This window comes from Cryobacterium sp. 10I5 (genome assembly GCF_035019865.1).
Lineage (GTDB): Bacteria > Actinomycetota > Actinomycetes > Actinomycetales > Microbacteriaceae > Cryobacterium > Cryobacterium breve_A.
The window spans coordinates 1-48579 of record NZ_JASJVI010000016.1; the positions used below are offsets into that span (position 1 = coordinate 1).

The window sequence follows — 48579 nt, forward strand, 5'->3', positions numbered from 1 at the left end:
GGGGTGGGGTCTGCGCGGTTGGCGCGGAGCACCTCGAGGCGGGCCCGATACTCGACCTCGTCGATGTCGCCCTGAGCGAAGCGCTCGGCGAGGGTCTTCTCGGCGCTGCGGGTGCCGTCGGCCTGCCCAGCCTGGGCCGCCTGCCACGCCTGCCAGCCGGGGTGGCCGGAGAAGCCGGGTCCGCCGTGGCGACGCCAGCGCCGGCCGAGGATGGCGAAGAGGGTGACCACGAGCAGGAAGCCGAAGAACGGGATCAGGAAGAACAACCAGACCGGCCCGCCGCCCCAGCCGGGGCCGTAGCCCATGTGGGTGCCGAACCCGGTGAGAACCGCTGTCGAAAGCATGGTGAATCCAATCTGTGTGAGGACCCCTTGCGGGGCCTCGGTGGGGAAGAACCGATGATCCGATTCTTTCCGGCCCCGCTCGCCGGGGCATCGGCCCGGAGGAGGCACCTGTACTACTCCCCCGGGTGCAGGTCACCAGCCGTCGCTGACCAGGCCCGTCTCGTAGGCCACGATCACGAGCTGCACGCGGTCGCGCGCGGCGAGTTTCGACATGATCCGCGACACGTGCGTCTTCGCCGTGAGCGGGCTCAGGAACAGGCGCACCCCGATCTCGGTGTTGGTGAGCCCGCGGCCGACGAGCGCGAGCACCTCACGCTCCCGGTCCGTGAGCACGGCGAGCGCTGCCGGATCGCTCGGGCGCCGCAGCCCCGTCTCGAGCCGGGTGAGCAGGCGCCGGGTGACCCCGGGCGAGAGCAGCGCGTCACCGGCCGCCGCGACGCGCACCGCCCGGATCAGTTCGGTCGGTTCGGTGTCCTTGACCAGGAAGCCACTCGCGCCCGCCCTGATGGCTTGGACGACGTACTCGTCGAGCTCGAAGGTCGTCACGATCACGATGTGCGTTCCGGCGAGCTCGGGGTTGCCCGCGATCTGCTCGGTCGCCCAGAGGCCGTCGCCCCCGGGCATCCGGATGTCCATCAGCACGACGTCTGGCCGGAGGCGGGTGACCTGCTCCACGGCTTCCGCGCCCGTCGCGGCGTCCGCGACGACCTCGAGGTCCGGTTCGGACTCGAGCAGCGAGCGGAAGCCCGCCCGGATCAACTGCTGGTCATCGGCGATGACGACGCGGATCATCGTCCCCTCCGCAGCGGCAGGCGCGCCTCGACGAGGAACCCGCCCGGCGAGGGTCGTTCGACGCGCAGGCTCCCGCCCAGGAGTTCCGCGCGCTCGCGCATGCCGAGCAGGCCCCCGCCGGGAACGATGGCCGGGTCGAGCGGCTCTGTCGAGCCCTCGTCGGTCACGGTGAGCACCGCGTCACCGTCGTCGAGCTCGAGCCGGACGGTCGCTGACCGGGTCTGCGAGTGCCGCAGCACATTGGTGAGGGCCTCCTGGCAGATCCGGTAGAGCGCGAGCTGGGTCGCGGCGGTCGTGGCCTCCGACACGAGCTGCAGTTGCGCGACGAGCTCGACGTGCAGCCCCTGGGCGCTGTATGAGTCGATCAGGGCGGGAAGCCGGGTCAGGTCAGGCTCCGGGGTGAGTGGCGCGGCTCCCCCGCCGCCCTCACCACTCTCCCCGTCGATGTCCGAGCGCAGGATGCCGAGCACCGTTCGCACCTCATCGAGCGCGTTCTTGCTCGTGAGCTTGATGTTTGCGAGGGCCTCTGCCGCCTTCGCCGGCTGGCTGTCAATGAGATGCAGTCCGACTCCGGCCTGCACGTTGATCTGGGACAGCGAATGTGCGAGCACGTCGTGCAGTTCGCGCGCGATGCGCACCCGCTCGCGCTGTTCAGCGGACTGGCGGCGGGCATCCGCTCGGCGGCGCAGCTCGCGGATCTGTTCGCGCCGGGTGCGCACCCCCTCACCGATCGCGCAGAGCGCGGCGAGGGCGACGGTCGTGATCGCGATGCGGGCAGGCTGAAGCGGCACTCCGAGCGTTCCGGCGAGCGCGATCGTCGCCGTCCAGGCCACGGCGACGGATGCGTAGACCCAGACCCGCGCGCCACGCGCGATCCCGAGCACGATCGCGAAACCCAGGGCGACGTAGGGCAGGCCGATGTCCGGGCGGAGCAGGATGAGCGCGCCGGCCGCCGCAGCGCACACGGCAGCGACAGGGCCGGGGAAGCGTCGGGCGCCGAGGAGAACGATCGGGCCGATCAGGGCGAGGGCGACCGCGAGGAACCAGCCGGGCCGGGGGGCGCCGAGCTCACCGCCGAGATCGTGACCGGCGTGGCCGAAGTCGCGGCCGTAACGGGCGAGCACGACGGTGGCGGGAACCTGGACGAGGAAGGAGAAGATCGCGGGGAAGAGCACGCGGCCCGTGCGCGGCATCCGGTTGCCGTAGCCGGCAAAGGGAAGCGCACGGTCGTGGTCGAACCACGGCGCGTCGGTATCCCAGTGTGGTGGCATATTCCGATGCTACGTGCCGGAACGACCCGCGGCGTCCGCCCTCGGGAGTACGTGCCCGTGCGTGCTCCGGCCCGGAACGATCTCACGAGTGCGACCTTTCCGGTCGAGAGTGGCCCGCGGAACGGGCACTCTCGACCGGAAAGGTACCGGGATCAGCCGAAGAGGTTGATCGGCTTGACGATGTCCGCGTAGATGAGCAGGAGGCTCATGCCACCGAGCAGGATGACGACCGCGAAGGTGAGCGGCATCAGCCTGGCCATGTCGACGGGGCCGGGATCCTTCCGCTTGAAGAGCTTCGCGACCCGGCGGCGCAGGCCCTCCCAGAGTGCGCCGGCGACATGGCCGCCGTCGAGCGGCATCAGCGGGATCAGGTTGAAGACGAACAGGGCCACGTTGAGCGAGGCGAGCAGGCCGATCAGGCTCGCGGCCTTGCTCGCGACGGGGATGGTGTTGATGCTCGCGATCTCGCCGGCGACGCGGCCGACACCGACGACGCTGATCGGACCGTTCGGGTCGCGCTCGCCGGGACCGAATGCGGCGTTGACGATGTCGACCATGCGCTGCGGGAGATTCAGGATCATGTGCACGACGGCGCCGACGTTGTCGCCGACGGCGGGAAGCACGGCCGTGACGGGTTGCTGGACGAGTTCGCCTGCCGGGCCGATGCCGACGAAGCCGACCTCCTGGGTGACGGCCTTGCCGTCGGCATCCGTGGTGGCCTTCCCGGCCGCATCAAGGACGTACCGTTCGGTGAGCTTGGGGGTGATCGTGAGGTTCACGTCGGTTCCGGCGCGGTCGACGACGACGGAGAGCGGGGTTCCGGGTGAGCTGCGGATGATCTCGGTGGACTGCTCCCAGCTCGTGATCGCGGTGCCGTCGATGCTCACGAGGCGATCGCCGGGCTGCAGGCCCGCCGCGGCGCCCGGGGATTTCTCGTCTGTCGCCGCGCAGGCGGTCTGGGTGCTCGTGGCCGGGAGCACACACGCGGACACGCTGCCGACCGTTGTGCTCGCCTGCGCGGTGCCGAAGCCCATCAGGAGCACGGCGAAGAGCACGACCGCGATCAGCAGGTTCATGGTCGGGCCGCCGAGCATGATGATGATGCGTTTCCACACGGCCAGGCGGTAGAAGGCGCGGTGTTCCTCGCCGGCGCCGATCGTGTCGGCGCTCGACTGGCGGGCGTCCTCGACGAGGCTCGTCATGGCCCCCGGCCTCTTCGCGCTCGGGTCCTGGGCTATCGGTTCCTGGGCGGGAGCGCCCTCCTGCACGAGCTGGTTGAAGAAGCCCGTGCTGTTCGGGTGCGGCTTCTCTCCGGGCTTCGCGGGCGGGAACATCCCGATCATCGAGATATAGCCGCCGAGAGGAATGGCCTTGACACCGTATTCCGTTTCGCCCTTGCGGCGCGACCAGAGTGTGGGGCCGAAGCCGATCATGTACTGGGTGACCTTGACACCGAATGCCTTCGCCGGCACCAGGTGGCCGATTTCGTGCAGGCCGATGGACACGGCGAGTCCGACGACGACGATGACGACGCCCAAGATGTACAGCAGCACGGTTTCCACAGTCGTAGATTACTCACTCCAAGCTGACAGGCCGCTGGCGGTTCGCTATGCGCGGTGTGGTTTGCTTGGGGTACCGCACCCCAAAGGAGTTCCCCTGACTGCGCCTTCCTCCGGCTCCCCCCGCCCACTCGACGGCCTCATCGGCGTCAGCCTCGCCGACCGTTTCCGGATCGACCGGCTGATCGGCACCGGCGGTATGGCCGTCGTCTACGAGGCGACCGATCTCGCCCTCGGCCGGACAGTCGCGGTCAAGCTCTTCCGGCTCGACACGGCGGACGATGCCGGTCCCGAACGGCAGAGCAGCGAGGTCGCCGTGCTCGCGGGCCTCAACCATTTCGCACTCGTCACTCTCTTCGACGCGGGCACCGCCATCGTCGACGGGACCGCCCGCACCTTCATTGTGATGGAACTCGTCGACGGGACCGACCTGCGCACCCGGATCGCCGCCGGACTGCCGCCTCGGTCAGAGGTCGCAACGATCGGCGCCGACCTCTCAGAGGCCCTGCACTATGTGCACGAACGCGGGATCATCCACCGCGACATCAAACCCGCGAACGTGCTTCTCGCCCCCTCCGGGTTCCCCGGGCGCGCGGCGCACGCCAAGCTCGCCGACTTCGGCATCGCCCGACTCGTCGACGCGACCCGCCTCACGGCGACCGGATCCTTCCTCGGCACGGCGGGCTATCTCAGCCCCGAACAGGCGCTCGGCACGACGATCGGCGCGCCGAGCGACGTCTACTCCCTCGGACTGGTGCTGCTCGAATGCCTCACCGGCGAGCGGGCATACCCGGGAACGGCGATCGAATCCGCGATGGCGCGGCTGCAGCGCGACCCGGAGATCCCGCCGACGTTCGGTCCGGCCTGGGCAGCAGTGCTCGGCGGCATGACCCACCGCGAACCGGGCGAGCGGCTCAGCCCGGCGGATGCCGCGGTGCGCCTGCGGCTGCTGGCGCAGTCCGAGGCGGCGGCAGAGGCCGTTGCCGGTGCCGGTGCGACGGATGCCCCCCTGACGCCGGATGCCGGCGACGCGACCCAGGCGCTCGATCCGACCCAGGCGCTCGCGGCCACGAGCGTCTTCGCGGTTGCCGATGTCCCGACGCGCGTGCTGCCTGCCGACTCCACTGCCGAGACCGTGGCGCTCGGTGCTGCGACAGCACCGCAGGCGACCGGGGCGACCACTCGCCCGCCGCACGGCTGGATCCGGCCACGGGTGCTCACCGGCAGGACCGGTCTGGCCGTGCTCGTCGCAGCGGCAGTGGCCCTGATCACGATCGTCGTGCTCGGCTTCACGCTGCGCCCCGCAGCGCAGGCGGATGCCCCGGCCGGCTCAGCGACGAATTCTCCCATCGCGTACCCCGACGTTGCGGGCTCGCTCGGCGACCACCTGAGACAGCTCCAGGAAAGTGTGGCACCGTGAGCATCCGCGCCAGCACCAGCACTCGCAGCATCAGTATTCGCGCCCGCAGCACTCGCGGCCGTCTCGCGGCGCTTCTCGGCGGCGCACTGCTCGTCGTCTCCGCACTCACTGGGTGCGCATCGGAGAGCTCCCCCGTTCAGCCGTCGACGGCGACCCAGTTGCAGTCCGGAGTGCTCTCGGTGACGCAGGCCGCAGCGGCCGGCGACTACCCCGGCGCTTCGGCCGCGCTCGACGCCGTGCAGGCCGACCTGCTCACGGCGGCCGCGACCGGCCAGGTCACGGGCACCCGGGCGACCGAAATCCAGGCGGCGATCGACGGGGTGACCGCAGACCTCGCAGCGCTCGCGGCCGCGGCGAACACGCCAACGGCGACGCCGGTCGCCCCCCTCGCTCCGGGCCCGTCCGTTGACAGCGGCAACAACAAGGGCAACGGTAAGAAAGACAAGTGCAATCCGAAGAAGGAGAACTGCGACGGGTGACCCCCGTCGCGGGCCGGAAGGACATATGACTCACCACCTTGTTGTCGGGGCCGGCCTGATCGGCCGTCCCGTCGCCGAACGGCTCGCTGCTCGCGGGGACACCGTCACGATCGCGACCCGTTCGGGGTCTGCGGCGGCGGGTGCGACCCCGCTCGTGCTCGACGCGAGCGACCCGGACGCGTTCTCGGCCGCCGCCGCCGGCGCGTCGACGATCTTCCTCTGCACCAACCCGCCATATACCGACTGGGCCGAACGGTGGCCGCCGATCATCGGAGCGGCGATCTCCGCCGCCGCGGCGAGCGACGCCGCGCTGGTCGTGATGGGAAACCTCTATCCGTACGGCCGACCGCGTGGCGCGATGACCGAGCACACGCCGGAGACGACGACCGAGCGCAAGGGCCTGATCCGGAAGGAGGGCTGGCGCCGGGTGCGTGCGGCGCATGAGGCCGGTCAGATCCGGGCGGTCGAAGTGCGCGCGAGCGACTACTTCGGGCCGGGAGCGACCGGCACCGCGCACCTGGGCGAAGATTTTTTCGGGTCGATCCTGGCGTCGAAGACGGCGCGCGTGGTCGGGGATCCCGCGTTGCCGCACAGCTGGAGTTACCTGCCCGACATCGTTTCGACCCTGATCGCCGCCGCGGACTACGCCGGGGACTGGGGCCGGATCTGGCATGTGCCGAGCGCGTCGGCGAGCCGCGTCGAGATCGCGGCCGAGCTGAACGAACGCTACGACTGCACGGGCTCCGTCGCCGGCTACCCGCAGTGGGTGCTGCGCGGCATCGGCCTGGTCAACCCGCTGATGCGCGAGATCTACGCCTCGAGCTACCAGTTCACCTCGCCGTTCATGATCGACTCGGCAGAGACCGAACGCGAGCTCGGCGTCGTCGCAACCCCGTGGCTCGACGCGCTCACGGTGACGGCGGACAGCTACCGGGCCTGACCGCTCAGCCGCCCCAGTTCTGAGCGGGGGCGACCAACGTCGTGACGACGGCAGGGGCGTTCCCCACCCGCAGCCGCACCGAATACGTCATCGCCTCGCCGCTCGCGCCCGTCGCGACGGTCCGTTCCTCGAGAGTTCCGTCGTATGCCGTGCCTCCGGTGACCTCGACGGGCGTCAGGACACCCGGGGCGCGCGCGTCGACGTCGGCCTTGGTCTGGCCGACCCGCACACCGGCGGCCGTGGCTATCGCGAGACCCCCGGAAGACGGCCCGTCGACCTGCGCGTACCAGTCGAATTGCCACGCCGACTCGACGGGGGTGACCGGGTCGGTCAGTGTGATCCCGTCCCAGGCGTATGACGTGCCCGGGTCCGACTCAGCAACGTGGGCGGACGGCGCCACGACGGGCTGGGTCCCTGTCGCTGCGACGAGGATGGCCACGGCGTTCGCAACGGGTTCCGTGTAATCGACAGAACCTCGCGGCACACCGGCGGCATCGACGACCTCGAGCCGGTCGGAATGCACGACGATGGTGGTCGGATCTGACGCCGGGTCTGCCGTCGGCGTCCCGGTCGGCGCGGTCGCGGCATCCGTCGCCGCAGTCGACGGGGAGACCGACGGCACGGCGGCCGGCAGGCTCGCCCCGTCCGCACCGGCGCACGCGGCCAGCGTCAGGGCGAGAATGCCACAGAGCACGGCCGCCGGAACGGCCCGTTTCACACAGATCTTGATCGCAACGCCGTTGTCCCCCGTTACAGTTGTGATCTCACTGTATCCGCTGAATGGGGCGCTGGCCGGATATTTTGGGTTGGCCAGGCGCCGGAGCCGGCTACGCCGCGAGGAGTCTGTCTGCGGCGGCGCGGGCCCAGGCCTCGGCCGCGGCGAGGGACTCGCGGGTGAGGGGGCCGTCCTGCTCGTGGGCGTCGACGACCCGCTGGATGGTGTCGACGATGTCGAGGAAGCCGATCCGGCCGGAGTGGAAGGCGGCGACGGCCTGCTCGTTGGCCGCGTTGAACACGGCCGGGTAGGTGCCACCGGCACGGCCGACCTGCTTCGCGAGCGCGACGGCGGGGAACGCCACGGTGTCGAGCGGTTCGAAGGTCCAGGTCTGCGGTTTCGTCCAGTCGAGGGGAACGCCGACGGCGGCGACGCGGTTCGGCCAGTCGAGGCCGAGGGAGATCGGCAGGCGCATGTCCGGCGGCGAGGCCTGCGCGATCGTCGAACCGTCGATGAACTCGACCATCGAGTGCACGATCGACTGCGGGTGCACGGCGACGTGGATGTCCTCATAGGCGACGTCGAAGAGCAGGTGCGCCTCGATGATTTCCAGGCCCTTGTTCACGAGGGTCGACGAGTTCGTCGTGACGACGAGCCCCATGTCCCAGGTCGGGTGCGCGAGCGCCTGGGCGGGGGTGACCGCCCGCATCTCCTCGCGGGTGCGGCCCCGGAACGGGCCACCGGATGCCGTCAGCACGAGGCGAGACACCTCAAGGGCAGTCCCGGACCGGAGCGCCTGCGCGATCGCGGAATGTTCGGAGTCGACGGGCACGATCTGCCCGGGGGCCGCGAGCGCCGTGACCAGGTCGCCGCCCACGATGAGGGATTCCTTGTTGGCGAGTGCGAGGGTGCGGCCGGCGGTGAGTGCCGCGAGGGTCGGGCCGAGGCCGACAGACCCCGTGATGCCGTTGAGCACGACGTCCGCGTCGACATCCGTCACGAGCTGTTCGGCCTCGTCGGCACCGAGCGCGGTGTCGTCGACCTGGAATTCCTCGGCCTGCCGGTCGAGGAGCACCCGGTTCGTTCCGGCAGAGAGCCCGACCACTTCGAACCGGGTGGAATTCGCCCGGATCACATCGAGGGCCTGGGTTCCGATCGAGCCGGTGGACCCGAGAATTACTACTCGTCTGCGCATTCCCTCAGACTAGCTTTCGTGGTACCGGGTGTCACGGCGGTAGGGTCGAGCAGTGACCGGAGCCAAGGACGAACCCCAGGAACCACTTATCCAGGAGCCCGACGAGGCCGCGGAGACCGCTTCGGATCTCCCCACAACCCGTCGCCCCGGATTCGTCTACTACCTGAGTTACGGCATCATGGCGCCGATCGCCCGGATCATCTTCCGTCCGATCATCACGGGCACGGAGAACATCCCCCGCTCTGGCCGGGTCATCATCGCGAGCAACCATCTCTCCTTCATCGACAGCATGGTCATCCCACTTGTGACGCCGCGCCGTGTGCAGTACCTCGCGAAGTCGACGTACTTCACCGGGACGGGAATCAAGGGGTATCTCACGCGCACCTGGTTCGAGTCCATCGGTGCTGTCGGCATTGAACGCGGCGCCGGCCAGGCCGCACAGGACGCGCTCGACGCGGGGCGCAGCATCCTCGAGGCGGACAGCGCCTTCGCCATCTACCCGGAGGGCACCCGCTCCCTCGACGGACGCCTGTACAAGGGCCGCACCGGCGTCGCCTGGCTCGCACTCACGACGGGGGCCGTCGTGGTGCCGGTCGGCCTGATCGGCACCCAGGAGATCCAGCCCGTCGGTACCCGGGTTCCCCGGGTGCGGAAGATCACCGTGAACTTCGGCGAGCCGATCGACGTGAGCCGGCACGGACCCGCGACCTCCGGCCGGGCACGGCGCCAGGCCACCGACGAGATCATGGCCGCCATCCACCGGCTCTCCGGCCAGGAACTCGCCGGGCGGTACAACGAATCACCCCGCCAGGGACTGCAGGGGCTCGCGGACAAGGTCTTCCCGCGGGAACGCGTCTAACCGGTTTCGGCCGCCACCGGCGCGCGGAAACACCGGGGAAATCGTCGCAAACTAAGCTGGACCCATGTCTGCTTCGTACTCGGTCCCCCAAAAACGCAAACTCGTCACCGCCCTGCCGGGCCCCAAGTCCATTGAACTGCAGGAACGCCGGGTCAATTCGGTGTCCCGTGGAGCCGGCACGCTCGTCAACATCTACATGGACCACGGAGCCGGCGCGATCCTCGTCGACGTCGACGGCAACCAGATCATCGACATGGGCTGCGGCATCGGCGTCACCACGATCGGGCACGCGAACGCCGAGGTCGCGGAGGCTGCCGCCGCGCAGGCCGCGAAGCTGACCCACACCCTCTTCACCGTCACGCCGTATGAGAACTACGTCGCCGTCGCCGAGAAGCTCGCCGAGATCACCCCCGGCGACTTCCCCAAGAAGTCGATCCTGGTCAACACGGGCGCAGAGGCCGTCGAGAACGCCGTCAAGATCGCCCGCAAGTTCACCGGTCGCCGCGCCATCGTCGCGCTCGACCACGCCTTCCACGGCCGCACCAACCTGACCATGACGATGACGTACCGGCCCTGGCCGGAACGCGCCGGAATGGGCCCGTTCCCCGGCGAGATCTACAGCGTCCCGACGAGCTACCCGTACCGCGACGGCCTGACCGGCGAGGAAGCCGCCGAGAAGACGATCGACTATATAACGACCCACATCGGCGCCAGCGAGATCGCGGCGTTCTTCGTCGAGCCGATCCAGGGCGACGGCGGCATCGTCATCCCCGCCCCCGGCTACTTCAAGCGGATCAGCGAGTTCTGCACCGAGAACGGCATCGTCTTCGTCTCAGACGAGATCCAGGCCGGCATCGCCCGCACCGGCGTCTGGTACGCGATCGAACACCACGGCGTCGTCCCTGACCTCGTCACCACGGCCAAGGGCATCGCGGGCGGTTTCCCGCTCGCCGCCGTCACCGGCCGCGCCGACATCATGGATGCCGTGCAGCCCGGTGGCATCGGCGGAACCTTCGGCGGCAACCCGGTGTCGACCGCGGCAGCGCTCAAGGTGCTCGAGATCATCGAACGCGACGACCTGCTCGGCGAGGCCAAGCGCGTCGAAAAGGCCCTCTGGGCACGCATCGGCGACTGGGCCGAGAAATTCTCCGTCGTCGGCGAGGTTCGCGGCAAGGGCGCCATGTTCGGCGTCGAGCTCGTGCACCCCGGAACGACCACGCCGTACCCCGAGGCGCTCACCGCGATCCTCAAGCACGCGACCTCGCACGGCGTGATCGTGCTCGATGCCGGCAGCTGGGACTCCGTGCTGCGGATCATGCCCTCCGTCGTCATCTCCGAGGAGCTCATCGACGACGCGGCATCCGTCATCGAAGAGACCCTCCGCGCCCTCTCCGGAGTCTGACCCGCGCCATAACCCCTGACCAATTCGACGGAGATTTTGCCCGGAAAGCGCTTTTATCGCGCTCTTACGTGTTCAAAATCCAAAAACTCCGTCGAATTGGTTAGGGGGCGGGGACGGTTTCGGGCTCGTGCCGCACCGGGAAGTTGACGGAGGCGGCGATGAAGCACTCGCGGGCGGCCTCGGCATGCAGCGACTGTGCGAGCTCGACCTGGCTCGGATCTGCGACGGTGACCCGGGGGCGCAGCCGTGCCTCGGTGAAGTGACCGCCGCCCTCCTTCGTCTGCACCATCGTGCCGGTCGCGTCGTCGGTGTATCCCACCACGACGACTCCGTTCCGCGCGGCCACGTGCAGGTACGACAGCATGTGGCACTGGCTCAGGGCCGTGAGCAACAGCTCCTCGGGGTTCCAGCGGTCCGCATCGCCGTGGAACGTGCGGTCTGACGAACCCTCGAGCGGATGCTTGCCCGCCGCCGAGACGACATGGTCGCGGCCGTACGCCCGGTAATCGCTCGTGCCCGTGCCGCGGTTGCCCGTCCAGGCCACCCGCACGTCGTAGTGATGCTCGATTTTCATTCCCCGATTCTCTCAGGGGGCTACCCCAACCAGGAAACGACACTGGGTAAACTGGACGCATCATGACTGACACGCTGACGCCCTCGACCCCAACGTCCACTGCTTCCTCGGTCACGCAGGAGCGACGCATCGTCACGGCCATTCCCGGCCCGCGCTCCGTCGACCTGCAGAAGCGCCGGCTGGCGACGGTGTCCGGCGGCGTCGGCTCCGCGCTCCCGGTGTACATCGTGAAAGCCCACGGCGCGATCGTCGTCGACGTCGACGGCAACCAGTTCATCGACCTCGGCGCCGGCATCGGCGTGACGACGATCGGCCACACCGAGGCGAGCGTCGTCGCTGCCGCGGTCGGGCAGGCTGAGGACTTCATCCACACCCTCTTCACGGTCACGCCGTACGAGGAATACGTGCGTGTCTGCGAGCTCCTCGCCGAGCACACCCCCGGCGATTTCGCGAAGAAGTCGGTGCTGATCAACTCGGGAGCCGAGGCCGTCGAGAACGGGGTGAAGATCGCCCGCAAGTTCACCGGTCGCCGTGCCGTCGCCGTGCTCGACCACGCGTACCACGGCCGCACCGTGCTCACCATGGCGATGAACTACAAGGCCATGCCGTACGCGACCGGCTACGGCCCGCTCGCGAGCGACGTCTACCACGTGCCGAGTTCCTACCCGTATCACGACGGCCTCAGCGGGGCGGATGCCGCGGCACGCACGATCGCCTACCTCGACAAGGTCATCGGCGCGACCGACCTCGCCTGCCTCGTCGTCGAGCCGATCCAGGGCGAGGGCGGCTTCATGGTCGCCGCTGAGGGGTACTTCACCGCCCTGCAGGAGTGGTGCACCGCGAACGGCGTCGTCATGATCGCCGACGAGATCCAGAGCGGCATGGCCCGCACCGGCGCGTACTACGCGAGCGAGCACTTCGGCTGGGTCCCCGACCTCGTGCTGACGGCCAAGGGCATCGCCGGCGGCTTCCCCCTCGCTGCGGTCACGGGACGCGCCGAGATCATGGACGCCTCCCAGACCGGCGGCCTCGGCGGCACCTTCGGCGGCAACCCGGTCTCCTGCGCCGCGGCGATCGCCGTGTTCGAGGCGATCGAGGCGAACAACCTGCTTGCGGAGGGACAGCGGATCGAGAAGACCCTGCGCACCGGTCTCGGGAAGCTGCGGGACAAGTACGACATCATCGGGGACATCCGTGGTCGTGGCGCGATGATCGCGATCGAGCTTGTGCAGCCGGGCACAGGGGAGACCACCAAGGTCGCCAACGCCGCCGCGGTCAACGCGATCGCGGCATACGCCGCCCAGCACGGCGTGCTGCTGCTGACCGCGGGCACCTACGGCAATGTGCTCCGCTTCCTGCCGAGCCTCGCCGTCACCGACGCACTGCTCCTCGATGCCCTCTCGGTCATCGACGACGCGATCGCCGCGCTCTAGTGTCGTTCGAGGACACAATCGGGCACACCCAGCTCCCGCACCCCGTGCAGACCTTCGCCGTGACGGATGCCGTCGAACTCGCCGTCGTCGAACGCAGCGGCTTCGTCGAATCGAGGCATGCCGGTTCCGCCGTCGTGCTGACGGGCGAGGGCGCCGTGCTGCGGTCCCTCGGCGACGTAACGAGCCCGGTCTTCCCGCGCTCGTCGATGAAGCCGTTCCAGGCCGTCGCCGTGATGGCGAGCGGTGTCACCCTGCGCGGTGAGGACGCCGCCATCGCGACCGCGAGCCACACCGGAACCCAGCGGCACGCCGACCTCGTGCGCGGACTGCTCACCCGCGCCGGAATCCCGGAAACCGCGCTCGCCTGCCCGCCGGCGTGGCCGATCGACCACGCGACCCGCGACGCTCTCGTGCGCCTCGGCGCCGGCCAGGCCCCCATCTACATGGAGTGCTCGGGCAAGCACGCGGCGATGCTCGTGGCGTGCGTGCAGAACGAGTGGCCGCTGACCGGGTATCTCGAGCCGGAGCATCCGCTGCAGAAGCGCATTCTCGACGTCGTGGAACGCTTCACCGGGGAACGCCCGGCCGCCTCGGGTGTCGACGGCTGCGGCGCGCCCGTGCACGCGCTCTCCCTCGCCGGGCTCGCGCGCGGCATCGGCCGGATCGCCTCGTCGAAATCGAACTCGCCGTTCGCGATCTACCGCGAGGCCGGGTTCCTCTCCGAGGCCGTTCGCCAGAACGGCTGGGTCGTCGCAGGCCCCGGCAAGCCGGACACTCTCGTGATCGACCGGCTCGGCCTGTTCGTGAAGGGCGGCGCGGAGGGCATCATGGTCGCGGCCGCCCCGAACGGAACGACGGTCGCCCTCAAGATCCTGGACGGCAGCCTGCGGGCGGCGACGCTCGTCGCGCTCAACCTGCTCGCCGATGCCGGCGCGATCGCGCACACGGATGTCGAAGCGCTGCTCCCCGACCTCGGCCTCGCCGTGTACGGCGGCGGCCACCCGGTCGGGCGGATTCACGCGAGCTACCGCTAGGTCGAGCTCGACCCCCGTAACACCTGTTCCCGATCCAGCTGTTGCCGATGCGGACGAGTCCGGCCCGCGCACCGGGCGCGATTGTCCGTATCGGCAACAGTCAGCGCGCGCTACCCCTCCCTGGCGAGCCGTTTCGCCCGGGCGGCCGAGGACACCTGCGCTGTCACGACGACGACGAGCGCGAAGATGAAGACGGCGGATGCGATCACGTTCGCCTCGGCGGGGATGCCGCGGGCCGCCGAGATGTAGATGTACTTCGGGAACGTCGTCACGGCGCCCGAGTTGAAGTTCGTGATGATGAAGTCGTCGAAGCTCAGCGCGAACGACAGCAGGGCGGCGGCGAGGATGCCGGGGACGAGCAGCGGGAGCGTCACCCGGAGGAAGACCTGGGTCGATGACCCGTAGAGGTCCCGCCCGGCCTCCTCGAGTGCGGGGTCGAGGCTCGCGACGCGGGCCTTGACGGTCACGACGACGAAGCTGATGCAGAACATCGTGTGCGCGAGGATGATCGTGGTCATGTCCTTCGCGACGCCGAGCGACAGGAACTGCGCGGCGAGTCCCGCGCCGAGCACGACCTCCGGAGTGGCCATCGGCAGGAACAGCAGGAGGCTCGTCGCCGAACGGAACCGGAACCGGTAGCGCACGATCGCGATCGCGATCATCGTGCCCATCACGGTCGCGAGCACGGTCGCGACAGAGCCGATCACGAGGCTGTTGCCGAACGCCTCGCAGACCGCACCGTTCTGCACGGCGCACACGTTCAGCCACTTGTCGAAGGTGAACCCGCGCCAGGTGATGTTCGACTTGAGCGAATCGTTGAACGAGAAGACGAACGTGTACGCGATCGGAACCATCAGGAACAGCAGGGCGAGGGCGGAGTAGACCGGCAGCAGCCATCTGCCAAGGGAGATTTTCACAGCAGTTCCTCCGTGCCCGCGCGCTTGACGTAGATTCCGACGATCACGAGGATCACGCTCATCAGGATGATCGAGAGCGCCGCGGCCGCCGGGTAGTTCAACAGCACCAGGAAGTTGGCCTCGATCACGTTGCCGATCATCTGGCTGTCCGGCCCGCCGAGGAAGTCGCGACTCGCGTTGACGTAGTCGCCGGCGGCGGGGATGAAGGTCAGCAGGGTCCCCGCGACGATCCCGGGCATCGACAGCGGGATCGTCACCTTGCGGAACACCTCGAACGGGTGCGCGTACAGGTCGCTCGCGGCCTCGAGGTAGCGCAGGTCGAGCCGCTCGAGTGTCGTGTAGAGCGGAAGCGTCATGAAGGGGATGAAGTTGTAGGTCAACCCGAAGATGACGGCGATCGGGGTCCCGGTGAGGTGGGCGTCCGGTGCGAGCAGCGAGACGGCCTTGAGGCTCGTCACGACGAAGGACTCGTCGGAGAGCAGCTGCTTCCACGCCAGGGTGCGCAGCAGGAAGCTGATGAAGAACGGGGCGATCACGAGCACGAGCATCAGGCTCTGCAGCAACGGCCAGCGCCGGGCGGTCACGCCGATGAAGTACGCGAGCGGGTAGCTGAACAGCAGGGCGAGCACCGTCGCGGCGAGGGCGAACACGAAGGAACGCACGATGTGCGGCCAGTAGTCGGTGACGACGTCGACGTAGTTCTGCCAGTTGAACGCGTAGGTGTACTGGCCGATGTCCCCGAATTCGGCGGGAGCCTGAAACGAGGTGATCAGGAGCGAGACGAGCGGCGTCAGGAAGAACAGGACGAGGTAGAGGATGCCGGGCAACAGCAACAGGAGGGCGACCCGGCTGCGTCGCCGCGGGGCCGGGTCTGCCTGCGCAGTCGTGGTGGCGAAGGCCGCGAACGCCACTAGGCCTCCTCGAGCTCCGTGACGAGGGACTCGCGACGCTGCGCCGCGATGCTCCGGGTGTCCGTGTCCGCGGCGAACCGCGGTCCGGCTCCCGGAACCGGTTCGTCTTCGAGGCCGAAGCCGTGCTCGACGTGCCAGTCCAGCCACACCTCGTCGCCGACATCCGCCACCGGGCCGAAGGCCATGTTCTGGGCGAAGACGATCAACGTGCCGATGTACGGCACGGCGACGAGGTACTGGGTGCTCACCCCGCTGAACGACACGTCGATCACCCGGCCGGGGCCCATGACGTTGCGGTCGGCGGCCTCGACCGGCGCCTTGCGGTGCAGCCACATCTTCTCCGGCCGCACGCCGATCGTGACCTCGCCGGCGTGGCGGTGCGCCCGGTCGGCGGGCACGATGACCCGGTGGCCGGCGATGTCGACCGTGATCGAGGTGCTCGTGCTGCCGACGACGGGCCCGGTGAAGAGGTTCGACTGGCCGAGGAAGTTGGCGACGAACGCCGTCTTCGGCAGCTCGTAGAGCAGCTCGGGCGCGCCCATCTGCTCGATGCGCCCCTTGTTCATCACCGCGATGGTGTCGGCCATGGTCATGGCTTCCTCCTGGTCGTGGGTGACATGCAGGAAGGTGAGGCCGACTTCTTCCTGGATGGTTTTGAGTTCGAGCTGCATCTGGCGGCGCAGCTTGAGGTCGAGGGCGCCGAGCGGTTCGTCGAGCAGCAGGAGTGCCGGCTTGTTCACGATCGCCCTGGCGAGGGCGACCCGCTGCTGCTGTCCACCGGACAGCTGCTGGGGCTTGCGCGCGGCGAGGTGGTCGAGCTCCACGAGCCGGAGCGCCTCGTGGGCCTTGCCGACCGGGTCGGCGATCTTCCGGCGGCGGAGTCCGAAGGCGACGTTCTCGAGCACCGTCATGTGCGGGAAGAGCGCGTAACTCTGGAACACCGTGTTGACCGGTCGCTGGAAGGCCTTCTGCTGCGTGACATCAGCCCCGCCGATCAGGATGCTGCCCGCCGTCGGCTCCTCGAGGCCGGCGACGAGCCGGAGCGTCGTCGTCTTGCCGCAGCCGGAGGGGCCGAGCAGGGCGAAGAAGGACCCGGCCGGGATCGAGAGATCGAGGTGCTCGATGGCGGTGAAGCCAGGGAAGCGCTTCTGGATGCCGACCAGTTCGAGGTCGGCGCCGGCTTCGGCGAATGCGCCGGATGCCACCCTAGGCTCCCAGCAGGATCGACTGGAAGTCGGCGCCGTACTTCTGTTCCTCTGTCCCGTCGAGGGTACGGAACACGTGCGCCTTCGCGAGGGTCGCGTCGTCGGGGAAGATCAGCTGGTTGTTCGCGAGCTCCGGGTCGATCGCCATTGCGGCCTCCTTCGCGCCGGCGACCGGGGTGATGTAGTTCACGTATGCGGCGACCTCGGCCGCGACCGCTGGCTCGTAGTAGTAGTTGATGAGCTTTTCGACGTTCTTCTTGCGCGGGGATCCGATCGGCACGATGAAGTTGTCGTTCCAGAGCGTTCCGCCCTTCTCGGGTACGGCGAAGCCCCATTTGTCGCCGTTCTCGGCGTTGAGCTGCACGATGTCACCAGACCAGACGATGGCGGCGAGGGTGTCCTCGTTGACGAGGTCCTCCTTGTAGGCGTTGCCCTTGATATTGCGGACCTGGCCGTTGGCGACCTGCTTCTTGAACTCGTCGATCGCGGCGCCGAATTCGGAGTCGCCCCACTTTCCGGAGATGTCGACGCCCTGGTCGAGCATGATCAGGCCCATCGTGTCGCGCATCTCGGAGAGGACGCCGACCCGGCCCTTCAGGCTCGGGTCCCACAGCTCGGAGACCGACGTGAAGCCGTTGGGGAGCTTCTCCTTGTTCCAGGCGATCCCAGCGAAGCCGCCCTGCCAGGGCACGCTCATCGAGCGGCCGGGGTCGAAGTCGACGTCCTTGAGGGAGGGAACCAGGTTGCTGAGGTTGGGGATGTTCGCGTGGTCGAGGCCCTGGGTGTAGCCGAAGCGGATCAGCCGGCCGACCATCCAGTCGGTGAGGCACGCGACATCGGCGCCGATGTCCTTGCCGAGGGCGAGCTGGTCCTTGACCTTGCCGTAGTACGTGTTGTTGTCGTCGACGGCTTCGGTGTACGCGACCTTGATGCCGGTTTCCGCGGTGAACGCCTCGAGCGTGGGGTAGCTGCCGGCGTCGTCTACGTCGATGTAGAGCGCCCAGTTGTCCCAGCGGATGGTCTTGTCCGCATCGGAGACATCGGCGGCCGCGGAGGGCTTGGCGGCCCCGCCGGTGGAGCACGCGGCGAGGGCGAGGGCCGCGGCGCCGGCGCCGGCCCCCGCGAGCAATGTGCGACGGCCCAGGGTGGCCTGCTGGGCCTGGCGGACGAGCTGGCGAATCATCGGGTCGGCTGGCAACGGCCTCGGCATCATGTCTGGGGTCTCCTTGCGGTTTCGGCGAGCGAACACCCACACGGCGACGGGTGAGTTGCTAGATACTGACACAACGCGGCCGGTTAGTCACGGCTGAGTGTCCAAATCGTCAATTACGTAACGCAGTTGTCACGAAATCAGCAGTATCGGGGTCGTTTGGCACTCGAAAAGGGCGCTTGAACGGGACTCGGCCGGGGTGAGCGGATGACCCCGGACGGACAGCCGCTCACGTTCGGCCGAAGGCCACCCGGCTGAGTCTGCCTTCGGGCGACAGGGACCAGAGATGCCCGCGGCCGGGTGCAACGGGAGGCGGGAGATCTCGCCGGCGGGTCAGCATGCGGTAGTCGGCGAGGGTGCACCCGTCGAAGACGAGGGGAGCACGCACCCGGAGCGCGGCCAGGAGCGACCAGTTGGCCTGCCACGTCTCGGCATCCCCGATGAAGACGGTCGCCGCTCCCGGCCGCGCCAGGGCTGCCTCGGTGTCGACGGCAGCGGCTCGAGCCGTCAGCTCCACGATGTCCGGGCGCGCGGCATCCGCTCGGAGATCTGCGGCCGCCCGGGCCGGGGACCCGCTGACGAGGATGATCGAATCGCCCGCCCCGAGACCCAGAACGGTCGCAGTCGCGCGCGATTCGGGGCCGGTCACCGCACGGTCCCCGACAGCGCCGACCTGCGATGCGCCGTCCGGTACCGCACTGCCCGTCACCGCACGCTCCGGGGCGAGCACCTGGATACGCCGGCCGCGCCACTGTCCGCCGCCGGGGGGAAGGGCCGGGTCATACTGGGCTGCCTGCCCGCCTGCCGCGAGGTGTTCGGCGCGATCGGGAAGGCGAAGCAGCAGATGGTCCTGGCACAGCGCCGCCAGGTTCTGGAGCGGCCCGTTGAGGCGTTGCGCCGTGATCAGGACGTGCATTCCGAGCGGCAGTCCGTCGCGGAGCAGGCTCGCGAGGCACTCGAGGGCCGCCTGTCGGTGGTCGGGCTCCCAGCGGGCACAGACCGAATCAAGATCGTCGAGCAACAGGAGCCTCGCCCGGCCGGCGCGGCGGTCCCGGCCTTCGCCGGTCCGATCGGTGCGAACCCGGCCAGCGCCTCCCCGGTCGATCCAGCCGCGCGCCTCGGTGAGGGCGTCCCAGACCGCTTCGACGTCGGGAGGGGGCCAGCCGAACCGCTCGTGCGCGGCGCGTGCCTGGGACGCGAAGACGGCGAGCACCGAGGTCTTGCCGCTCCGTGCTCCCCCGAGGACGAACACGTTGCCGTCCCCTGGGCCGTACCTGGCCACGCTGTACCGTTGCCGGTCCGGCTCGTCGATCAGTCCGAAGCGGAATCCATGTTCCGCGGCCGGGGTCCGGTCCGGCGCATGTGTCTCCCAATCGGGCCTGCCGAGGTCAGGGAGCCCGTCGAGGTCGGCGAGGTTCACCCGGGCGGGAAGCGGGTCGAGCCAGGGCCGGCGAGGGGGCAGGGGCCGCACAGCCCCTCCGTCACCGGCTGTCCCGGCAGCCGCGGCCAGGGCTTCGATCTCCGCGGCCGAGGTGACGACGACCTGGCAAGGCTCCGGACCGCCGTCTCCCCACGAGATCAGGGACCGACCGGGAGCGGCGGCCGGAATGGCGGCGGCTGAGTCCGTCCCGATCACGGCCTGACTGTCCGCCGCATTGTTGACCCGCAGCGAGATCCGCAGGGTGCAATTGGCGAGCAGGGCGTCCCGCACGACTCCGGCGGGGCGCTGCGTGCAGAGCACCAGGTGCACTCCGAGCGATCGGCCCCTGGCCGCAATGTCGACGAAGAGGGCGTGGAGTTCCGGAAACGACGCGAGCATGGTCGCGAACTCGTCGACGACGATCACGAGCCGCGGCAGTGCGTTCTTCCCTGGCTCGTGTCGAGGCGACCCCGGCCCGCCGAGGGCACGCAGTTCGGCCAGGTCCCGCGCTCCTGCCGCAGCGAGCACGCGCTCGCGGTGACGAAGCTCCGCGGCGAGGCTCGCGAGGGCACGCTCCGCCTGCCGCCCGTCGAGGTCGGTGACCAGCCCGACACAGTGCGGCAACGCCGCGAGCGGCCGGAACGCGGCACCGCCCTTGAAGTCGATGAGCAGGAACGTGACCTCGTCGGGCGACCGCTCCTCGGCCATCTGGCAGACCCAGCCCACGAGCAGCTCGCTCTTGCCGCTCCCCGTCGTACCGCCGACGACGGCGTGCGGCCCCTGGCCGACCAGGTCGAGCGTCACCGGCCCGTTGGTGCCGACACCGATCGCGCAGGCCAGTCCCTCCCGGCCGGCCGCTTCCCGCACCGCGGCGAGCGGATGCCGGGCGAGCACGGCCAGGTCGGCGCGCGTCACCCGCGAGGGTAATGCACGATGCCCGCCGAGAAGCCCCGCCGTCGCAGCACGCTCTCGGAGCAGCCGGGCGAAGCCGAGCGCCTGTTCCCTCGTGACGAACTCCGGCCGAAAGTCCGGGAGCTGGCCCGACCCCCGTAGAGACCCATGATCCGCAGGGTTCCCTGGGCTTTCCGGGTGCTCGGATTCTGCCAGGAAGAGCACCTCGGCCCGGGTCGCACTGTGCAGACGCACGACCGTCGCGCAGCCGGGCGGCACGTCGACAAGGTCCGCGGCCAGCAGCAGCCAGGGCACCCGCGGGTGTCCCGGTGGCGGTTCGACGGTGGGAGCGTGGTTGCCGGCAACCGGGATGCCGGTGAACCGAAGCAGGACAACCTTCCGGGCTGCCTCCCCGGTGCTTCTGCGGTCACCGGGCCCAGCGGCCGTCACGGGATCCGAGTGCGCTACGCCGCCCGCACCGGTCGTGTGCGGCAGAGCCCCTGTCCACGCCCAGTCGTCGTCCGGCCGATCCGCAACAACCGGTTCGAGGGCGAATCGGTCGGGCGCCAGGGTGAAGGCAAGCTGAACGAGCAGCGCCCGGGCGAACGCGCGCACGAGGGCGGCGGGCCCGACGAGGGCGACGCCGCCGGAGGCATCCGCCGTGATGGGTGCATCGGTGAGTGTGGCGGCCCAGGCCCGCAGCTCCCGCTCCGAGCCGGTTCCCTCGAGACGGATACCGCTCGCCGCGCTGCCCGATCCCAGCACTACGGGTATTCCCCCCGCGGTCCGAGACCTCCAGCGGGATGCCCGGTCCGGCGTTTCGAGAAGTTGGGACGCCGACGGGGTCTCCCGCCGGCGGCGCCGCCGCACCTCGGACTGCCGCTCGCTGACCGCGGTCCGCAGCTGGGCGAGTGCAACGGCGTGCGCGGCGGCATCGCGGCGGCGGGTACGGCGGGCGGCCCGGCGTCCGTCGACCATGCTCGCGACGGCGATCACGGGGCCGAGCACGGCGAACAACAGCACGAACGGCGAACCGGTCACGAACCAGATCACGCCGGCCGCCACGAGGGGCGCAAGGGAGGCGATCACCGGGAACGCGGCGGGAGCGGGTTCCGTCGGCGAGGCGGGCAACGACAGCGGTTCGTCAGCAAGGAAGGTGGCGGTCACCCGGCCAGAAGAACACCGGAAGAGCACTCACACGGGCGACCGACCGCATCCGTGCACGGGGAGCGGGGCGGTCTGGCTGGTGAGGAGAATCGCCCTCCTGGCGACCCGGCCGACGGAATGTCGCTCGCCTGCCCGCGAGATCCTCAGCTGACCTGGAAGTACTGGTCGCCGATCTCGACACGCGATCCGCGCGGCACGAGGTAGCGGCGGCCGGGCTCACAGCGCACCATCGTCGCGTCGGGGCGGCGGATGACGGTGCCGTTGCCCGAGAAACGGTCGTTGACCCAGAGTTCGCCGTCGTGTTGGCCGAACTCGAGGTGGGTCTTCGACACCGACATCCCGGGATCGACGATCTGCACCAGACGGTCGAAGTGCTCGCTCGGCTGGGGCATCGGCCGGCGTCCGATCAGTCCGGTGCCGCGCACTTCGAGGTCCTCCCCGGTGCTGAACTGCAGCACGAAGGCGCTTCCTGCCGTTGCGGTGTCGCCACCGGTGAGGGCGACGTGGGATCCGTGGGCGTGCGCGCCCTGACGCGACGGGGGCGCGGGGTTCACGGGGTGGAGGCGACGCCCGGGTGCGAACGGTGACGACCATTCGACCTCGGCCTCGGCCTCGGCTTCGGCTTCGGGCGACGTCACGGCACGCGGCGGGGCGGACGGCCCAGCTTCCTCGGGGGATCCCGGGCCGGCCGCAGCGGTGCTCACCGGAATCGAGACAACGGTCGGCCGGGGTCGCAGCGGCTGGATGATCGTGGTGTCGTTCGGACGCGGATCGTGGCGCTTGCGCGTCTTCGGGGTGGCCTTCGTCGAACTGCCGCACTCACCGCAGAACATGGCACCGACACTCAGCGGCGCCCCGCAGATCAGGCAATTCACGAAACGGCTCCTTCCTTCGGCCGGTCGGGGCGGGAAACCCGGTGCCCGCTCGGCGTGCCCCGATTCGCAGGTGGAACGGATGCCCTCCCAGCGTAGCGAGCGAACGACCGCAGCGAAATGAGGGCTCTGAGCCGGTCCCTGCGGGTGCGCCCGGCGGCAAGCGCGGACCGCAGGTCTCCGACCATTCTCCAGATCTGGTCTGCGACGGCGTCGCTCGGCCGCCCCGGCGCGAAAACCGCCCGGTCGACCGCGACCGCCGCCGCAACGGGCGGCTCTCCGCCGACCGCCTCGGCCAGTTCGAGTCGGGTCGCTCCGACGGGCACATCGATGCCGAAGTCCGCAGCGGTGTCCGCGAATTCTCGCCAGCCGCCGCGCACCCGGTCGAGCGCCCCGCCCCTGCCACGGCGGAGCCTGCGCCGACGTGCCTTCGCGAGGATCACGACCAGGAACGGGCCGGCGACCACCAGGGCGGCGAGAAGCGTCCAGCCGGTGATCGTCAGCACGGTGACGAGCAGCGCCATCAGCGGGGAGAGCGGGGCCGGTGGCGTTTCCACGGCATTCTCCGGAGTAGCGGGGTCGCGCTGTGCCGTGACGCTCGGAACGAGCGGCGGAACCACGGTCTGCGGTCGCGACACGATCTGGGGCCGGTCCGGCTGCTTCTCGGGCACATCCCGCACGGCGGGAGTGGGGTCGATCGTCACCCAGCCGTCCGACGCCGTCTGGACCTCGATCCACGCGGACACATCGGCCCCACGCACCACCACCGGCGACGCCCCGTCTTCGGCGCCTCCGCGTTGCTGCGGGGCGAACCCCATGACCACCCTGGCCGGGAAACCCAGCCGACGCGCCAGCAGCGCGGCCGCGACGGAGTATTGTTCGGCGTCTCCGAGCATGGGCTCGTCGGTGAACAGTTGGCTGATCCGGTCCAGTCCGTGGCCCGACCGGCTCACCGGCTCGTCCACACCGATACCGTGACTCACATATCCGTCCGCCCGCAACCCGTCGATCATGGCCTGCAATTGCACGCCGGGCGGGTCCCCCGCGCGAACATATCCCGCAAGCGCCTCTTCGACGGAGTCGGGCAGGGCCTCGAGAGCGGGAAGCGCAGCCGTGCCCGGCGTGAGCGTCGCGAGCGATCCGGGCGCCCGTGGCACGACCGCGGTGGCCGTGTAGGAGTCGCCGGCGTTGAGCCCCCCGAGAACGGCGGCGGTCCCCGTTCCGTCGTTGTAGTAGAACGCGTCGGCCCTGGCCGTGCCGGTCTTCCCGGCGAAGCGGATGCGTTCGAGCTGCCCGGTCCCCGGGACCCAGACTCCCGCGTACCCGTCGATGGTCACGGCGATCGACGACGGGTCCCCGGCGACCCCACTCTGGTCAAGCCGGTCGGGCAGGCGGGTGAAGGAGTTCGCCGCACCGTCGAGGGAGTAGACGATTCCGTTGTACGAATCGAGGGCGGCGAGCCGCAGCCGTCCCCCGTCCGGTAGGCCGGTCACCGACAGCATCACGGAGTCGGCCTGCCCCGGCTGCAGGTAACTGCGGAATTCGCTCAGCGGGCTCGGATAGTCGTTCGGGTCGAAGGGCTGCTGCACGCGCGCCCGGACGACGTCCCGGGGTACCTGCACCGGGAAGGCAACGGCAGCCGCGGTGCCGACCCCGATCGCGAGCGCGGTGATCAGCGCCGCGGACAGCGCTCCGCGGGCCGCGTTGAGCCGGCGTGCCGCTCCCGTCTCTCGGGTCCGCGCGGACTGCCGGGCGCCGGAAAGACCGAGCAGGGCCCGCCGACGTGCCGCGCGCTGCCAGAGCAGCCAGAACAGCAGCACGACGAAGAGAGCGAGACCGGTTTCGATCGGGGCGAACCCCACGGTCGGCCCGAGACCGATCCCGGCGAGGTAGAGCGCGATCGGTCCGAGGGCGCCGAGCTCGCCGATCCGTGCCCGGAGGGCGATCGAGAGCCCGACGACGGTGCTCGACAGCACGAGAATGAGGGCGGGTACCAGCAATGCCTGGTACGACCCGACCGGGAGCACAATCGTGACGAGCTCTTTCCAGCTCAGCGCAGTCGCCACGGCGAGGTCGCCGAGCCCGGCGAAGCTCGGCACCACGCCCTGCGTCGCCTCTCCGGGGATTGCGAGCGGCACGCCGACGAGGAAATACACCGCGACCGTGACGAGCGAGACGAGCCACGCCCGCCAGCGGAACACCGTCCCGAGGATCGCAATGCCCGAACCGAGCGCCGCGGCGACGACGACGAGCACCACGAATTCGCGATTCGCATAGACCGGCCAGAGCGGCACGGCCGCGACCAGTGTCGCGAGCAGCAGGGCGGTCGTATTGCCGGCGATGGAGGCGGCGGATGCGCGCGACCGGCCGGGTGCCGCTTTCCCGGTCATGCGGCGACCCCCCTGGCGAGGCTGTGCTGCAGGTCTTCGAGGAAGCCGATCGTGAGCACGGTGAGGTCGGCGACCCGCCGGAGGCTCGGAACGGACTCTGTCGCGCAGATGACGGCCACGACTTCGACCCCGCCGGGGAAGTGGGTGGCGGCTGCGCGCAGCTCGGCGAGGCTCACGGTGGAGCCGTACACGAGGAAGGCGACGGAAATGCCGGCGACGGCATCCGCTGCGGACTGCGCGAGTGCGCCGAGGGGCAGCGCGTCGGCGGTGCGGTCCACCCGGCAGAGGTCGTCGAGCAGGCGCGTGCTCGTCAGGGTGCTGAGCCGTTCGGCCGCCGGGCGCCGCCTGGCGCCGCCACGGCCCGGCCGGTGCCGCCCCTCGCCTTCGCGGGCTGCGCCCGGGCGGCCGGCACCGGGTGCACCGGCGCTCGTGAACACGGACACCGTGCGCGCGTCGCGGATCGCCCGTACCCCGAGCGAACCCGCAACGCTCACGGCGAGCTCGAACTCCTCGTCGTCGGCGAAGTCGTCCGCGGCGAGGCTCAGCGCGACCAGGAGGTGACTGCGCCGGGACTCCTCGTACTGGCGCACCATGAGGCGGCCGGTCTTCGCCGTGCTCTTCCAGTGGATGCTGCGTCGTTCATCCCCCGGCACGTATTCGCGCAGGGCGTGGAACGACATGTCGAGGTTGGTGAGGTCACGGGTGGGGTGCCCCTCGAGGTCCCGGATGAACCCGGTGCTCATACTCGGAATCGGGAGGGTGCGCGGGTGCACGAAGAGGTCGACCCGTTCGGCCCAGACGAGTTCCCTACGTACGAGACCGACCGGGTCGGCGCGCACCGTCCGCACCGGACCGATCGGGATGATCCCGCGCCGCAGGGTCGGGACGATGAAGACGTCCTCGAAGCGTGCGCCCCTGGCGAGCCCCGGCATCGCGAACTCGGCGAGGCCGAGGCCGACGGGAACCTCGACCCCGACGCCCGGCAGCCGGCGGCCGCTCGGGTTGAGCACGACCAGTTCACCGGGAACTCTCTCCCCCACGACGACCCGGTCCACCGGGACCCTGAGCCGGATCTGGTACGCGTTGCGCCCGAAGAGAAAACCGAATGAGGCCAGCACGAGTGCGAGTCCCGCCCAGCCGAGCACCGCGAGTTCGGTCCAGCCGAGCAGGTAGCCGGCCCCGAGGGCGAGGGCGGCGGATGCGAGCACACTCCAGCCGAGGACCGTGACGACGGCAGTGGCGAGCCGCCAGGTCCTCGCCGACCGTGCGACGGTCGCCCGGACGGCACGGACCGAGTGCACGAGCAGCGCGGCGAGACGGCCGTCGGCGGTGTCCTCGCCGAGGCCGTTCGAATCTGCGCCGCCCTGATCGCTCACGCGGACTGCCGGTCCCCCGGCGGAGGGGTCTCGATCAGGATGCGGGCGATGATGCTCGAGGGTGTGACACCGTCGAATTCGGCCTCCGGATCGAGCAGGAGCCGGTGCGCGAGGACGGGCTCCGCGAGCTGTTTCAGGTCGTCCGGAATGACGTAGTGCCGCCCGTTGGCCGCGGCGAGGGTCTTCGCGGTGCGGATGAGGGCGAGGGCCCCGCGCACGCTCGCACCGAGACGAACCGCGGTACTCGTGCGCGTCGCGTCGACCAGGCGGGAGACGTAGTCGTTGATCGAGGGGTCGACGTGGACCGTCCGGGCGAGCGCGGCCAGTTCGACGACCGTCGCGGCGGAGACGACGGCCGGGATGACGACCGCGTGTGCGCGACGTCCGGCGCCCTCGAGGATCCGGATTGTCGAGGCATGGTCGGGATAGCCGATCGACGCCTTCATGATGAAGCGGTCGAGCTGGGCCTCCGGCAGCCGGTAGGTGCCCGCCTGCTCGACGGGGTTCTGCGTGGCGATCACCATGAACGGTTCGGCGACGGGGTGCGTCACCCCGTCCGCGGTGATCTGTTCCTCCTCCATCACCTCGAGCAGCGCCGCCTGGGTCTTCGGGCTCGCGCGGTTGATCTCGTCGGCGAGGACGATGTTCGCGAACACCGGTCCGCGGTGGAATTCGAAGGCGCCGCTGCGCTGGTCGTAGATGCTGACGCCGGTGATGTCCCCCGGGAGAAGGTCAGGCGTGAACTGGATCCGGTTGCTGGCGCCCTGGACACTCTGCGCGATCGCCCGGGCGAGGCTCGTCTTGCCGGTGCCTGGCACGTCTTCGAGCAACAGGTGGCCGCCGCTGAGCAGCGCGGTGAAAGCCATCCTGATCACGTGGTGTTTGCCGAGCAGCACCCGTTCGACCCCGGAGACGAGCCGTTCGAAGACCTCGGCGAACTGCTCGGCCTGCCCGGCCGTCATTGTCGCGGGCGCCGCCTGGTCGGTCGGGGTCGTCAGGGCGTTCATCGGTCCGGTCCTTGGAATAGTCATCTCGGTGTCTTTCGGGTCTTCATCGGAACAGTCTCGGTGTCAGTCTCAACGGTCGTAGTTGTATACGGGGTTGCCCGCGCCGAGCCCGAGGTCGACCGTGACGCTGAGTCGGGCCGTGCCCGCCGCAGCGGGAGCGGCGAGGGTGCAGCTGGTGGGGCCGCCCTGCACGGGTGCGGCGCCCGGGTCCGTCGGCACCGAGCAGCTGTAGCCCGTGGCGTAGCTGCCGTTGCCCGGGCCGTTCGTCCAGCCGAACACGCCGGTCGCCGGGTCGTAGGCGAGGCCGGTCACGGCGAGACTGACGGATGCCGCAGGTGCCGTCATCGTCGCCGACCACGCCCCGCAGGTGCCCCAGGTGGCCGCGGTGTCGCACCCGCGCACCTGATACCTGAACGGCACCCCGAAGACCGTCGGGCTCAGCAGTTGGCGCGGCAGTGCGGTCCCGGTGAAGGCTGCGCTCGCGCCCGGGGTCCCCGTCGCGGGGTCCACTGCCCGGACTTCGTAGCTCGTGATGCCGGCGCCCGGGCTCACCGGCGTGATCTGCAGGTCGTATGCCGTGTCGTGCATCCCCATCGAGGCTCCCGGGTCGGTGACTGCGCCGGGCGTCGCCTGCACCTGCACCGTGGTGACCTGGCTGTTGGTGCAGCCGGCCCGGTTGTATCCCCAGACCACGAAGGAGTATGAGGCGGTGTCGGATGTGAGCCCGGTGAAGTCGACACCTGTGGTGCCCGCTCCGAGGGTCTTGAGCTCGGCGACGTTCGCGCCGGTGTGCGGGACGACGACGGTGCCGGGGGCAGGGGACGAAACCGTGCACGCCTGGTTGCCCGTTGGCACCGTTCCGTTGGTGAGGCGCTGCACGTAGTACCCGCCGATGGGGTCGCCGGAGCCGGAGAAAGCCTCCCATGCGACGTGGACGGTGCCGGCGGCACCGGCCGACGCGGAGACGGCGCCGGCCGTCGGCGCCCCGAAGGGCGTGCCCTGCGTCGAGGCGGATGTCCAGGCCGAGAGGGCGGGGTATGACTCGTTCCGGGCGCTCACGCTCACCGGGACGTCGGTGCCGTTGGGGAGGCCGTTCACCGTGAGCGAGCACCGGGTCGCCCCGCAGGCCGGACCCGTGGCGCTCACGGCGGGCTGGGCCGTGCCGTTGACGGTGACCAGGTAGTCTGCGACCGGGGAACCCGCGCCGTTCGGCACAGGTGCCCAGCTGATCGTGAGGCCGCCGGGAAGCGGTGCGGCCGCGAGGTTCCCGGGGGCCGCAGGGACGACATCGGACCACACCGTGTCCGGGAGCGCGGTCGACGCACCGAGGCCGAGGCCGTTGCGCGCCGCGACAGCCACCCGGACCGCGTTGGCCCGGCCGTTGCCGCCGGTCGGGACCGTGCACGCGGTCGCCTGGCAGGTCGTGGTGCTGATCAAGGCTCCGGTCGCGGCACTGACGAGGGTGATGTCGTAGCCGGTGACGGCGGAGTTGTTGGCGGCGCCGGGGTTGAAGGCGACCGCGACGCGGGAATCCGCGAAGCCGGTGACGGAGAGGCTCGTGACCGGGTCCGGCCGGTCCTGCACGGAGATCCGCACGGTGCCCCAGGTGTAGCGGTCCGGGTCGTTCGTCGCATCGGCGACCTCGTACTCGAGGTTGGTGTCCGTTGCGGCGGCGTTCGCGGCGACCTGCACGCTGAGGGTGCTGTTGTCGGCGCTCGGGGTGATCCTGACCCCGGCGGGAACACCGGCGCCGCCGAGTCCGCGCACGGCGACGACCCGCAGCGGGACCTGCGGGAACGGGTTGGCGGCGCCGTCGTTGGCGAGCACGTCGACGACGGTCGTCTGGCCGCGGGGGGCGATTGCGACATCCGCCGCCGGGATGGCGAGCGGGCGGGTGGACGCGACGACGGTCATGTCGATGCGGCCGGCCCTGCCCGGCGTGCCACCGGCCGCGACGCCGATCGTGATGGAGCCGTGGCCGCCCTGCGCGCCCGATGCCGGGAGCGTCGTCGTCCTGGCGTGCAGGGTGAGCTGCTGGCCGTCGAGGGAGTAGTCGAATCCGACCGGTTTCGGGTCGAGCACCGAGTACACGAGGGAGGCCTGGTCGTTCGGGTACGGATAGGACGTCAGCTTGGACAGGTCGATGACCTTGGTCTGGCCGGGTTCGAAGTCGAGTACGGCGCCGTCGAAGGCGGGCGGCTGGTTGGCCTGCGGCGTCACCGTGATCGGCAGCACGATCGTGGCCGTGCGGCCCGCCGGGTCTCCCGCTCCGGTGCCGTCGGTGACGACGAAGGACACGGAGGCCGGACCGTAGTACTGGTCTGCGCTCGTGAAGGCGATGCTCGTGTCGGAGGTGGCGAGGTCTGCACCGTTGGACCGGGTGGCGTGCACGAGGCTCCTGTCGGTCAGGCGCACCTGCTTTCCACCGACGGCGACGACGTAGTCGTTGATCGGGATGGTGAGGGTCGCGCCGCTCGCCACGGTGAGCGCTGCGACACCCTTCCGCAGTTGCGGCAGGGCGTCGGTGTACCCGGGCACCCAGATGAAGGCGAGGGCGGTGATGTTCGCGTCGTCGGGGTTCGCCACCTGGAACGGGATGATCTGGCTCGTGGCGTGCACGGTCACCCGCACGCGCTTGGCGTCCGTCACCCGCGCGGAGTCGGCCCACGACGCGGGGACGCTCAGCGCGAGGCCGCGGGCCGGCCCGTCGGCGAAGGTCACGTTGGCGAGCACGTCGACGTCGACGGTGCCGCCGGCGAGCACGTCGGAGAGGGTCAGGTGGGTGTCGCCGGCCTCCGGCCGGGCACGCGGGGCGTCCGCGCGCACGACGACGGTGAGGAAGGTCGAGCTGGTGCCGCCACGCTCGTTGCTGATCTCGTAGATGAATCCGAATCGGCCCGGTGTCGCCGGAGCGGTGACCGCGATGGTGTCCCCGGCGATCATGGCCGTGCCGTGCTCGGCCGCGAGGTCGGCCGGGGTGCCGCTCGGTTCCACGGCGTTGATCGTGAGCCTGCCGCCGTCGGGGTCCGAGTCGTTGGCGAGCACGTGCACGGAGACCGTGCTTCCCGGGCGCACGACGACGTCGTCGGGAGCTGCGACCGGGTTGCGGGCGCCGTCGAGGCGCGGGCTGATCCCGATCCGCACGGTGCCGATCGCCCGGGCGCCGAGGGCGTCGACGACGGCATAGCTGAAGGTGTCCGTTCCTGCGGAGTACTCCCCGGCCTGGTACCGGAACGTGTCCGTCCCGTCCGCCGTGACGGAGCCCTTCTCCGGGTTGGTCTCCAGGCCGACGAGCTGGACGGAGTCGCCGTCCGGATCGATCCCGGTCAACGGGATCGCCACCTCGACGGTGCCGCCGGAGAGCACCCGCGCGGTCACCGTCTTCGGGACGGGCGGGTTGTTGGTGCTCGGATCTGCTTCGCGCACCGAGATGCGCACCTCGGCGTTGGAGTACTGGCCGTCGGGGGCGTTCACCCGGTACACCGCGGTGTACGTGCCGGGGGTGGTCGGCGCGAGGTAACGCAGCACGGTGCCCGCGGCGAAGAGCAGGCCGGCGCCGGCGGGCAGGCCGGAGGCGAGAACGGGATCCAGGGTCAGCGAATCACCGTCCGGTTGTTCGTCGTTCGCGAGGACCGGGATGTCGATCGCGTCGCCGACGCGGACGGTCGCGGTGTCTGCGACAGCGATCGGGGCCTGCTTCTGCCCGAGTGCGGGGATTTCGACGACGGTCACGGTGCCGTCGGTGTCGGCGAGTCCGTTGCTGATCCGGTACCCGAAGCTGAGCCCGCCGTCCGGCAGCGGGCGGGTCAGCGTGACCCTGAGGATCCGCTGGTCGAGAATCTCGATCCGCATGCCGCTCGATGCGGGCACGTTCATCGTCCCGGTGATCAGCAGCACCCCGTTCGCCGGGTCGAAGTCGGTCGCGAGCACGTCGACGAGGGTGGCCTGTTGTCCGCGGATGAAGGCCGTGTGCGGCACGGTCACGGGACTGCTGTTGGCGTTGGCGGCGGGGGCGACGTCCACGCGCACCCTGCCGGTCGCGGTGAGCTGCCCGTCCGTGACGGAGTACTCGATTTCGTGGACCCCCGGAGTGCTGCTCAGGAACCGGAACGCACCGGAGGCGAAGTCCGGGGTGATCGTGACGTCCGGCTTGGCGGGGACGCTCGACAGCCGCAGCGGCGCCGACCCGCCGCGGGCATGATCGAGCGGGGACACCGAAACCTCGGCCCCCGCGGTCGCGAGCACAACGAAGGAGTCGGCCACGATCGGCACGGCTCCACTCGCGCGCACGGAGACGGCGAGCGATCCGGTGCCGGTCAGGCGGCCGTCGGAGACGCTCAGGCCGACCCGTTTGTCGTCGGCGTTCGTGCCGGCATCCGTGAAGACGACGGCGCCTGCCGGGGTGAAGCTCACCAGGTCCGGGCCGGCGGCAGATGCCGCTGCGAGGTAGACCGGGTCGCCGTCGGGGTCGACCCAGTCGCCGAGGACCTGGCTGGTCACCCGGCCGCCCGCCCTCACGGTCGCGTGGGTGGTGCGCACCTGGACGGGCGCGGAGTTCTCCCCCGGCGCCTTGAGCGTGACGGTGACCGTTGCGGATGCGCTCCCGCCGCGGCCGTCGTTGATCGTGTAGCCGAACCGGATCTGGCCGGTGGCCGCCTCCGTGAGGGTCAGCTGCACCTGCTGGTTGTTGCCGACGAGGTCGAGCCGGCCGTCGGCCGCGTCGATCGGCGTGACCGACTCGATCACGAGCACATCCCCGTTCGGATCGGAGTCGTTGAGGAGAACGGGGAGCGTCACGATCCGGCCCGCTCGGGCGCCGAAGGAGTCGTCGACGGCGACGGGCGGGGCCTGCACCTTGTCGTAGACCGGAGGAGTGTCGTCGCCGGTGGTCTCGATGCGCTGGGTGTCCGGGGACGTGTCGATCAGGTCGGCCCAGTTGTCGATCAGCTGGTTGTCGCGCTGCACCGCCCAGGTCGAACCGTTGTGCGCGTCGTTCAGTACGAGCCCGGTGCCATTGTGCCGGAAGGCCAGGCGGGCGTTGTCGTCGAGCCCGGCGAGGGCCGACGTCGTGCCGGACTGCGTTCCTCCGGAGCCTCCCGAGGCACCGGAGGCCGAGCCGCCTGGCCCCGCGCTGCCGCAGTCACGCCAGGCCGTGCCGTCCGCCCAGGCCGCATAGGCGCACGGCCCGGCGGTGTCCGGGGCCGCCGCGGTGCCGTTCCGGGCGCTGACGAGTACGGTCGGGGCGCCGCCGGAGAGGGGGACGGCGACGAGGCCCTGCTCGTGGGCGATCAGCACCCTGGTGCCGGTGATACCCGGCTGCTGCAGGGCGGGGGCGGCGCCGTCGACGATCGTCCCGGACAGGTCGACATCGCGGCCGTCGAGGAACAGGTGCCGGGTGGTCGCATTGAGCAGCGCCCAGCTGCCGTGCACGCTCGTCAGCTGGTAGTCGTCGCCCGGGGATCCGGCGGCGAGGGTCTGGCTCGCGGTGACGGTTCCGCTTCCGGACGGTGCCTGCGCCAGGGTGCCGGTCGCCGGTGTGAACGAGAACAGGGCACCGGTGTCGTCGACGCTCACGACGGAGCCGGCGCCGAGGGAGAGCGTCGGCGCGGCCGCTGCGTCGAAGCTCGCGAGCCGGCTCGTCGGGGTCTCCCAGACCTCGCCGTTGGAGGCGATCAGGGTGCGGGCTCCCGCGAGGAACACGGCAGGCGCCCGGGGCGGCAGTGCGACACTCTTCACGATCGTCGCCGTGGCCGGGTCGAGGATCTCGAGGGAGCTGTTGACGGTGTCGAGAACGAGGACCGTCGCGCCAGCCTGGAGCACGTCGAGGTTGGAGCTCTCGCTCGTCACGACGGTGTTGAGTTCCATCACCGCCGTGTTCGCCCGGCCGATGGCCTGGCGGGTCTCATTCGTCACCCAGACCGCCGCATCGCCGAGGTCGAGCCGCTGGGCGGTGTAGCCGCCGGACACGACGGCGGTCGTCACGACGAGGGCGAGGACGAGCGTCCCGCCGAGGATCGTCGCCCACGCCGAGCGGTGCGAGGCGAGCTGGCGGGAGACCCACCGACGGATCACGAAGCGGCTCCGACGCCGGTCACGAAGCTGCTCACGTCTCCGGGTGCGCTTCCCGTCACTGATCCGCCGGTGTCGACGCACTTCTCGCCGCTCGTGCCCCCGGTGCGCCCGTCGCGGTTGACCGCGACGCTCGCGCAGACCCTGGCCTGTCCGTGCGGGTCGACGCTGAATTCGGCACCCTTCTGGATGCTGCTCTCGCCGGTGCGCAGGGTGATCACGTAGCTGTCCCCCTGGGTGATGCCCGGGTCCGCCCAGGCGAACACCACCATGCCGTCCCGCACTTCCCCTGACACGTTGCTCACGGTCGGCAACCCCGGCGCCGCCTGGTGCGAGAGCGCCGAAGCCGTCACGACGGCCAGAACGACGATGACGACGGATGCCGCGACGAGCGCCCAGACGAGCGCCGAACGCCGCCAGACCCCCGGCACGGAGCCTGTGCCCGCGCCCCGGGAGGCGCCCCCGGTGGCCGCCGAACCCGCGGAACCGTCGGAACCGGCCGGGCTGCGCGCGCCGGAGGTGTCTGCAAGGGCGCCGGCAGCGGAGCGGCGCCCGCGTTGAGCCTGTTGAACGCGACGGCGCCGCGGTTCCTGGTAGGCATTGATCGAATTCACGGCCGAGATGCGGGTGCGGTCATCGTCGTCGACGCCGTTCTCCCCGGCCCAGTCCTCGTCGGCGACCTCGAGCCGGGTGGGAAGCAGGCCCAGTTCGGCCTCCACGGACTGCAGCTCCCGGATGAGTTCGAGCACGCTGCCCTGGCGTAGCTCCGGACGCCGTGACATCGAGCGCTGGAGGATGAGCTCGAGCCTGCCAGGGACATCCATCCGGCCGAGCGCAGGGATCCGTGCCTTGTTGATCCGGGAGATGAGCTGGGCCGAGCTGTTCTCGGCACCGGGAATCTCGAACGGTGAATGACCGGCGAGGAAGGAGTAGAGCGTGGCTCCGAGGGACCAGACCTCGGATGCGACGGAGCCCGAGACCTCGTCGAGCAGGACCTCCGGGGCGGACCAGGGGATGGACAGCCCGATCGCATCGACGTTCCGGGCGTCGCTCACCGTCGCCGCGATGCCGAAGTCGCCGAGGACGGCGTGTCCGTACCGGGTGACGAGGATGTTCGACGGCTTGAGGTCTCGGTGCAGCATGCCGGCCTGGTGTGCGGCCTGGACGGCGTTCGCGATGGTGATGCCGATCCTGAGCACCTCAGGGACGCCGAGTGGCTCTGTGCGGTAGCGCCGGCTGAGCGCGGGAGAGCACTGTTCCATCACGAGGTACGGGCGTCCGTCGGCCGAGACGCCGGCCTGGAACACGGTCAGGATCGACGGGTGCGAGCTCAGCGACGCCATCAGGTTGGCCTCGGCCTGGAACAGCTGCCGGACCTGGTCGTTGACGACCTCGGCGAGGAGGACTTTGACCGCCACCTGGCGGCGCGGGAGATCCTGCTGGTAGAGGAACACGTCGGCGAAGCCGCCGGAGCCGAGGACACGCAGATACGAGAATCCCGGCAGGTTCGGGGGCGTCGACGGCAATCGTCGCTGCATCGCGGCCTCCCCGTCTGGTTCTCGCCTATGGTCCCTGAACTGGTCCGTGAACGCGCATCGAACGGGTATCACGACTGGCGTCACTTAAGTTTAGGCAGTTGCCCCGCGGGTGTCCGGGATGCCGATACCCCAACTCAGGGGGTGTCGAGTTCGGTGCGTGTCGAGTTCAGTGCGCGTCGAGATGGACGACGTCGAGCGGGCCGGTGTCTGCGTCCTGCTGCGTGGACGTCTCGCCGGCGCCCGACGTCTCTTCGCTGTCCTCGATATCGAGGACGTCGAGGACGATCACCGTGACGTTGTCCCGGCCGCCGTTCTCGAGCGCGGCCTCGACGAGTGCCTTCGCCGCGTCTTCCGGGTCCGGGTTCGAGATCAGGAAATGTCGGATGCCGTAGGCGGTGAGTTCCTTGGTCAACCCGTCAGAGCAGATCAGGAGACGCATTCCCGGGTTCACGGGCAGGACGCGGTAGTCGGGGACCGGAGCCTCGTGGAACCCGACGGCGCGGGTGATGATATTGCCGTGCGGGTGGACATCCGCTTCGTCGCGGGTGATCCGGCCGGCGTCTACGAGCTCCTGCACGACCGAATGGTCGACGGTGATCTGTTCGAGCACACCCGACGTGAGCAGGTAGACCCGGGAGTCGCCGATGTTGAAGACGACCCAGTGCGGAGCGCCGGACACGATCGCAAGCAGGGCTCCCGTCACGGTGGTCCCTGTGCCGAGGTCGGTCACGCCGACGCCGGACGCCATGTCGGTGACGGCGAGGCCGAGGGCCGTGTTGATGGCAGCGTTCTGGGGCGAGTCCCGTCCGGCGAGCTCGGCGAGCCGGTTCACGACGGCCGCGCTCGCGACGTCGCCCGCGGAATGCCCGCCCATGCCGTCTGCGACCGCGAAGATGGGCGGCACGGAGATCAGGCTGTCTTCATTGACTTCGCGGCGATGCCCGGTGTCGGTGAGTGCGGCCCACGCGAGGGAGACCGTCTTGTTCACCGAGGGGAAAGCGACTTCGAATCCGCCTGAGCCTTGACCAATCTGGGTCACGGGTGGTGCCTTCCACGATGTGCTGGGAAATACGGAGCCGACTCGGTGTCGCTCGCCGGGATGATCTCGATGATGTTATCGTCCCCGATGTCTATTCTCGTACCCGGAGGCACAGTTCGGGAATCGCCGGGACGGAGCCGTTCCCGCCGACCGTCCGCGGAGACCACGACGGTGCCGTTCCGGGACCCGGTGTCGGTGACGACGATGACGTCCGCCACCTGCCGGATGTCGAGGTGGGTCGCGGACACGAGGGAGCCGGGAGAGGCGACCGCCACGAGAGTGATGAGCGGTACGCCGGGGATCCGCGGCGGCGCAGGGCGCCGACCCAGCCGGTACGGACGGTCGAGCGGGAACTCCCGGCCGTCTGGCAGCCGGAACCGGGCGAACGCAGGAAGGAACACGGGCGCGTTCGCTGCGGCGTTGGTGTCGTCGGTGTCGTCGCGGGCCACGGCCTCCCGCTCGTCGTCACCGTCGACGTCGGGTGTCGCGACCCGGTTCCGGCGGCCGGTCGTGAGTATGGTGTCGTCGAGGGGGCGGATCACGGTATCGTCCGGCCTGCGGATCACGGTATCGTCCGGCCTGCGGATCACAGTGTCGTCGGCGGCGGGAGGCGGGCCGGCGGGCGACCAGTGCACCGTGCGACCGACGACCGTGCCCCGTTCGTTCCCGGTTCGCGTTCCAGAGGGCACTGCGGCGAGCGCCGTCGAGTCGGGGGAACCGATCACGACTCCGGTCACGGCGGAAAAGTCGGCGAGGTTCCAGGGACGGATGCCCTGGTCGGCGAAGCGCCGCGAGCCGCCGACCGAGAATACGTCGACGACGATCGGCCCGCGCACGACGACGGTCACGGCGGACTCATCCTCCGCTGCCCGGATCACGAGAGCGAAGGACTCGATCGCGTCCGTGCCGCCGAGCGGCAAGAGTCCGACGAGCCCCTCTGCCGAGACACCCGCGTCGTCGACCAGGCTCGAAAGCGCGCTGACGAGACCGTCCGGTGCATCGGCGGGCACCGCGGCGACAAAGGAGCGGCCGGCCACGAACATCCACTCTGGGTCCATGGGACTCCCTTCGTCGTCGTAGGGTCTTCACCGTATCCCGAGTACGCCGATCCGCCTTGCGGCGCGGGGAGGCGCAACGCACCGTCAAACCCGTCCGAGATATGGATTCCGCAGCGTTTGCCGTAAAAAGCTGCGGAATCGCTTGCCGGGGCAGGGTCTCGCTGGCATAATCGCTGGATGGTCGCAAACGGACGTACCACGCCGGGCAAGCCGGTACCCCTCGATGACGTCTCGAAGAAGATCATCGAGCAGTTGCAGGTCGACGGGCGCCGGTCGTACGCGGAGATCGGCAAGGCCGTCGGTCTCAGCGAGGCCGCCGTGCGCCAGCGGGTGCAGAAGCTCACGGATGGCGGGGTCATGCAGGTCGTTGCCGTCACCGACCCGATGCAGCTCGGTTTCTTCCGCCAGGCCATGATCGGCATCCGTGCCTCGGGAGACACCCGGGTACTGGCGGAACTGCTCGCCGCGATGCCGGCCGTCGACTACGTCGTGCTCACGGCAGGCTCGTTCGACATCCTCGCCGAGGTCGTCTGCGAAGACGACGATGAACTGCTCGAACTGCTCAACACCCAGATCCGCTCTCTCGACGGGGTCAGGTCCACCGAAACATTCGTCTATCTCAAACTCCACAAACAGTTCTACAACTGGGGAACACGGTAAATACAATGACACTCTCAGAACCCTTGCTCGAGTCCGTTCCTGCTTCGCCCGCTGTCGTCAGTGCCGACGCAGCCGGTGCGGCCCCCGAGGCGACGCCGGAGGATGCCGGGCCCACCGTCTACACGGAGGCCGAGAACGCTGCCATGCAGCAGAAGGCCAAGGACCACCTCTGGATGCATTTCTCCCGCCAGTCCGTTGTGGAATCCGGCGCGGGCGTGCCGATCATCACGAAGGGCCTCGGGCATCACATCTGGGATTCGAACGGGAAGAAGTACATCGACGGCCTGAGCGGCCTCTTCACGGTCAATGCCGGGCACGGCCGCAAGCGGCTCGCCCAGGCAGCGGCCAAGCAGGCTGAGGAACTCGCGTTCTTCCCGATCTGGTCGTACGCGCACCCGAACGCGATCGAACTGGCCGACCGGCTCGCGTCATACGCTCCCGGCGACCTCAACCGCGTCTTCTATTCGACCGGTGGCGGCGAGGCCGTCGAGACCGCGTTCAAGCTCGCCAAGTACTACTGGAAGCTGCAGGGTCGCCCGACCAAGCACAAGGTGATCTCGCGCAACGTCGCCTATCACGGCACCCCGCAGGGGGCCCTCGCGATCACGGGCATCCCCGCGATGAAGGAAATGTTCGAACCGGTCACCCCCGGAGGCCTCCGGGTGCCCAACACGAACTTCTACCGGGCAGACGAGATGGGCTCCGGCTTCGGCGACGACATCGAGAAGTTCGGCCTCTGGGCGGCGAACCGGATCGAAGAGATGATCCAGTTCGAGGGGCCGGAGACGGTCGCGGCCGTCTTCCTCGAGCCCGTGCAGAACTCCGGCGGCTGCTTCCCGCCGCCGCCCGGCTACTTCAAGCGCGTGCGCGAGATCTGTGACAAGTACGACGTGCTCCTCGTCGCCGACGAGGTCATCACGGCGTTCGGCCGCATCGGGAACATGTTCGCCTCGACGACCTTCGGAATCGAGCCGGACATGATCACGTGCGCGAAGGGCATGACGAGCGGCTACTCGCCGATCGGAGCGACGATCGTCTCCGACCGCATCTACGAACCGTTCAAGCACGGCGACACGACGTTTTACCACGGCTACACCTTCGGCGGGCACCCGGTCTCCTCCGCGGTCGCGCTCGCGAACCTCGACATCTTCGAGGAGGAAGGGCTCAATGAGAACGTGCGCACGAACTCGCCGATCTTCCGTGCCGAGCTCGAAAAACTGCTCGCGCTGCCGATCGTGGGCGACGTGCGCGGCGAGGGCTACTTCTTCGGGATCGAACTCGTCAAGGACAAGGGCACGAAGGAGACGTTCAGCGACGAGGAATCCGAGCGCCTGCTGCGCGGCTACCTGTCCAAGGCGCTCTACTCCGCCGGGCTGTACTGCCGCGCCGACGACCGCGGCGACCCCGTGGTACAGCTCGCTCCCCCGCTGACCATCGGACCGTCCGAGTTCCGCGAGATCGGCGACATCCTCTACGGCGTGCTTGCGGAGGCCCCGAAGTACCTGTAGTCCCACCTCGCCCCGCCCGATTCGACGGAGACCATGTGGTTTTTCGACACAGTTTCCGTCGAATTGGTGGGGCGTGCGCGCTACCCTGACCGGCATGGCGAGCCCCGGCTTTTCCCGCAACCTCCTCCGACCGGACACGGAGGGGGCCGAACACCGCGTCACGTTCATCGAGCTGTTCTTCGACCTCGTCTTCGTCTTCGCCGTCACTCAGATCTCGCACCTCCTGCTGGCGCATCCGGGTCCTGACGAGTTCCTGCATACCCTGGTGCTCACGGCCGTCGTCTGGTGGGTGTGGATCTACACGACCTGGGCCTTCACCTGGCTCAACCCCGAGCGCGGCCCGGTGCGGGCAATGCTCATCGTCATGATGCTGCTGGGTCTGCTCATGGCGAGCGCCATTCCCGACGCCTTCGGCGACAAGGACCTCCTGTTCGCCTGCGCACTCGCGGCGATGCAGGTCGGTCGCAGCGCGTTCACCTTGCTGGCGCTCTTCCGGCAGCGTCCGGAACTGGGGCTCAACTTCCTGCGCATTTCACTCTGGAACGCGTTCGCGGCGGCGTTCTGGATCGCCGGCGCCCTCGTGCCGGACGCCGTGCGTCCCTGGGTCTGGTTGGTGGCCCTGCTCGTCGACTACGGGGCTCCGTATCTGCTGTACTGGGTGCCCTTTCTCGGACGCTCGGACATCACGACCTGGAATGTAGCCGGCGGCCACATGGCGGAGCGGGTCAGCCTCTTCCTCATCATCGTGCTCGGCGAGTCGATCATCGTCTCGGGGACGAGCTTCAGCGCAGGACCGCTCGACTGGACGAACGTCATCGCATTCCTGTCGTCATTCCTCGGAACGGTACTGCTGTGGCTGCTCTACTTCAGCCACAGCGAACGCGGAGGCAGCGACTACATCGTCAACGCCGCCGACCCCGGACCGATCGCCCGAACCGCATACACGTACGTCCCCGCGCTGATGGTGCTCGGCGTCGTCCTGGCTGCGGTCGCCGACGGCCTCGTACTGGCTGACCCGCTCGAGGCGGGCAGCCTCTGGACGGCCGGACTCGTCTGCGGGTCATCGGCGGTCTATGTGCTGGGAAATGCCTTGTTCCGCCGCGCCGCCGGTGGCCGGTGGCTGCCGGGTCATTTCCTCGGCATCCTCGCCTTCGGGCTCCTCACCCTGGCCTCGCCGCTCGTCCCGGCCCTGGGGCTCGCCTGGGCGGCCAACGCCGTTTTACTGCTCGTCGTGGTCGGCGACGAGGTCGCGTGGCGTCGCGCCCAGCCGTCGCACGGATGACCGTCCCGGCTCTCTCAGTCGGCGTCGGACTGCGGCACGGCGAACGCCCACTCGGGCAGGTGCCCGGCAGATACGACGGTCAGCAGCAGCCTGGCCATGCCGTACCCCGGGTCGATCGCCAGCGCCTGGTCGATGAAGATCCCGGCAACCGAACTGCGTCCGAGCGCCCACGACAGCCAGGCAAGCATGCACAGCGGCGCGGGGCGCACCCGTTTCGGGGCGACCGCGACGAGCATCTTCAGGAGAGTGATGCCGCGTTCGATCCGTTCGGGGTCCGGGCGCCGGGAGACGGATCCGAGCATGAGGTCACCGGTCTGGGCGAGGTCGCGCTTGTCGCCTGACCTGGCCTGCTCCTCGGCGACGATGTCGTCCATGCTGCGGCCGGTCTCGCGCTGGATGGCGGCATAGCGCTGGTTCAGTTCGTGCGTCACCCGCCCGATCTCCTCCCCGAACGCGATCTGCAGCATGACCTGGTCGCGCCGGGCCGGGCTTTTCACCAGGAACAGCAGGGTTGCGGCCTCTTCGGCCCCGAGTGCAGATGCGTCGAGGGTGAGCGCGGCCTCCGTGGTCGCCACCGGGTCGAGAATGTCCCCGACCATGGCCACGAGTTCGGGCAGGTCGGGTGCGTCCGGCACCTGGGATCCGAGGTCCTCGTACCTGGCCAGCCGCCTGGCGCACTGCTCCCGGAGCGCGAGGTCGACCTGGGGCAGGTCGGCCCGGCTCACGAGCCGCCCGAGCTCACGCTGGGCCTCCGGCGGCACGTCGCGGTTCACCGGGGACTCCGCGATCTCCGACAGCGGCCGCCCGCTCGCCGGGCAGGCGGGGTCGAGGTACGAACCCCAGCCGTCGGCGGCGACGCACAGGGAATCCCGCACCAGGAAGCCGGACAATTCGGCCCGGCGACCCAGGATCTCGGCGAATCGCTCACCGGGTATGCCCGGAACGTCGGCGAAACGTTCGTCGGTGTAGAGGACGGGCACGACGGCATCCACCCCCTCGATCTTGCACAGCGTGCCGATCAGGGTCGTCGCGAGACGACGGAGGACCGTGCGTGCGAGGTCGGGCTCCGGCAGGTTGAACCGCAGGGCGCCGCAGGTGCGGTTGCCACGGAAGGCGACGAGCACCACGCTGCGCTCGGGCTGGAACCCGGCGAGCTGCGGCACGAGGGCGAGGAAGTCGTGGGCTTCCCTGGTCTTCACGATGGTCGGTCTCATGCGGACACTCTTCCCGCGCGCTCCCACCCCGGGTGCGCTCGCTGGGGATCGGTGCATAACTCGCGCAAGGAACGGCTCTGTGCATAACTCCCCCCGTAGTCTTGGAGCTATGCCCATTTCGACCATCGTGGACGTCCTCCTCGTCGTGCTCCTGCTGGGCTATGTCGTCTCCGGCTACCGCAGCGGCCTGATCGGAAGCCTGAGCGGCATCGCCGGCCTCGTCGCCGGCGGCATCGCCGCCTACTTCCTCGTTCCGCTCGTCGGAGCCTGGGTCCCCGCAGCGGAATGGCGCACCGCGGCAACCCTCGCGACCGCAGCTGTCCTCCTGCTCGGCGGCCTGTCGATCGGCGGGACCCTCGGCAGGGTGCTCCGTCCCCGGGCGGCCCGAAAGCGGCTGCTCGTCGTCGACCGGGTGTTCGGCGCCGGCGTCGCCGTCGTCGTCGCGGCGAGCATCGTGTCGATGCTCGCGTTCAGCATCGGGTCCCTCGGGGTACCGGTCCTGTCGCCCGCGATCGCCTCCTCGACGGTCGTGCGGTCGATCGACTCCCTCACCCCCGATCCGGTCAAGGGCTTCCTCGCCCAGCTCCGGGCGATGGTCGTCACCGAGGGCATCCCGCGGGTCATCGAGGCCTTCAACGGGCCGGTCCCCACGGTCCCCCTCGTCACGGCGACGAGCGCGGAACTGCTCGCCGCGCAGGATTCCGTGCTCAAGATCGTCGGGACGGCGTACGCCTGCGGTCAGAACCAGTCCGGGAGTGGCTTCGTGATCGCGCCGGACCGGGTTCTGACCAATGCGCACGTCGTCGCGGGCGTCTCAGAACCCGTCGTCGAATCCTCGGACGGCACGGCCCGCTCGGGAACCGTCGTCTACTTCGACCCGGCGGGCGACCTCGCCGTCATCGCCGTCCCCGGGCTCGATGCCGTACCCCTCGGCCTCGGTGCCGACCTCGCAACGGGAAGCCTCGCCGTGAGCGACGGCTACCCGTACGGCGGCCCGTTCGAGACGGGACCCGCGGAGGTCGTCGCGGTCGCGCCGGCCGTCGTCGGCGACATCTACGGCGACAATCCGACCTCCCGGTCGATCTACACGCTCGCGGCGGACATCCAGCACGGCGAGTCCGGCGGTCCGCTCCTGAACCAGGACGGCAAAGTCGTCGGCGTCGTTTTTGCGAAGTCGACCGTCACTGCCAACATCGGCTACGCCCTCGCGATGGAGTCGGTCACCCCCGTCGCCGCCGAGGCGGCATCGCTCACAGACTCCGTCGAGCCCGGGCACTGCGTCGTCGGCTAGCCCCGCCCGGTCGATGCGAAAATAGGAAAGAACACCGGGGCGCGCGACCGTTCCCCGAGGAGAGGCCACCATGACCATCACCGCTGCCGCCGACGGTTCGGCCCTCGGCAACCCGGGACCGGCCGGCTGGGCCTGGTACGTCGACGACTCCTGCTGGGACGCCGGCGGCTGGAAGCACGCCACCAACAACCAGGGCGAACTCAAGGCCGTGCTCGAGCTGTTCCGCGCGACCGCGCACCTCGACGAGGACCTGCTCGTGCTGTGCGACAGCCAGTACGTGATCAACTCGGTGACCAAGTGGATGCGCGGCTGGAAGGCCAAGGGTTGGCGCAAGGCAGACGGCAAGCCGGTGCTGAACCTCGAGCTGCTCCAGGAGATCGACGCGGCTCTCGCCGGCCGTCGCTACCGCTTCGAATGGGTCAAGGGGCACGCGAACCACCCGCTCAATGAGGCGGCGGATGCCCGGGCGCGGGCTGTCTCCGAGGCATACCAGCGCGGCGGGTCGATTCCGAAGGGTCCCGGATTCGTGCGCGCGGGCACCCCGGCTGCTCCGGCGGCCCAGGCGGTCCCGGCTGCCGGTGCCGCCTCGCGAGAGCAGAAACCGGCCGTGCGCCGGGCCGTCGCCGCTCCGCCCGCCCGTGCGGCGCATCCGGAGCTGTTCTCGTTCGACGACGCCGCCGACGCCGCCGACCCGGCCGTGCACGAGGTCTCCCTCGTGCTCTCTGCCGAACAGCACGCCCGCCTGAGCGAGCGGGCCACCCGCCTGGGCGTCAGCGTGGAGGACGCGCTCCGCGCCCTGATCTGACGGACGGGATCAGTGGACGAGCAGCCAGCGGCCGTGGACGCGCTCGGTGACTTGCCACGTGATCACTCCGGCACGGATGCGGGTGCCCGCGAGGGTGTGGGCGCCGATCCGGACCGCTGAGGCCACATCGTCCGCGGTGAAGCGCACGGTCGCGCGCGCCGAACCCGCCACGACGGCGAGGTCGGACGCCTCGACGGTCGTGAGCTCGGCCGCCGCGGCCGCAGCAGCCGGCAGGACCGAGTCGGGGGCGACCCCGGGTTGCAGGCTGCCGATGGTCATGGTGATCCGGAACGAGGGCATTCCTCCAGCGTATGCGGGGCGTCAGCTGGCGGGGAACCGCACCTCGACCCGGGCGCGATCTGCGAGCTCGTCGCCGGAGACGCCCGTGAGCGCGATGATCACGACGCTCGGGGCGTTCCCGAGCCGGTCGAGCACGGCTCCCACGTCGATCGCGGCGTACGGGTCGTCGGGGTCGAGTTCCTCGGGGCGCACTCCGAAGACGGCATCGGCGGCGTCGACCAGGAGTACAGCGCCCACGTCTTTCACCCGCTCGAACAGCCGGTCGAGCGTCGCATCGGTCTCCTCGGGGGACGACGCGACGACGCTTTCCAGCCCGACGGTGACGAGGGCCTTGCCGAGCTCGCTCGCAGCGGACGCCGCAGCAGCCGCCTTCGCACCGGCATCCGTGCCGCTGAACACGGCGATCGCCCCGGCGCCCGCGAGCTTCACGACGTCGCGGATCGTTCCGAGCTTCGTGACCCGTTCCGTCGTGTCGAGGGTGAATGATGCCATCACTGCGAACGAGACGCGCAGGGGGGCGGCGGATGCCTGCCAGAGCGAGGTGAGCACCTCGGTCGTGAGCGGCGAGGGGGTGAGCCAGACCTGGAGTTTCTCACTCGACGTCACGGGAACCGTGAGTACCGGGTGCCGCTCGATCGCGGCCTGGGCGGTGCCGAAGTCGCGGTGGCTCGCCGCGTCGGTGTCCTCGATATCGGCCGCGAAGGCGCTCACGAGGTAGCGCAGCTCCGCGATGACCCGGCTGGGCCCGTGCTGTGCGCTCGCCTCGCGATAGCTGATCAGGCTGTCGCTGTAGAGGAAGAGGTTGATCGACGACCCGGTGACCCCGGTGCGTGCGGCGTCGAGGCTGCGCGCCGTCACGTTCAGGCCGAAGGGCGACCCGGCGAGCATCGACTGGAGCGCCACAGTGGTGGCCGCGATCACCTGCCCGTAGTTCGAGAGCGACGACATGGCGACTCCGTCTTCTGGGGCAGGAACCCGCCACCGATTTCACGCTACTCCGCCTGACCGCGCAGGTCGAGGACTTCTCGTGCCGGCCGGATCAGAACCGGATGTCCGACCTCGACACCGTGAGGTCGTGCAGCACGTCGGGCAGCACCTCCACGCCGATGCCCGGACCGGTCGGAACCCGGAGATGGCCGTCCTCGAGCACGAACGGCTTCGTCAGGTCCTGGGCGTAATAGCGGCTCGAGGCGGAGGTGTCCCCCGGCAGCACGAAGTCGGGCAGCCCGGCGAGCGCGACGTTCGCCGCCCGGCCGATGCCGGTCTCGAGCATGCCACCGCACCACACCGGAACACCGTGGGCGGCCGCGACGTCGTGGATCCGCCTGGCCTCGAGGTACCCGCCGACCCGGGAGGGCTTGACGTTGATGATGCTGCACGCTCCGAGGGTGATCGCGGCGGCGGCGTCCCTCGCGGACTCGATCGATTCGTCGAGGCAGACCGGGGTCCGGATGAGCTTGGCGAGGGCGGCGTGCCCGAGCATGTCGTCCTCTGGGAGCGGCTGTTCGATCAGGAGCAGGTCGAAGGGGTCGAGGCGGGCGAGGTGGCGGGCGTCGGCGAGGGTGTACGCGGTGTTCGCGTCGACCTGCAGCAGCACGTCCGGCCCGAAGCGCTCGCGCACGGCGCGCACGGGGCCGAGGTCCCAGCCCGGCTCGATCTTGAGCTTGATCCGGAGGTAGCCCTCATCGAGGTATCCCTCGACGGCGGCGAGGAGCCGGTCGATCGAGTCCATGATTCCGACCGAGACGCCCGCGGGGACGAGGTCGTTCACCGCTCCGAGGTAGCCCCCGAACGAGACTCCGGAGGCGCGGAGCTGGGCGTCGAGGATCGCGGTCTCGAGGGCGGCCTTGGACATCCGGTGCCCCTTGACCGCGGCGAGCGCCGGCTCGACCCGCTCAGCGGTGAGGCCGTTGCCGGCGGCGGCGAGCCGCGGGGTCAGGTGGTCGCGGATCACGAGTTCGCAGCCGTCGAGGAACTCGGAACTGTAGAGGGGTTCGGCCTCTGCGGCGCACTCGGCCCAGCCCTCGGCATCCGCAGTGGTCACGTGCACGAGGAGCGCCTCCCGCTCGGACACGGAGCCGAAGGAGGTGCGGAACGGGCTGACGAGCGGCAGGCGCACCCGGCGCAGTTCGACGTTCTCGATCTTCATCCCGGTTTCCTCCGTCTCGCGCCCCGGTCACGAGCGCCCTCTCCCCGAACCTAACGCCTCGACAGGAACCGGGACCTCACCACACCGTGCGAGAGCGCTCCTGCGCGACCACGGCCTCACGGTCGGCGAGACGGCGCAGTCCGGCCAGCGGCTGGCTCATCCGGTGGTTGCCGCGGATGCGCGGCTCGACCCGGTCGAGGAAGGCCCAGTAGCCGGCCGTGAATGGGCAGGCATCCTCGCCGAGTCGTTTCTTCGGGTTGAACGGGCAGCCGCCGCAGAAATCGCTCATCGTCGAGATGTATGCGCCGCCCGACGTGTATGGCTTGGTCGCGACGATGCCGCCGTCGGCATGCTGGGACATCCCGACGACGTTGGCCGGCATCACCCACGGTGTGCCGTCCACGAACGCTGCGATGAACCAGTCGTTCAGCTCGCCCGGGTGATAGCCGCGCTGGAGGGCCTGGTTGCCCAGGATCATCAGGCGCTGGATGTGGTGGGCCCAGCCGGTGTCGGCGACGGCGTTCAGCACGTGGCTGACGCAGGCGGCGCGCACGCCGGAGCCGTCGAGCTCACGGAACGACCTGGGCAATGGCTCGTGGGCGCCCAGGAAGTTGCTGCTGCCGACATAGTCGGGGCCGAGGTGCCAGTAGAGGTGCCACACCCAGTCCCGCCAGCCCATCAGCTGGCGGACGACGGCCTCGACGCTCTGCAGCGGCGCCGCTCCGCTCGCGTGGGCGGCGACGACCGCATCGATCACCTCGCGCGGGTGCAACAGCCCCAGGTTCAGCGGAACGCTCAACCGGGAGTGCGCCATTGCATCGTCTCCGCGCAGCGACGCGTCCTCGAAGGGGCCGAAGTCGTTCAGGCGGGTCTCGATGAAGTCGTCAAGGGCGGCCAGGGCTTCGGCCCGGGTCGCGGCGAAGCGTCGCGGCCCGTCGCGGCCGATCAGGGTGATCCGGCCATCTGCCTGCAGCCGGTCGAGGTCGCGGCGCACCTCGGCGTCGATGTCGTCTTCGACCGGGGTCCACGGGTCGGGCAGGCCGAGACCGACGGCCCCACGGGGTGGCGGGCGGCGGTTGTCGTGGTCGAAGTTGAACCGGCCGCCCTCGGGGTCTGGTCCGCGCATCAGGACGCCGGTCCGGGCGCGCACCGAACGGTAGAACTGCTCGAGTACCAGGCGGGAGGCCGGTCGGCCCGCCGCCCAGTCCGCGAAGTCGGCCTCGCTCGTGACGAAACCCCGGCTGGGCAGCACGTCGGCGCCGAGTTCGGCCACGAGCGCCCGCGCCCCCCAGCTGGTGGGATCGATCACCTCGAGCGGACGGCCGGAGAGCACGTCGCGATAGTGCTCCGTGCGCAGGAATTCCACCCGATCGCCGAGTTCCCGCGCCCGGTGCCGCAACGCGCTGAGGATCAGGTGCGCCTTCGCCCGGTGGTACGGCCTGCGGCCCAGGACCCCGACGGCCTCGACCAGGACGATCGGTCCGCCGTCGTCGAAATGCGGTCCGAGCTGATCGGCGAACAGGAATCGGGGCACCGGCATGGTCGTGAGTCTAGAGCCGGGCACGCGCATCAGATTCCGCCGGTCGTGCTGTTCGGGGCGGATGCCCAGCGGCCACCGGTTAACCTCGGGTATGGGCAGGTTCACGGACAGCTGGCGATCGCATCTTCTCTCGACGCTGTCCGGAAACTCCGAGGGACGGCCCTCGTGGGTGGAGAAGATGGAACGCGGCGACGACGCCGGATTCTTCGGGCCCGAATCGGCCGCGTGGGCGGTGCACGGCGGGATGGCGACGATGGTCGCCGGGATCCGCGCGTTGTTGATGCAGACCCTGCACCCGGGCGCGATGGCCGGGGTGCACGACTGGTCGCGATACAAGGAGGATCCGCTCGGGCGCCTCTCCGGGACGATCCAGTGGCTCGTGACCGTGACCTTCGCCGACACGACCGTCGCGACCGAGGAATCGACGCGGGTCGGCCGCTTCCACGACCGGGTGACGGGCACCTACCTCGATGCGGCGGGAGTCTCGCGACCCTACGCCGCCGGGGACCCCGAACTGCTCTCCTGGGTGCACATCGTCTTCACGGATGCCTTCCTCGAGTCGCACAAGCTCTGGGGCGGCGGCATCCCGGGCGGCGCCGACGGGTACGTGCGCGAATGGGCGAAGGCCGGCGAACTGGTGGGAGTGCAGGACCCGCCGCGGTCGGCGGCGGAGCTCGCCGCCCAACTCGCCGCCTTCACCGAAACCGGGACGCTGAAGAGCGACGAGCGCGTCGCCGAGGCGG

At 69.9% G+C, this 48579-nt stretch carries 38 protein-coding genes; 13 read left to right on the top strand and 25 right to left on the bottom strand.

The window, feature by feature from the left end; all coding sequences use genetic code 11:
- The 4 genes from QN350_RS06770 to QN350_RS06785 form a co-directional block, all read right to left on the bottom strand.
- The coding region (locus QN350_RS06770) for a hypothetical protein (RefSeq protein ID WP_323516025.1) at positions 1 to 344 on the bottom strand (344 nt) is incomplete at its 3' end.
- A 132-nt stretch (positions 345 to 476) separates the two neighbouring features.
- Positions 477 to 1136 (bottom strand): response regulator, encoded by a 660-nt coding sequence (locus tag QN350_RS06775; RefSeq protein WP_281535468.1) that lies wholly within the window; start codon positions 1134 to 1136, stop codon positions 477 to 479.
- Positions 1133 to 2407 (bottom strand): sensor histidine kinase, encoded by a 1275-nt coding sequence (locus QN350_RS06780; protein WP_322137604.1) that lies wholly within the window; start codon positions 2405 to 2407, stop codon positions 1133 to 1135. Before QN350_RS06780 ends, QN350_RS06775 begins: the two co-directional genes overlap by 4 nt.
- A 152-nt stretch (positions 2408 to 2559) precedes the next feature.
- A complete protein-coding gene (locus QN350_RS06785) occupies positions 2560 to 3969 on the bottom strand; it encodes a M50 family metallopeptidase (RefSeq protein ID WP_322137605.1) in 1410 nt (469 codons plus the stop codon).
- Positions 3970 to 4030: 61 nt separating this feature from the next.
- On the opposite strand from QN350_RS06785, the gene QN350_RS06790 reads away from it, so the two are divergent.
- Genes QN350_RS06790 through QN350_RS06800 form a run of 3 tightly spaced genes read left to right on the top strand, consistent with a single transcriptional unit; the run spans position 4031 to position 6805 of the window.
- Positions 4031 to 5386 (top strand): serine/threonine-protein kinase, encoded by a 1356-nt coding sequence (locus tag QN350_RS06790; protein ID WP_322137606.1) that lies wholly within the window; start codon positions 4031 to 4033, stop codon positions 5384 to 5386.
- Positions 5383 to 5865 carry a hypothetical protein gene (locus QN350_RS06795; RefSeq protein WP_322137607.1) on the top strand — a complete coding sequence of 161 codons (483 nt, stop codon included), beginning with the start codon at positions 5383 to 5385 and terminating at the stop codon, positions 5863 to 5865. The genes QN350_RS06790 and QN350_RS06795 overlap by 4 nt, the downstream gene beginning before the upstream one ends.
- 25 nt (positions 5866 to 5890) lie before the next feature.
- A complete protein-coding gene (locus QN350_RS06800) occupies positions 5891 to 6805 on the top strand; it encodes an NAD-dependent epimerase/dehydratase family protein (RefSeq protein ID WP_322137608.1) in 915 nt (304 codons plus the stop codon).
- A gap of 4 nt (positions 6806 to 6809) precedes the next feature.
- Here the strand turns inward: QN350_RS06800 and QN350_RS06805 are convergent, their stop codons facing one another.
- Both QN350_RS06805 and dxr read right to left on the bottom strand, forming a co-directional pair.
- A complete protein-coding gene (locus QN350_RS06805; protein ID WP_323516028.1) occupies positions 6810 to 7523 on the bottom strand; it encodes a hypothetical protein in 714 nt (237 codons plus the stop codon).
- A gap of 109 nt (positions 7524 to 7632) precedes the next feature.
- Positions 7633 to 8715, bottom strand: coding sequence for a 1-deoxy-D-xylulose-5-phosphate reductoisomerase (gene dxr / locus QN350_RS06810; RefSeq protein ID WP_322137610.1), 1083 nt, complete (start codon positions 8713 to 8715; stop codon positions 7633 to 7635).
- Positions 8716 to 8767: 52 nt separating this feature from the next.
- On the opposite strand from dxr, the gene QN350_RS06815 reads away from it, so the two are divergent.
- Both QN350_RS06815 and QN350_RS06820 read left to right on the top strand, forming a co-directional pair.
- Positions 8768 to 9574 (top strand): lysophospholipid acyltransferase family protein, encoded by an 807-nt coding sequence (locus QN350_RS06815; RefSeq protein WP_416172996.1) that lies wholly within the window; start codon positions 8768 to 8770, stop codon positions 9572 to 9574.
- A 64-nt stretch (positions 9575 to 9638) separates the two neighbouring features.
- On the top strand, positions 9639 to 10976 hold the full coding sequence (locus QN350_RS06820) for an aminotransferase class III-fold pyridoxal phosphate-dependent enzyme (RefSeq protein WP_322137611.1): 1338 nt from the start codon (positions 9639 to 9641) through the stop codon (positions 10974 to 10976).
- 100 nt (positions 10977 to 11076) lie between these two features.
- Here QN350_RS06820 and QN350_RS06825 read toward each other — a convergent pair whose 3' ends face one another.
- Positions 11077 to 11550 (bottom strand): OsmC family protein, encoded by a 474-nt coding sequence (locus QN350_RS06825; protein ID WP_322137612.1) that lies wholly within the window; start codon positions 11548 to 11550, stop codon positions 11077 to 11079.
- A 62-nt stretch (positions 11551 to 11612) separates the two neighbouring features.
- On the opposite strand from QN350_RS06825, the gene gabT reads away from it, so the two are divergent.
- Both gabT and QN350_RS06835 read left to right on the top strand, forming a co-directional pair.
- A complete protein-coding gene (gene gabT, locus QN350_RS06830) occupies positions 11613 to 12983 on the top strand; it encodes a 4-aminobutyrate--2-oxoglutarate transaminase (RefSeq protein WP_322137613.1) in 1371 nt (456 codons plus the stop codon).
- Positions 12983 to 14017, top strand: a complete 1035-nt coding sequence (locus tag QN350_RS06835; protein WP_322137614.1) for an asparaginase — start codon at positions 12983 to 12985, stop codon at positions 14015 to 14017. Before gabT ends, QN350_RS06835 begins: the two co-directional genes overlap by 1 nt.
- Before the next feature lie 110 nt (positions 14018 to 14127).
- Here the strand turns inward: QN350_RS06835 and QN350_RS06840 are convergent, their stop codons facing one another.
- From QN350_RS06840 to QN350_RS06900, 13 genes are all read right to left on the bottom strand, one after another.
- The gene (locus QN350_RS06840) at positions 14128 to 14934 is read right to left on the bottom strand and encodes an ABC transporter permease (RefSeq protein WP_281535479.1); all 807 of its coding nucleotides are present in this window, start codon (positions 14932 to 14934) and stop codon (positions 14128 to 14130) included.
- The gene (locus tag QN350_RS06845; protein WP_322137615.1) at positions 14931 to 15845 is read right to left on the bottom strand and encodes an ABC transporter permease; all 915 of its coding nucleotides are present in this window, start codon (positions 15843 to 15845) and stop codon (positions 14931 to 14933) included. The genes QN350_RS06840 and QN350_RS06845 overlap by 4 nt, the downstream gene beginning before the upstream one ends.
- Positions 15845 to 17050: an ABC transporter ATP-binding protein gene (locus QN350_RS06850; protein ID WP_322137616.1), complete on the bottom strand. Its 1206-nt coding sequence runs from the start codon at positions 17048 to 17050 to the stop codon at positions 15845 to 15847. Before QN350_RS06850 ends, QN350_RS06845 begins: the two co-directional genes overlap by 1 nt.
- A gap of 1 nt (position 17051) precedes the next feature.
- Positions 17052 to 18263, bottom strand: a complete 1212-nt coding sequence (locus QN350_RS06855) for a spermidine/putrescine ABC transporter substrate-binding protein (RefSeq protein ID WP_322137617.1) — start codon at positions 18261 to 18263, stop codon at positions 17052 to 17054.
- Positions 18264 to 18489: 226 nt separating this feature from the next.
- Complete coding sequence (locus QN350_RS06860) at positions 18490 to 21738, bottom strand: FtsK/SpoIIIE domain-containing protein (RefSeq protein ID WP_322137618.1); 3249 nt, start codon at positions 21736 to 21738, stop codon at positions 18490 to 18492.
- Between the two features lie 143 nt (positions 21739 to 21881).
- Positions 21882 to 22613, bottom strand: coding sequence for an FHA domain-containing protein (locus tag QN350_RS06865; protein ID WP_322137619.1), 732 nt, complete (start codon positions 22611 to 22613; stop codon positions 21882 to 21884).
- A complete protein-coding gene (locus QN350_RS06870; RefSeq protein WP_322137620.1) occupies positions 22610 to 25000 on the bottom strand; it encodes a transglutaminaseTgpA domain-containing protein in 2391 nt (796 codons plus the stop codon). Before QN350_RS06870 ends, QN350_RS06865 begins: the two co-directional genes overlap by 4 nt.
- Positions 24997 to 26376: a DUF58 domain-containing protein gene (locus QN350_RS06875; RefSeq protein ID WP_322137621.1), complete on the bottom strand. Its 1380-nt coding sequence runs from the start codon at positions 26374 to 26376 to the stop codon at positions 24997 to 24999. Before QN350_RS06875 ends, QN350_RS06870 begins: the two co-directional genes overlap by 4 nt.
- On the bottom strand, positions 26373 to 27383 hold the full coding sequence (locus QN350_RS06880; protein WP_322137622.1) for a MoxR family ATPase: 1011 nt from the start codon (positions 27381 to 27383) through the stop codon (positions 26373 to 26375). The genes QN350_RS06875 and QN350_RS06880 overlap by 4 nt, the downstream gene beginning before the upstream one ends.
- A gap of 69 nt (positions 27384 to 27452) precedes the next feature.
- Positions 27453 to 33455 (bottom strand): Ig-like domain-containing protein, encoded by a 6003-nt coding sequence (locus QN350_RS06885; RefSeq protein ID WP_322137623.1) that lies wholly within the window; start codon positions 33453 to 33455, stop codon positions 27453 to 27455.
- Complete coding sequence (locus tag QN350_RS06890; protein ID WP_322137624.1) at positions 33452 to 34990, bottom strand: serine/threonine-protein kinase; 1539 nt, start codon at positions 34988 to 34990, stop codon at positions 33452 to 33454. The genes QN350_RS06885 and QN350_RS06890 overlap by 4 nt, the downstream gene beginning before the upstream one ends.
- A gap of 166 nt (positions 34991 to 35156) precedes the next feature.
- On the bottom strand, positions 35157 to 36029 hold the full coding sequence (locus QN350_RS06895; RefSeq protein ID WP_416172997.1) for a PP2C family protein-serine/threonine phosphatase: 873 nt from the start codon (positions 36027 to 36029) through the stop codon (positions 35157 to 35159).
- On the bottom strand, positions 36026 to 37087 hold the full coding sequence (locus QN350_RS06900) for an FHA domain-containing protein (RefSeq protein WP_322137625.1): 1062 nt from the start codon (positions 37085 to 37087) through the stop codon (positions 36026 to 36028). The genes QN350_RS06895 and QN350_RS06900 overlap by 4 nt, the downstream gene beginning before the upstream one ends.
- 177 nt (positions 37088 to 37264) lie before the next feature.
- Here QN350_RS06900 and QN350_RS06905 point away from each other — a divergent pair, with 177 nt between their 5' ends.
- From QN350_RS06905 to QN350_RS06915, 3 genes are all read left to right on the top strand, one after another.
- Positions 37265 to 37747: an Lrp/AsnC family transcriptional regulator gene (locus QN350_RS06905; RefSeq protein ID WP_281535496.1), complete on the top strand. Its 483-nt coding sequence runs from the start codon at positions 37265 to 37267 to the stop codon at positions 37745 to 37747.
- A 5-nt stretch (positions 37748 to 37752) separates the two neighbouring features.
- Positions 37753 to 39255 (top strand): aspartate aminotransferase family protein, encoded by a 1503-nt coding sequence (locus QN350_RS06910; RefSeq protein WP_322137626.1) that lies wholly within the window; start codon positions 37753 to 37755, stop codon positions 39253 to 39255.
- Positions 39256 to 39328: 73 nt separating this feature from the next.
- Positions 39329 to 40537 (top strand): low temperature requirement protein A, encoded by a 1209-nt coding sequence (locus QN350_RS06915; RefSeq protein WP_322137627.1) that lies wholly within the window; start codon positions 39329 to 39331, stop codon positions 40535 to 40537.
- Between the two features lie 14 nt (positions 40538 to 40551).
- Here QN350_RS06915 and QN350_RS06920 read toward each other — a convergent pair whose 3' ends face one another.
- The gene (locus QN350_RS06920) at positions 40552 to 41751 is read right to left on the bottom strand and encodes a DUF4192 domain-containing protein (RefSeq protein WP_322137628.1); all 1200 of its coding nucleotides are present in this window, start codon (positions 41749 to 41751) and stop codon (positions 40552 to 40554) included.
- A gap of 109 nt (positions 41752 to 41860) precedes the next feature.
- Here QN350_RS06920 and QN350_RS06925 point away from each other — a divergent pair, with 109 nt between their 5' ends.
- Together QN350_RS06925 and QN350_RS19970 are read left to right on the top strand one after the other, a co-directional pair.
- On the top strand, positions 41861 to 43042 hold the full coding sequence (locus tag QN350_RS06925) for a MarP family serine protease (RefSeq protein WP_322137629.1): 1182 nt from the start codon (positions 41861 to 41863) through the stop codon (positions 43040 to 43042).
- A gap of 70 nt (positions 43043 to 43112) precedes the next feature.
- On the top strand, positions 43113 to 43847 hold the full coding sequence (locus tag QN350_RS19970; RefSeq protein ID WP_416172998.1) for an RNase H family protein: 735 nt from the start codon (positions 43113 to 43115) through the stop codon (positions 43845 to 43847).
- Positions 43848 to 43856: 9 nt separating this feature from the next.
- On the opposite strand, the gene QN350_RS06935 is transcribed toward QN350_RS19970, so the two are convergent.
- From QN350_RS06935 to QN350_RS06950, 4 genes are all read right to left on the bottom strand, one after another.
- Positions 43857 to 44147 (bottom strand): hypothetical protein, encoded by a 291-nt coding sequence (locus QN350_RS06935; protein WP_322137630.1) that lies wholly within the window; start codon positions 44145 to 44147, stop codon positions 43857 to 43859.
- Positions 44148 to 44168: 21 nt separating this feature from the next.
- Complete coding sequence (locus tag QN350_RS06940; protein WP_322137631.1) at positions 44169 to 45095, bottom strand: Pvc16 family protein; 927 nt, start codon at positions 45093 to 45095, stop codon at positions 44169 to 44171.
- Between the two features lie 91 nt (positions 45096 to 45186).
- A complete protein-coding gene (menC, locus tag QN350_RS06945) occupies positions 45187 to 46296 on the bottom strand; it encodes an o-succinylbenzoate synthase (protein ID WP_322137632.1) in 1110 nt (369 codons plus the stop codon).
- A gap of 76 nt (positions 46297 to 46372) precedes the next feature.
- Positions 46373 to 47836 (bottom strand): cryptochrome/photolyase family protein, encoded by a 1464-nt coding sequence (locus QN350_RS06950; protein ID WP_322137633.1) that lies wholly within the window; start codon positions 47834 to 47836, stop codon positions 46373 to 46375.
- A 91-nt stretch (positions 47837 to 47927) separates the two neighbouring features.
- Between QN350_RS06950 and QN350_RS06955 the strand changes: the two genes are divergently transcribed.
- On the top strand, positions 47928 to 48579 hold a 652-nt coding region (locus QN350_RS06955), incomplete at its 3' end, for an oxygenase MpaB family protein (protein ID WP_323516030.1).

Bases quoted from the DNA above. Each gene is read 5' to 3' on its own strand.
- QN350_RS06775 (WP_281535468.1), bottom strand. From the start codon at position 1,136: ATGATCCGCGTCGTCATCGCCGATGACCAGCAGTTGATCCGGGCGGGC.
- QN350_RS06780 (WP_322137604.1), bottom strand. From the start codon at position 2,407: ATGCCACCACACTGGGATACCGACGCGCCGTGGTTCGACCACGACCGT.
- QN350_RS06800 (WP_322137608.1), top strand. From the start codon at position 5,891: ATGACTCACCACCTTGTTGTCGGGGCCGGCCTGATCGGCCGTCCCGTC.
- dxr (WP_322137610.1), bottom strand. From the start codon at position 8,715: ATGCGCAGACGAGTAGTAATTCTCGGGTCCACCGGCTCGATCGGAACC.
- QN350_RS06820 (WP_322137611.1), top strand. From the start codon at position 9,639: ATGTCTGCTTCGTACTCGGTCCCCCAAAAACGCAAACTCGTCACCGCC.
- QN350_RS06825 (WP_322137612.1), bottom strand. From the start codon at position 11,550: ATGAAAATCGAGCATCACTACGACGTGCGGGTGGCCTGGACGGGCAAC.
- gabT (WP_322137613.1), top strand. From the start codon at position 11,613: ATGACTGACACGCTGACGCCCTCGACCCCAACGTCCACTGCTTCCTCG.
- QN350_RS06855 (WP_322137617.1), bottom strand. From the start codon at position 18,263: ATGATGCCGAGGCCGTTGCCAGCCGACCCGATGATTCGCCAGCTCGTC.
- QN350_RS06870 (WP_322137620.1), bottom strand. From the start codon at position 25,000: ATGACCGGGAAAGCGGCACCCGGCCGGTCGCGCGCATCCGCCGCCTCC.
- QN350_RS06880 (WP_322137622.1), bottom strand. From the start codon at position 27,383: ATGAACGCCCTGACGACCCCGACCGACCAGGCGGCGCCCGCGACAATG.
- QN350_RS06890 (WP_322137624.1), bottom strand. From the start codon at position 34,990: ATGCAGCGACGATTGCCGTCGACGCCCCCGAACCTGCCGGGATTCTCG.
- QN350_RS06900 (WP_322137625.1), bottom strand. From the start codon at position 37,087: ATGGACCCAGAGTGGATGTTCGTGGCCGGCCGCTCCTTTGTCGCCGCG.
- QN350_RS06905 (WP_281535496.1), top strand. From the start codon at position 37,265: ATGGTCGCAAACGGACGTACCACGCCGGGCAAGCCGGTACCCCTCGAT.
- QN350_RS06910 (WP_322137626.1), top strand. From the start codon at position 37,753: ATGACACTCTCAGAACCCTTGCTCGAGTCCGTTCCTGCTTCGCCCGCT.
- QN350_RS06920 (WP_322137628.1), bottom strand. From the start codon at position 41,751: ATGAGACCGACCATCGTGAAGACCAGGGAAGCCCACGACTTCCTCGCC.
- QN350_RS06925 (WP_322137629.1), top strand. From the start codon at position 41,861: ATGCCCATTTCGACCATCGTGGACGTCCTCCTCGTCGTGCTCCTGCTG.
- QN350_RS19970 (WP_416172998.1), top strand. From the start codon at position 43,113: ATGACCATCACCGCTGCCGCCGACGGTTCGGCCCTCGGCAACCCGGGA.
- QN350_RS06935 (WP_322137630.1), bottom strand. From the start codon at position 44,147: ATGCCCTCGTTCCGGATCACCATGACCATCGGCAGCCTGCAACCCGGG.
- QN350_RS06940 (WP_322137631.1), bottom strand. From the start codon at position 45,095: ATGTCGTCGCTCTCGAACTACGGGCAGGTGATCGCGGCCACCACTGTG.
- menC (WP_322137632.1), bottom strand. From the start codon at position 46,296: ATGAAGATCGAGAACGTCGAACTGCGCCGGGTGCGCCTGCCGCTCGTC.
- QN350_RS06950 (WP_322137633.1), bottom strand. From the start codon at position 47,836: ATGCCGGTGCCCCGATTCCTGTTCGCCGATCAGCTCGGACCGCATTTC.